The sequence below is a fragment of the Cupriavidus cauae genome, assembly GCF_026210475.1.
Lineage (GTDB): Bacteria > Pseudomonadota > Gammaproteobacteria > Burkholderiales > Burkholderiaceae > Cupriavidus > Cupriavidus cauae.
The window spans coordinates 622,808-679,505 of record NZ_CP080293.1 but is presented as its reverse complement, the minus strand read 5'-3'; the positions used below and the strand labels follow the sequence as shown (position 1 = coordinate 679,505).

The 56,698-nt window shown below is 67.4% G+C and carries 51 protein-coding genes, 1 tRNA gene and 2 riboswitches (2 of these 54 cut by a window edge); of the genes, 24 read left to right on the top strand and 28 right to left on the bottom strand.

The window, feature by feature from the left end; translation table 11 throughout:
• The 5 genes from putA to KZ686_RS03115 all read left to right on the top strand — a co-directional run.
• A protein-coding gene (putA, locus tag KZ686_RS03135) for a trifunctional transcriptional regulator/proline dehydrogenase/L-glutamate gamma-semialdehyde dehydrogenase (protein WP_265632988.1) crosses the window boundary here: on the top strand, positions 1-2,326 show its 3' portion. 1,664 nt of this gene lie to the left of the window's left edge; 2,326 of the gene's 3,990 nt are visible here — the last part of the coding sequence; the start codon falls outside the window, past its left edge; its stop codon occupies positions 2,324-2,326.
• Between the two features lie 206 nt (positions 2,327-2,532).
• Complete coding sequence (locus KZ686_RS03130; RefSeq protein WP_149317487.1) at positions 2,533-3,684, top strand: branched-chain amino acid ABC transporter substrate-binding protein; 1,152 nt, start codon at positions 2,533-2,535, stop codon at positions 3,682-3,684.
• 312 nt (positions 3,685-3,996) lie between these two features.
• Positions 3,997-5,925, top strand: coding sequence for a tetratricopeptide repeat protein (locus tag KZ686_RS03125; RefSeq protein WP_265632987.1), 1,929 nt, complete (start codon positions 3,997-3,999; stop codon positions 5,923-5,925).
• Between the two features lie 190 nt (positions 5,926-6,115).
• Positions 6,116-7,339 carry a cation:proton antiporter gene (locus tag KZ686_RS03120; protein ID WP_226107797.1) on the top strand — a complete coding sequence of 408 codons (1,224 nt, stop codon included), beginning with the start codon at positions 6,116-6,118 and terminating at the stop codon, positions 7,337-7,339.
• The gene (locus tag KZ686_RS03115) at positions 7,339-8,454 is read left to right on the top strand and encodes a YbdK family carboxylate-amine ligase (RefSeq protein ID WP_150082045.1); all 1,116 of its coding nucleotides are present in this window, start codon (positions 7,339-7,341) and stop codon (positions 8,452-8,454) included. The genes KZ686_RS03120 and KZ686_RS03115 overlap by 1 nt, the downstream gene beginning before the upstream one ends.
• Before the next feature lie 84 nt (positions 8,455-8,538).
• On the opposite strand, the gene KZ686_RS03110 is transcribed toward KZ686_RS03115, so the two are convergent.
• The 7 genes from KZ686_RS03110 to gcvT form a co-directional block, all read right to left on the bottom strand.
• Entirely contained in the window at positions 8,539-9,279 is a 741-nt protein-coding gene (locus KZ686_RS03110) for an MBL fold metallo-hydrolase (protein WP_265632986.1), read from the bottom strand.
• A gap of 32 nt (positions 9,280-9,311) precedes the next feature.
• Positions 9,312-10,460: an Rpn family recombination-promoting nuclease/putative transposase gene (locus KZ686_RS03105; protein WP_265632985.1), complete on the bottom strand. Its 1,149-nt coding sequence runs from the start codon at positions 10,458-10,460 to the stop codon at positions 9,312-9,314.
• A 92-nt stretch (positions 10,461-10,552) separates the two neighbouring features.
• Positions 10,553-11,929, bottom strand: a complete 1,377-nt coding sequence (locus KZ686_RS03100; protein WP_265632984.1) for an L-serine ammonia-lyase — start codon at positions 11,927-11,929, stop codon at positions 10,553-10,555.
• 74 nt (positions 11,930-12,003) lie between these two features.
• A complete protein-coding gene (locus KZ686_RS03095; protein WP_149317494.1) occupies positions 12,004-12,537 on the bottom strand; it encodes a DUF421 domain-containing protein in 534 nt (177 codons plus the stop codon).
• A gap of 150 nt (positions 12,538-12,687) precedes the next feature.
• Positions 12,688-15,606, bottom strand: a complete 2,919-nt coding sequence (gene gcvP, locus KZ686_RS03090; RefSeq protein WP_265632983.1) for an aminomethyl-transferring glycine dehydrogenase — start codon at positions 15,604-15,606, stop codon at positions 12,688-12,690.
• 76 nt (positions 15,607-15,682) lie between these two features.
• Positions 15,683-16,063: a glycine cleavage system protein GcvH gene (gene gcvH / locus KZ686_RS03085; protein ID WP_149317496.1), complete on the bottom strand. Its 381-nt coding sequence runs from the start codon at positions 16,061-16,063 to the stop codon at positions 15,683-15,685.
• A gap of 107 nt (positions 16,064-16,170) precedes the next feature.
• Positions 16,171-17,298, bottom strand: a complete 1,128-nt coding sequence (gcvT, locus tag KZ686_RS03080) for a glycine cleavage system aminomethyltransferase GcvT (protein WP_265633395.1) — start codon at positions 17,296-17,298, stop codon at positions 16,171-16,173.
• 100 nt (positions 17,299-17,398) lie between these two features.
• A riboswitch (glycine riboswitch) is annotated at positions 17,399-17,545 on the bottom strand.
• A gap of 21 nt (positions 17,546-17,566) precedes the next feature.
• Positions 17,567-17,663: riboswitch (glycine riboswitch) on the bottom strand.
• A 209-nt stretch (positions 17,664-17,872) separates the two neighbouring features.
• On the opposite strand from gcvT, the gene KZ686_RS03075 reads away from it, so the two are divergent.
• Both KZ686_RS03075 and hemN read left to right on the top strand, forming a co-directional pair.
• Positions 17,873-19,957: a UvrD-helicase domain-containing protein gene (locus tag KZ686_RS03075; RefSeq protein ID WP_265632982.1), complete on the top strand. Its 2,085-nt coding sequence runs from the start codon at positions 17,873-17,875 to the stop codon at positions 19,955-19,957.
• Between the two features lie 271 nt (positions 19,958-20,228).
• Entirely contained in the window at positions 20,229-21,848 is a 1,620-nt protein-coding gene (hemN, locus tag KZ686_RS03070; protein ID WP_265632981.1) for an oxygen-independent coproporphyrinogen III oxidase, read from the top strand.
• Positions 21,849-22,054: 206 nt separating this feature from the next.
• Here the strand turns inward: hemN and KZ686_RS03065 are convergent, their stop codons facing one another.
• The gene (locus tag KZ686_RS03065) at positions 22,055-22,978 is read right to left on the bottom strand and encodes a c-type cytochrome (RefSeq protein ID WP_149317500.1); all 924 of its coding nucleotides are present in this window, start codon (positions 22,976-22,978) and stop codon (positions 22,055-22,057) included.
• Between the two features lie 364 nt (positions 22,979-23,342).
• On the opposite strand from KZ686_RS03065, the gene KZ686_RS03060 reads away from it, so the two are divergent.
• Positions 23,343-23,418: transfer RNA gene (locus KZ686_RS03060), tRNA-Arg, on the top strand.
• Positions 23,419-23,485: 67 nt separating this feature from the next.
• On the opposite strand, the gene KZ686_RS03055 is transcribed toward KZ686_RS03060, so the two are convergent.
• The 6 genes from KZ686_RS03055 to KZ686_RS03030 all read right to left on the bottom strand — a co-directional run bounded on the left by KZ686_RS03055 (position 23,486) and on the right by KZ686_RS03030 (position 28,254).
• On the bottom strand, positions 23,486-23,656 hold the full coding sequence (locus KZ686_RS03055; RefSeq protein WP_226107781.1) for a hypothetical protein: 171 nt from the start codon (positions 23,654-23,656) through the stop codon (positions 23,486-23,488).
• 40 nt (positions 23,657-23,696) lie between these two features.
• On the bottom strand, positions 23,697-23,885 hold the full coding sequence (locus KZ686_RS03050) for a PAAR domain-containing protein (RefSeq protein WP_226107779.1): 189 nt from the start codon (positions 23,883-23,885) through the stop codon (positions 23,697-23,699).
• A gap of 144 nt (positions 23,886-24,029) precedes the next feature.
• A complete protein-coding gene (locus KZ686_RS03045; protein ID WP_226107777.1) occupies positions 24,030-25,259 on the bottom strand; it encodes a type II restriction endonuclease in 1,230 nt (409 codons plus the stop codon).
• Positions 25,256-25,726: a very short patch repair endonuclease gene (locus tag KZ686_RS03040; protein ID WP_226107775.1), complete on the bottom strand. Its 471-nt coding sequence runs from the start codon at positions 25,724-25,726 to the stop codon at positions 25,256-25,258. The genes KZ686_RS03045 and KZ686_RS03040 overlap by 4 nt, the downstream gene beginning before the upstream one ends.
• 4 nt (positions 25,727-25,730) lie before the next feature.
• On the bottom strand, positions 25,731-26,999 hold the full coding sequence (gene dcm, locus KZ686_RS03035) for a DNA (cytosine-5-)-methyltransferase (RefSeq protein WP_226107773.1): 1,269 nt from the start codon (positions 26,997-26,999) through the stop codon (positions 25,731-25,733).
• Between the two features lie 526 nt (positions 27,000-27,525).
• Entirely contained in the window at positions 27,526-28,254 is a 729-nt protein-coding gene (locus KZ686_RS03030; RefSeq protein ID WP_265632980.1) for a class I SAM-dependent methyltransferase, read from the bottom strand.
• A 196-nt stretch (positions 28,255-28,450) separates the two neighbouring features.
• Here KZ686_RS03030 and KZ686_RS03025 point away from each other — a divergent pair, with 196 nt between their 5' ends.
• The 7 genes from KZ686_RS03025 (at position 28,451) to KZ686_RS02995 (ending at position 35,145) form a co-directional block, all read left to right on the top strand.
• Entirely contained in the window at positions 28,451-28,825 is a 375-nt protein-coding gene (locus KZ686_RS03025; RefSeq protein ID WP_265633394.1) for a VOC family protein, read from the top strand.
• Positions 28,826-28,886: 61 nt separating this feature from the next.
• Positions 28,887-29,576, top strand: coding sequence for a helix-turn-helix transcriptional regulator (locus KZ686_RS03020; RefSeq protein WP_265632979.1), 690 nt, complete (start codon positions 28,887-28,889; stop codon positions 29,574-29,576).
• A gap of 236 nt (positions 29,577-29,812) precedes the next feature.
• Entirely contained in the window at positions 29,813-30,508 is a 696-nt protein-coding gene (locus KZ686_RS03015; RefSeq protein ID WP_265632978.1) for an MOSC domain-containing protein, read from the top strand.
• 157 nt (positions 30,509-30,665) lie between these two features.
• A complete protein-coding gene (arfB, locus tag KZ686_RS03010) occupies positions 30,666-31,064 on the top strand; it encodes an alternative ribosome rescue aminoacyl-tRNA hydrolase ArfB (protein WP_149317503.1) in 399 nt (132 codons plus the stop codon).
• A gap of 163 nt (positions 31,065-31,227) precedes the next feature.
• Positions 31,228-32,417, top strand: a protein-coding gene (locus KZ686_RS03005) for an IS3 family transposase (protein WP_390885778.1) whose coding sequence is annotated in 2 segments (ribosomal slippage) — positions 31,228-31,516 and positions 31,516-32,417 — 1,191 coding nt in all. Because the reading frame shifts where the segments join, the coding sequence is not laid out codon by codon here.
• Between the two features lie 386 nt (positions 32,418-32,803).
• Complete coding sequence (locus tag KZ686_RS03000; protein ID WP_265632977.1) at positions 32,804-34,006, top strand: MFS transporter; 1,203 nt, start codon at positions 32,804-32,806, stop codon at positions 34,004-34,006.
• Positions 34,007-34,074: 68 nt separating this feature from the next.
• Entirely contained in the window at positions 34,075-35,145 is a 1,071-nt protein-coding gene (locus KZ686_RS02995) for a GlxA family transcriptional regulator (RefSeq protein WP_265633393.1), read from the top strand.
• A 33-nt stretch (positions 35,146-35,178) separates the two neighbouring features.
• Here the strand turns inward: KZ686_RS02995 and htpX are convergent, their stop codons facing one another.
• The gene (gene htpX / locus KZ686_RS02990) at positions 35,179-36,057 is read right to left on the bottom strand and encodes a protease HtpX (RefSeq protein WP_149317504.1); all 879 of its coding nucleotides are present in this window, start codon (positions 36,055-36,057) and stop codon (positions 35,179-35,181) included.
• 103 nt (positions 36,058-36,160) lie between these two features.
• Positions 36,161-36,622 carry a hypothetical protein gene (locus tag KZ686_RS02985; protein WP_223819425.1) on the bottom strand — a complete coding sequence of 154 codons (462 nt, stop codon included), beginning with the start codon at positions 36,620-36,622 and terminating at the stop codon, positions 36,161-36,163.
• 309 nt (positions 36,623-36,931) lie between these two features.
• Here KZ686_RS02985 and KZ686_RS02980 point away from each other — a divergent pair, with 309 nt between their 5' ends.
• The 4 genes from KZ686_RS02980 to KZ686_RS02965 all read left to right on the top strand — a co-directional run bounded on the left by KZ686_RS02980 (position 36,932) and on the right by KZ686_RS02965 (position 39,009).
• The gene (locus tag KZ686_RS02980) at positions 36,932-37,375 is read left to right on the top strand and encodes a Cd(II)/Pb(II)-responsive transcriptional regulator (protein WP_149317505.1); all 444 of its coding nucleotides are present in this window, start codon (positions 36,932-36,934) and stop codon (positions 37,373-37,375) included.
• Between the two features lie 133 nt (positions 37,376-37,508).
• Positions 37,509-37,775: a hypothetical protein gene (locus KZ686_RS02975; protein ID WP_149317506.1), complete on the top strand. Its 267-nt coding sequence runs from the start codon at positions 37,509-37,511 to the stop codon at positions 37,773-37,775.
• A 199-nt stretch (positions 37,776-37,974) separates the two neighbouring features.
• On the top strand, positions 37,975-38,394 hold the full coding sequence (gene rnk / locus KZ686_RS02970) for a nucleoside diphosphate kinase regulator (protein ID WP_265632976.1): 420 nt from the start codon (positions 37,975-37,977) through the stop codon (positions 38,392-38,394).
• A gap of 261 nt (positions 38,395-38,655) precedes the next feature.
• A complete protein-coding gene (locus tag KZ686_RS02965) occupies positions 38,656-39,009 on the top strand; it encodes a hypothetical protein (RefSeq protein ID WP_149317508.1) in 354 nt (117 codons plus the stop codon).
• Between the two features lie 202 nt (positions 39,010-39,211).
• Here the strand turns inward: KZ686_RS02965 and ypfJ are convergent, their stop codons facing one another.
• The 6 genes from ypfJ to gcl all read right to left on the bottom strand — a co-directional run bounded on the left by ypfJ (position 39,212) and on the right by gcl (position 47,021).
• Positions 39,212-40,081, bottom strand: coding sequence for a KPN_02809 family neutral zinc metallopeptidase (ypfJ, locus tag KZ686_RS02960; RefSeq protein ID WP_265632975.1), 870 nt, complete (start codon positions 40,079-40,081; stop codon positions 39,212-39,214).
• Positions 40,082-40,310: 229 nt separating this feature from the next.
• Positions 40,311-41,780 carry a pyruvate kinase gene (gene pyk / locus KZ686_RS02955; RefSeq protein WP_265632974.1) on the bottom strand — a complete coding sequence of 490 codons (1,470 nt, stop codon included), beginning with the start codon at positions 41,778-41,780 and terminating at the stop codon, positions 40,311-40,313.
• 158 nt (positions 41,781-41,938) lie between these two features.
• Positions 41,939-43,249, bottom strand: coding sequence for a glycerate kinase type-2 family protein (locus tag KZ686_RS02950; RefSeq protein ID WP_265632973.1), 1,311 nt, complete (start codon positions 43,247-43,249; stop codon positions 41,939-41,941).
• A 119-nt stretch (positions 43,250-43,368) separates the two neighbouring features.
• Positions 43,369-44,283: a 2-hydroxy-3-oxopropionate reductase gene (glxR, locus tag KZ686_RS02945; protein ID WP_149317512.1), complete on the bottom strand. Its 915-nt coding sequence runs from the start codon at positions 44,281-44,283 to the stop codon at positions 43,369-43,371.
• 69 nt (positions 44,284-44,352) lie between these two features.
• The gene (gene hyi, locus KZ686_RS02940; protein ID WP_149317513.1) at positions 44,353-45,135 is read right to left on the bottom strand and encodes a hydroxypyruvate isomerase; all 783 of its coding nucleotides are present in this window, start codon (positions 45,133-45,135) and stop codon (positions 44,353-44,355) included.
• A gap of 95 nt (positions 45,136-45,230) precedes the next feature.
• Positions 45,231-47,021, bottom strand: a complete 1,791-nt coding sequence (gene gcl / locus KZ686_RS02935) for a glyoxylate carboligase (RefSeq protein ID WP_149317514.1) — start codon at positions 47,019-47,021, stop codon at positions 45,231-45,233.
• Between the two features lie 245 nt (positions 47,022-47,266).
• Between gcl and KZ686_RS02930 the strand changes: the two genes are divergently transcribed.
• Positions 47,267-48,187 (top strand): LysR family transcriptional regulator, encoded by a 921-nt coding sequence (locus tag KZ686_RS02930; RefSeq protein ID WP_149317515.1) that lies wholly within the window; start codon positions 47,267-47,269, stop codon positions 48,185-48,187.
• Between the two features lie 34 nt (positions 48,188-48,221).
• Positions 48,222-48,587, top strand: coding sequence for a DUF2784 domain-containing protein (locus tag KZ686_RS02925; RefSeq protein ID WP_150082010.1), 366 nt, complete (start codon positions 48,222-48,224; stop codon positions 48,585-48,587).
• 24 nt (positions 48,588-48,611) lie between these two features.
• On the opposite strand, the gene KZ686_RS02920 is transcribed toward KZ686_RS02925, so the two are convergent.
• Together KZ686_RS02920 and KZ686_RS02915 are read right to left on the bottom strand one after the other, a co-directional pair.
• Positions 48,612-49,301, bottom strand: a complete 690-nt coding sequence (locus KZ686_RS02920; RefSeq protein WP_265632972.1) for a GntR family transcriptional regulator — start codon at positions 49,299-49,301, stop codon at positions 48,612-48,614.
• A 42-nt stretch (positions 49,302-49,343) separates the two neighbouring features.
• A complete protein-coding gene (locus KZ686_RS02915; RefSeq protein ID WP_149317518.1) occupies positions 49,344-50,795 on the bottom strand; it encodes a C4-dicarboxylate transporter DctA in 1,452 nt (483 codons plus the stop codon).
• A 467-nt stretch (positions 50,796-51,262) separates the two neighbouring features.
• On the opposite strand from KZ686_RS02915, the gene KZ686_RS02910 reads away from it, so the two are divergent.
• Positions 51,263-52,528 (top strand): allantoate amidohydrolase, encoded by a 1,266-nt coding sequence (locus tag KZ686_RS02910; RefSeq protein WP_150082006.1) that lies wholly within the window; start codon positions 51,263-51,265, stop codon positions 52,526-52,528.
• Positions 52,529-52,617: 89 nt separating this feature from the next.
• Positions 52,618-53,886 carry a M20/M25/M40 family metallo-hydrolase gene (locus KZ686_RS02905; RefSeq protein WP_150082005.1) on the top strand — a complete coding sequence of 423 codons (1,269 nt, stop codon included), beginning with the start codon at positions 52,618-52,620 and terminating at the stop codon, positions 53,884-53,886.
• 158 nt (positions 53,887-54,044) lie between these two features.
• On the opposite strand, the gene KZ686_RS02900 is transcribed toward KZ686_RS02905, so the two are convergent.
• The gene (locus KZ686_RS02900; protein ID WP_226107754.1) at positions 54,045-54,629 is read right to left on the bottom strand and encodes a GNAT family N-acetyltransferase; all 585 of its coding nucleotides are present in this window, start codon (positions 54,627-54,629) and stop codon (positions 54,045-54,047) included.
• A 118-nt stretch (positions 54,630-54,747) separates the two neighbouring features.
• On the opposite strand from KZ686_RS02900, the gene arsC reads away from it, so the two are divergent.
• Positions 54,748-55,107, top strand: a complete 360-nt coding sequence (arsC, locus tag KZ686_RS02895) for an arsenate reductase (glutaredoxin) (protein WP_226107752.1) — start codon at positions 54,748-54,750, stop codon at positions 55,105-55,107.
• A gap of 252 nt (positions 55,108-55,359) precedes the next feature.
• Here arsC and KZ686_RS02890 read toward each other — a convergent pair whose 3' ends face one another.
• The 3 genes from KZ686_RS02890 to KZ686_RS02880 form a co-directional block, all read right to left on the bottom strand.
• Positions 55,360-55,578, bottom strand: a complete 219-nt coding sequence (locus KZ686_RS02890; protein WP_149317523.1) for a hypothetical protein — start codon at positions 55,576-55,578, stop codon at positions 55,360-55,362.
• Between the two features lie 180 nt (positions 55,579-55,758).
• A complete protein-coding gene (locus KZ686_RS02885; RefSeq protein ID WP_265632971.1) occupies positions 55,759-56,526 on the bottom strand; it encodes a 3'-5' exonuclease family protein in 768 nt (255 codons plus the stop codon).
• A gap of 17 nt (positions 56,527-56,543) precedes the next feature.
• Positions 56,544-56,698 carry the end of an MBL fold metallo-hydrolase gene (locus tag KZ686_RS02880; protein WP_150082001.1) on the bottom strand. The gene runs 496 nt beyond the window's last position, so the window shows 155 of its 651 coding nt (coding positions 497-651); its start codon lies beyond the right edge, outside the window; it ends in the stop codon at positions 56,544-56,546.

Here is a 56,698-nt window from a genome sequence, read left to right as displayed (position 1 = left end):
GCGGCGCCTGCTGGAGAACGGCGCTAACACCTCGTTCGTCAACCGCATTGCCGACGACACCATCTCGCTGGACGAGCTGGTCGCCGACCCGGTCGCGCAGGTCGAACGGATGCACAAGGAAGAGGGCACGCTTGGCCTGCCGCATCCGCGCATTCCGATGCCGCGCGGCCTGTACGGCAAGGCACGCGCCAATTCGGCGGGCCTCGATCTGTCGAACGAACATCGCCTGGCCTCGCTGTCGTCGGCGCTGCTGCACGGCGCGACCGAGCGCCTGAGCGCCGAGCCGATGCTGGGCGTCGACCCCGTGGGCGGCGGCGACACTGCGCCGGTGCTCAATCCCGCCGACCATCGCGATGTGGTGGGGCAGGTCACCGAGGCCAGCGCGGCCGATGTCGAGGCCGCGCTGCAGGCCGCGGTCAATGCCGCGCCGATCTGGCAGGCCACGCCGCCCGAGGTCCGCGCCGCCGCGCTGGAGCGCGCCGCCGACCTGATGGAAGCGCAGATGCAGGCGCTGATGGGCGTGATCATGCGCGAGGCCGGCAAGACGTTCTCGAACGCCATCGCCGAGGTCCGCGAGGCGGTCGACTTCCTGCGCTACTACGCGGTGCAGGTGCGCGAGCATTTCTCCAACGACTCGCATCGCCCGCTGGGTCCGGTGGTCTGCATCAGCCCGTGGAACTTCCCGCTGGCGATCTTCACCGGCCAGGTCGCCGCGGCGCTGGCCGCCGGCAACACGGTGCTGGCCAAGCCCGCGGAGCAAACCCCGCTGATCGCGGCGCAGGCGGTGCGCCTGCTGCGCGAGGCCGGCGTGCCGGCCGGCGCGGTGCAGCTGCTGCCCGGCCGTGGCGAGACCGTCGGCGCGTCGCTGGTCGGTGATGCGCGCGTCAAGGGCGTGATGTTCACCGGCTCGACCGAGGTCGCCCGCCTGCTGCAGCGTAATCTGGCCGGCCGCCTCGATGCCGCCGGCCGCCCGGTGCCGCTGATCGCCGAGACCGGCGGCCAGAACGCGATGATCGTCGATTCGTCGGCGCTGGCCGAGCAGGTGGTCGCCGATGTCGTGAGCTCGGCGTTCGATTCGGCCGGCCAGCGCTGCTCCGCGCTGCGCGTGCTGTGCCTGCAGGAGGATGTGGCCGACCGCGTGCTGGAGATGCTCAAGGGCGCGATGGCCGAGCTGACGATGGCCAACCCGGATCGCCTGTCGACCGACGTCGGTCCGGTGATCGACGAGGAGGCGCGCGCCGGCATCGTCAAGCATATCGAGGCGATGCGCGCCAAGGGCCGTCGCGTGCATCAGGCCGATGCCAACGCGGCGCTGTCGCCGTCGTGCCGCCATGGCACCTTCGTGCCGCCGACGCTGATCGAACTGAACCATATCGGCGAACTGCAGCGCGAGGTGTTCGGCCCGGTGCTGCACGTGGTGCGCTACCAGCGTTCGCGCCTGGATGCGCTGCTCGACCAGATCAATGCCACCGGCTACGGCCTGACGATGGGTGTGCACACCCGCATCGACGAAACGATCGAGCACATCGTGTCGCGCGCCCATGTCGGCAACCTCTACGTCAACCGCAATATCGTCGGCGCGGTGGTCGGCGTGCAGCCGTTCGGCGGCGAGGGCCTGTCAGGCACCGGCCCGAAGGCCGGCGGTCCGCTCTATCTGCACCGCCTGCTGTCGACCTGCCCGCAGGACGCCTTCGTCGCCGTGGCACGTGCGGCCGCGGCGGCCGACGCGCCGGCTGCGGAGCCGCGTGCGGCCCTGCGCCCCGAGGCCCAGGCCGCCTTCGATGCCTTCCGCCAGTGGGCGGCATCGGACACAGCCCCGGCGCCGGCGCTGGTGGAGCAGTGTGACCGCTTTGCCGCGGCCTCGACCTCGGGCATGACGGTGACGCTGCCCGGCCCGACCGGCGAGCGCAATACCTACACGCTGCTGCCGCGCGACACCGTGCTGTGCCTGGCGCCGAACGAGGCCGACCTGGCCACGCAGCTGGCGGCGGTGCTGGCGGTCGGTGCCGGCGCGTTGTGCCCGGACGCCGAGCCCGCGCGGACCCTGTATGCGCGGCTGCCGAAGGCAGTACAATCGCGCGTCCGCCTGGTTGCCGACTGGAGCGCGGCCGACGTCGCCTTCGACGCGGTGCTGCACCACGGCGACTCGGACCAGCTGCGGGCCGTGTGCGAACAGGTCGCGCAGCGGCCCGGTCCGATCGTCGGCGTGCAGGGGCTGGGCCACGGCGACACCGGCATCGCGCTGGAGCGTCTGCTGATGGAGCGCTCGCTGTCGGTCAATACCGCGGCGGCCGGCGGCAACGCGAGCCTGATGACGATCGGCTGACCGCGGGGACCGACGGCAACGACAACGATTGACCGCCCGAGCCGGTCCGACGTATCGGTCGGACGTCCGGGTTGGGCGCCAGACAGGCGCAGGTGCGGCGGCGATCCCGCCCTCGCTGCGCCACCGAGAAAGCGTGGTCCGCAGGGGCGGGCCGAACGCTTCCAAGAGTGCAGTGAACCGGCCTACAGGCTACCCAAGGAGAACGGATGAACACGACCTTCCACAAGACGGCGCTGACCGTCGCACTGACGATCGCCGGCCTGACCGCGGCGTCCGCCGCGTTCGCACAGGCGCAGGAAATCAAGCTCGGCTTTGCCGCGCCGATGACCGGCGGTCAGGCGCAGTACGGCAAGGACATGCAGAACGGCGTGGTGCTGGCGATCGAGCAGATGAACGCCACCAAGCCCAAGATCGGCGGCAAGGAAGTCAAGTTCGTGCTGCTGTCCGAGGACGACCAGGCCGATCCGAAGACCGGCTCGGTGGTGGCGCAGAAGCTGGTCGACAACGGCATCCAGGGCATGCTCGGCCATTTCAACTCGGGCACCAGCATCCCGGCCTCGATGGTCTACAACCGCGCCGGCATCGCGCAGATCGCGATGGCGACCGCGCCCGAATACACCCGCCAAGGCTTCAAGACCACCTTCCGCATGATGACCTCCGACACCCAGCAGGGTTCGGTGCTCGGCAACTACGTGGTCAAGAAGCTCGGCGCGAAGAACATCGCCATCGTCGATGACCGTACCGCCTACGGCCAGGGCCTGGCCGACGAGTTCGAGAAGGCCGCCAAGGCCGCCGGCGGCAAGATCGTGCGCCGCGAGTTCACCAACGACAAGGCGGTGGACTTCAAGGCCGTGCTGACCAACATCAAGCGCAGCAACCCGGACATCATCTTCTTCGGCGGCGCCGAGACGCAGTCCGCGCCGATGGCCAAGCAGATCAAGGAACTGGGCCTGAAGTCGCCGCTGGTGTCGGGCGAGATGTCCAAGACCGACAACTTCCTGAAGCTGGCCGGTCCCGCCGCGGAAGGCACGGTGGTGTCGCTGGCCGGCCTGCCGCTGGAGCAGATGCCGGGCGGCGCCAAGTATGCGCAGGACTACGAGAAGCGTTTCAAGAGCAAGGTCCAGACCTACTCGCCGTATGCCTACGACGGCGCCACCGCGCTGATGACGGCGATGGTCAAGGCCGGCTCGGCCGATCCGGCGCGCTATCTGCCGGTGCTGGCGGCGACCAACATGCCGGGCGTCACCACCAAGACGCTGGCGTACGACGCGCGCGGCGACCTGAAGGACGGCGGCATCACCGTCTACAAGGTCGTGGGCGGCAAGTGGACCGTGCTGGAAACGCTGGGCGGCAAGTAAGCCCGGGTTTTCCACAGCGGGTCGACATTGGGTCCACTGTCCCGGAATTCCACAGTTCCACAGTTCCACAGTTGGCCTGTGGCCCGGAACGCCACCCCTCGGGGTGGCGTTTTCTTTGGCCGCCGCATCACCACCGCATCACCACCGCATGGGCCGCGGCGTCGGCCGCCGGCTTGACCACCAACGCGGCGGCATCCGGCCGGCTCGACCCGCTTCCACGGCCTTGCCTCCCGCGTGGCGCATAATCGCGGTCTTGCCGTTTCCTCGCTATCCCAGTTGTCTCTCTTTGCCCATCACCCTGAAGGAGTACCCGTGTCCGCGCAGCCAGTCAGCTACGACCACGCCATCGAGCTTGCCACGCACGAGCGCTACGACGAAGCGCTGGCGGTGATCGACGCGTTGGCGCGCCAGCGGCCCGAGGTCGTCGATTACGAGGCGCTGCGCGCCCGGTTGCTGTTTGACAAGGGCGAGCCCGAGCAGGCGCTGGCCGCGCTCGAGGCGGCGCTGTCCCGCCTGCCCGAGCTGCCGCTGCATCCCGCGCACCGCTGGGCCTCGCGCGGCGTGCTGGCGCATCGCTACGGCATGCTGCTGATGAACCAGCAGCGTTTCGCCGAGGCGCTGCCCTGGCTGGAAGAGGCGGCCCGGCGCAACGGGCTGGCTACCGGCGAATGGAGCGCGCAGCTGCATGCGGGGCTGGCGCACTATCGGCTGGGCCAGTTCGCCGAGGCCGGCCGCTATTGGTACGACCTGCTGTATCGCGCGCCGGACCTGGGTGCACACGACATCCTGAGCCTGGCGGCCGCGCACGTGCAGGGCGCCGAGTCCGAGGGACAGCGCGCCGAACCGATGCTGCGGCTGTGCCTGGCCCGCATCGGCCTGGACAATGCCGATCTGCTGGAGATGAGCGAGGAGCAGGGCGACGCGCTGGCCGCGCAGCAGGCGCATATGGTGCTGGCCGAGAACCCGGACCATCCGCACGCGCGCCGCATCCTCGCGCCGCTGCGGCTGCGGGCCGGCGATCTCGCCGGTGCGCGCGACGACCTGGCGGTCTACCAGCGCCAGGTGCCGGACCCGAAGGCGCAGATACGCGAGCTCGAGTGGCGCCATCAGGGCGGCGAGGCCGAGCCCTGGCGCGACTTCGTGCTGACCGACGCGGCCACCGACGCGCATGGCTACTACCTTGCCGGGCTGGCGCTGGCCGACTTCATCGAGCGCGTGCCGGCGGCGGCGGAAGCGCTGCGGCCACAGCTGCTGCGCGCCTGGCAAACGGGCCTGGCCCGCTTCGAGCAGTATTTCGCCACCGGGGAAGGCGGCTACGATGACGCCGACTCGCATATCTATTCGCTGCTGTGCGACCGGCTGGCGCGCCGGCTCGATCTCGACGATGCCGCGCAGCGCGACGAACGCATCGCGCTGCATGAGAAGGGCATTGCCGTCAGCGATTTCATCGAGCACTGGCTCGATCTGCTGGCCTGCCACGACGCCGCCGGACGCCATCAGCGGGTGGTCGAGATCGCCGGCGAAGTGCTGAACCGCTATCCGCTGGATCGCCATGCGGGCCACGTGACCTGGGTGTTCAGCCGGCTGATCCACGCCTGGAAGGCGATCGGCGGCAGCGAGGCGATCGGCGCGGCGCGGGCCGCGATCGCCCATATGGAGGCGCGGCTTGACGCGCTGCCGGTCGAGGAACGCAGCGAGGCGGCGCTGTCGATGGCCCATGCGCGCACGCATTTCGCCACGCTGCTGGGGAATTCGGCCGGATCGATGGAAGCGCGCGAACGCGCGCTGGCGCTGGACGAGATCGAGGCCCTGCAGGCGCGCGCGGTGGTGGTCGAGGACGCCTGGGTCTACGACGCCTTTGGCCGCATCTGGCGCGGCCTGGCCGACAACGAGCGCGCCTTGCCGCTGTTCGAGCGCGCCATCGCGCTGACCGAGGGCGATGCCGAGGACCAGGCCGCGGCGCGGCTGCAGCGCGGGCTGATCCGGCTCGACGCGCAGCAATACGGCGAGGCGCTGACCGACTTCCATGCCGCCTTCGCGGTGCGCGACGACTGGGAGGCCGACGTGCATCTGCATGCGGCGCAGGCCGCGCTGGGTCTGGCCAGGCGCGAGGAGGCGCGCGATCTGTTCCTGCAGGCCCGCGCGCGCGGGGCCGCGCAAGGGCGTACCCGCGCGTTGTATGCGAAGGTCGAAAACGCACTGAAGGCCACGCGGCCGGCGTGGAAACTGTGGGGCGTCTAAGCCTGAGGTGCGGGCCGCGCGCGTGAGTGTGGACGCGCCGGAGACGCGCCGGAGACGCGATGGAGACGCGATGGAGACGCGATGGAGACGCGATGGAGACGCGATCCGATAGCGCGTCGGCGGAAACCTCAGCAAAACTCGTGCCTTGTCGGACAAACCCGGACACGGGTTCAAAGGCCCTTCCGTTAGGATGTCACCCATGAATGGATTGAGCCAACTATTTCCGACCTGGCCGCTCGCACCCAGCGGGCTGTTCTGGGTCGGCCTCGCGCTGGTAGGCGCGGGCCTTGCCGGCGAAATTTGCCGGATGTATCTGAGATTGCCGCGTATCGTCGGTTATGCCGCCACCGGCCTGCTGGCCGGCACGCTGGGCCGCCCCATCGTCGATCAGACGATGATTGCGCAGACCCGCATCCTGATCGACATGGCGCTGGCGCTGGCCCTGTTCGAACTCGGCCATCGCCTGTCGCTGGTCTGGCTGCGGGCCAATCGCTGGCTGCTGTTTACCAGTGCCTCGGAGAGCCTGCTGACCTGGGGCCTCGTCACCGCGGTGCTGCAATGGATCGGCGTGAGCCCGACCGTCGCCATCCTCGCCGGCGGCATCGCGGTCAGCACGTCGCCGTCGATCGTGCTGCAGCTGAAGAACGAATTGCGTGCCGAAGGCCAGGTCACCGAACGGCTGATGGCGATGACCGCCCTCAACAGCATGTATGCCGCGGTAATCGTGCAGCTGGCGACCGGCTGGCTGCATTCGGAATACGGCAATCTGGGCGCGGCGCTGCTGCATCCGCTGTATCTGCTGGTCGGCTCGTGCCTGCTGGCGTGGCTCGTCGGCAAGCTGAGCCAGGCGGTCTATGCGCGGATGCCGGCCGACGATCAGTACAGCTTTCTGGTGCTGGTCGGCATCGTGCTGTTCACGCTGGCGCTGACGCGGCTGCTGAAGCTGTCGATGCCGTTGACGCTGCTGCTGGCTGGCGTCGTCTTCAAGCATCAGGACAATCAGCCGCGCGTGTGGCCCGCGCACTTCGGCAGCGCCGGTACGCTGCTGATCATCGTGATGGTGGTGTCGCTGGGGCTGCCGGTGACCGTGCGCGACTGGTCCATCGCCGGCGTCGCCGCGATCGTGCTGGTGCTGCTGCGGCATCTGGCCAAGCTCGGCGGCGTGGTGTCGCTGGGTTCGTTCTCGGGCCTGAGCATCCGGCAGTGCGTGGCGCTTGGCGTGGCGCTGGGGCCGATGTCGGGTCTGGCTTACCTGCTGATGAGCGATGTGGCGCGGCTCTATCCTGAAACCGGGGAAATGCTCAACGCGATCGTGCTGTGCGCGCTGGCGATCGAGCAGATCGCGGCGCCGGTATTGGCCGCATGGGCACTTCGCTATGCCGGCGAGGTCAGAGGCAATGGAGGAGGGCGCTGATGTCACTCGAACCGTTCAAGCAATCCGAGGCGCTGACCTTCGGCGTCGAGCTGGAAATGCAGCTGGTCAATCGCCATGACTACGATCTGGCGCCGTTCGCGCCCGATCTGCTGCGGCTGCTGAAGGGCGCCCAGCATGCCGGCGATATCAAGCCGGAGATCAGTCCGTCGATGATCGAGATCAGCACCGGCATCTGCCATGACTACGCGCAGGCGCTGTCCGAGTTGACGACGATGCGCGACCTGATGGTCGAGGCCTCGCATTCGCTGAACCTGGGCATCTGCGGCGGCGGCACGCATCCGTTCCAGCAGTGGGCCGATCGCACCATCTCCGACTCGCCGCGCTACCAGTACATCTCCGAACTGTACGGCTACCTGGCCAAGCAGTTCACCGTATTCGGCCAGCACGTGCATATCGGCTGCCCGACCGCGGACGATTCGCTGTTCCTGCTGCATGCGATCGGCCGCTACGTGCCGCACTTCATTGCGCTGGCGGCGTCGTCGCCGTATGTGCAGGGCGTCGATACCGGCTTCGCTTCCGCGCGACTGAATTCGGTCGCTGCCTTCCCGATGAGCGGCCGCGCGCCCTTCATGCTGACCTGGGACGCCTTCACCGCGTACTTCGAGAAGATGCGCAAGACGGGCGTGATCGAGAGCATGAAGGACTTCTACTGGGATATTCGCCCCAAGCCGGAATTCGGCACCATCGAAGTCCGCGTCATGGACACGCCGCTGACGGTCGCGCGCGCCTGCGACATTGCGGCCTATATCCAGGCGCTGGCGCGCTATCTGCTGCTGTCGCGTCCCTTCATGCCGGAAGAGGACGACTACCTGGTCTATACCTTCAACCGCTTCCAGGCCTGCCGCTTCGGACTCGACGGCGAATACGTGCATCCGAACGAACTGACGCGGATGCCGATCGCCGACCATATCCTGTCGATCTGCGACGTGCTGGTGCCGCACGCCGAAGCGCTCGGTTCGCTGGAGGCGCTGGCCAATATTCGCATGCTGGCCGCCAGCCGCAGCGGCGACGCCGAATGGGCGCGCCAGGTCGATGCCGATACGCGCAGTCTGCGTGAGGCGGTGCGGCAGAGCTGCGAGCGCTGGGCAGGGTAAGAGAGTCCTTGTGCCGGGGCGCGCCGCTGCGATCCTTGCCTTCCCTGCGATCACAGCAATCGCTGCGATCGCGGGGCGCGGCGGTCAGACCCCGTGCGGGATGCTGTCGCCGTCGCCGAGCCCGAGCCGCTGGTTCGCCGGTACCGCGACCGCCAGCAGCTTCGGCGGCGGCAGGTTCAGGCCCTTCATCATCTCGATGAACTCTTCGCGTGTGCGGCCGCACAGCCGGCTGTTGGTGGCCCGTTCGCGACCGATGGTCGAATGGGTGCGGCCCTTGTAGTCATGGGCCGGATATACCAGCGTGTCGTCGGGCAGCGCAAACAGCTTGCGCGTCAGGCTGTCGTATAGCGTGCCGGCGTCGCCGGACTGGAAGTCGGTGCGTCCGCAGCCGTCGATCAGCAGCGCATCGCCGGTAAAGACCCGGCGCACCACGCCGCCGTCCGGCTGCGGCTCTTCCCACAGATAGCTCATGCTGCCGGCGGTATGTCCCGGCGTATGGATGGCGCGCAGCGTTTGCGTGCCGAACGGGATCGTGTCGCCGTCGATCAGCTGCTTCAGCGCCGGCCGGATATCGCAGCCCGACGGCGCGGCGGTATGCGCGCCGGTGCGTTGCGCGAGATGGCCGGCAGAGGTGATGTGGTCGGCGTGCGCATGCGTCTCGATGACCCAGGCAAGCCGTACCCCGGTCTGCTGCACCAGCGCCAGATCGCGTTCGAGCTGACGGTCGACCGGATCGATCAGCACGGCGTCACGTGTCGCCGCGTCGATCAGCAGGTAGGTGTAGGTACTGGACTCGCGATCGAAGAGTTGATGGAAGGTTTGCATCTGCGGGAATACTAACGAAGCGCCGCCTGGCGCTAGTCTTCGAATACGTCGGCGAGGTGCTGGGCGCTCAGCAGTCTTTCTCCCCAGGCTTCCAATTGTTCAAGCCGGGCGCTGTTCAGCCGTGATTCGAGTTCGGCTGGCAGAGGGCCGAAGCGCTTGGCAAGCAGATTTCGCAGGAGCATGGCCTGACCCTGTTGCAGGCCCTCCTGCAGACCTACCTGCCGGCCCTCCTGCAGACCTGCCTGCCGGCCCTCCTGCAGACCTACCTGCCGGCCCTCCTGCAGACCTGCCTGCCGGCCCTCCTGCAAACCTACCTGCCGGCCCTCCTGCAGACCTGCCTGCCGGCCTTCCTGCAGACCTACCTGTCGGCCTTCTCGCCGGCCTTCCTGCAGACCTACCTGCCAACCTTCCTGCAGGCCTTCCCGCTTGTAATTGGCCTTCCACTGCGCAATATTCGTCGACAGCGACATTTCAGCCTCCATCAGGTTGTGTATGTCCGTTAAATACAAACCGGCCCGGCGATGCCGTGAGCCTACATGCTTCAGCCATCGTACGAAAGTGTCCTCCAGGACCGGGTCGTCGGCCACGCGCAGCCTGATCCAGCGAACCGCTTCGAGCATCGCCGTCTCCGTCTCCGCGTTCTCGAAGCGGAACACCGCGGCGACGAGATTGTCGAGCGTGGCCAGTTCCTCATCTGAATATCGCCGCGCGTCCACCAGAAGATATTCGCAGCGCGGCTGGCAGCGGCACAAGTCATCCGGCAGCCGCGGCGACAGTTCCGCGATATCGGTCTTTGCCGTCCAGCTGCCTTCCCCGTTGTAGACCACGATCGGCAGCACCGGCGGCAACTGGCCGTCTGGCAGTATATTCCGCCCACGGATCAGCTCCAGATCCAACGACGTGACGTAATTCGTCATGCGAATCGCCATATGGCGATCGATGGTGCTCTGGAATTCGATCAGCAGATAGAGGTAGACCCACTCGCCGCCGGCCTGGATGCGCCAGACCATGTCGCTGGCGCGCTGGCGAAGGCGGTCCGTAACGTAGTTGCTCGAGATACGTTCGAGGGTGTCGAAGTCCAGCGCGCGGACCCACGCGCTCGGCACGAAATCCCGCAGCAGATCACGGACGAATTCCGGTGTGGAGAACAACAGCTTGTAACAGGCATCGTGGCTCGGCATGGCTCGCGCATCGCAGTTGCGGTGCCGGGAGAATGCCGCGCCGAAGGGCCGCGAGATTCCACAAAAGTGCGTGCTACTTTAGTGTTCGAGCTTCAGCACTCGACGATATTGACGGCGAGCCCGCCGCGCGCCGTTTCCTTGTACTTGGTCTTCATGTCGGCACCGGTCTCGCGCATGGTCTTGATCACCGAATCGAGCGAGACATAGTGATTGCCGTCGCCGCGCAAGGCCATGCGCGCGGCGTTGACCGCCTTGACCGAGGCCATCGCATTGCGCTCGATGCAGGGAATCTGCACCAGCCCGCCGACCGGATCGCAGGTCAGCCCCAGGTTGTGTTCCATGCCGATTTCCGCGGCATTCTCGACCTGCTCCGGCGTGCCGCCGAGCACGGCCGCCAGCGCGCCCGCTGCCATCGAACACGCGACGCCAACCTCGCCCTGGCAACCGACTTCGGCGCCGGAGATCGACGCGTTCAGCTTGTACAGCAGACCGATCGCGCCGGCCGTCAGCAGGAAGTCGATCACGCCGCGCTCGTTCGCACCGGGCACGAAGCGATCGTAGTAATGCAGCACGGCCGGGATGATGCCCGCCGCGCCATTGGTCGGCGCGGTCACCACGCGGCCACCGGCCGCGTTCTCCTCGTTGACGGCCATCGCATAGAGGTTGACCCAGTCCATCACCGACAACGGGTCGGACAGCGTCCGTTCGGCGCGCTCGGTCAGATTGCGGTACAGCTCCGGCGCGCGCCGCTTGACCTTGAACGGGCCCGGCAGCTCGCCATCGGTGCGGCAGCCGCGCGCGACGCAGGCCTGCATCACCTGCCAGATATGCAGCAGGCCGGCGCGCACATCGGCTTCGCTGCGCCGGGTGCATTCGTTTTCGAGCATCAGCTGCGCGATCGACTTGCCGCTGCTGCTGGCCATGTCGAGCATCGCGCGGCCGCTGCGGAAGGGATGCGGCAGCTGCCGGTCGGCTTCCAGCACCTGCGTGTTGGCCGCGCCCGCGCTGACGACGAAGCCGCCGCCTACCGACAGATAGCGGCCTTCGCGCAGCGTCGCGCCGGCGGCATCGAAGGCATGGAATTTCATGCCGTTCGGATGCTCGGCCAGCGCTTCGCGCCGGTAGAACGCGATATGTTCCTTTTCGACGAAGGGAATCGGATGCTTGCCGAGCAGGGACAGCGTGCGCGAAGCGCGCAGCGCTGCCAGCCTGGCGTCGATGGTGTCCGGATCGATGGTATCGGGCGCCTCGCCGAGCAGGCCGAGAATCACGCCCTTGTCGGTGCCGTGCCCCTTGCCGGTCGCGCCGAGCGAGCCGTACAGCTCGACCCGCACGCTGGCCACCTGCGGCAGCAGGCCGTCGCGCTCCAGTCCATGCGCGAACATGCCGGCCGCACGCATCGGTCCCACCGTATGCGAGCTGGACGGCCCGATGCCGACCTTGAACAGGTCGAATACGCTGACAGCCACGTTGGTCTCCTATCGTTTGCCGGCGGTTTGCCGGCTTCCGCCGCGGCTTGCCGTCCGGCCAGGCGCGATACGGGCTAGACCGGCCGATCGTCCTCGGGGCGTTCCCACAACGAGACGCCGGGGCCGGGCGGTTCCTCCGGCAGTTCCTTGCGCTTGAGCACGCTGATGGCGCCGTCGTTCTCCAGGATCGCGATATAGACGTCGTCCAGGCTGGCGCAGCCCTCGCGCCGCAATACCTTCATCAGATCGTCGCTGGTCAGCCGCGCGCCGTGCATGACCTTGTCGATCACCTTGCCATGGCGGATCAGCAGCTGGGGGTGGCCCTCGACCGCGTACTCGAACTTGCGGCTGCGCCAGCTGAGCCAGCTGACCAGCACGTTGATGCCGATCAGCGTGGCGGCGAGGATCAGGCCTGCGGATACCGACTTGTCATCGCCGACCATGGCGTTCTGCACGCCTTCGGACAGGATCAGCAGCAGGATCAGATCGAACGGGGTCATCTGTCCGATCTGCCGCTTGCCGCCCAGCCGCATCATGATCAGCAGCGCGAAATAGACGATCAGTCCTCGGACGATAAATTCCCACCACGGTGCGCTCATCTCCCACATCGACAGTCTCCTTACCGATGACAGCCCCGGCGCGAATGCCGGGAACTCAGGCCCGGACGCGGAACCGCGTCCGGGCGGCGATGGAGCCGCCGTGCCGGGATCGCCCGCAGTGCCCGCCGACTATGTGCCGACTGCCCGCGGACTGCCTGCTTACTCCTCGTACGCGCTCATCGGCACGCACGAGCAGAACAGGTTGCGATCGCCGTAGACGTTGTCGGCACGGCCGACCGGCGGCCAGTACTTCTGCGTCCGCAGCGAGGCGACCGGATAGGCGGCTTCCTCACGAGTGTACTTGTGGTTCCACTCATTGGCAGTGATGACCGCGGCGGTGTGCGGCGCGTTCTTCAGCGGGTTGTCCTCGCGGTCGAAGCTGCCGTCCTCGACACGGGCGATTTCCTTGCGGATCGCGATCATCGCGTCGATGAAGCGGTCCAGCTCGTGCAGCGCCTCGCTCTCGGTCGGCTCGATCATCAGCGTGCCCGGCACCGGGAAGCTCATGGTCGGCGCATGGAAGCCATAGTCCATCAGCCGCTTGGCGACATCCTCGTTGCTGATGCCGGTCGCCTTCTGGATCGGACGCAGGTCGAGAATGCACTCGTGCGCGATATGGCCGTTGCCGCCCGTGTACAGTACCGGGTAGTAGTCCGACAGCCGCTTGGCGACGTAGTTGGCCGCCAGGATCGCGTTCTCGGTGGCCGCCGTCAGGCCGCGCGCGCCCATCATCGCGATATACATCCACGAAATCGGCAGGATGCTGGCCGAGCCGTAGGGCGCGGCCGAGATCGCGCCGATGCCGTCTGCCGCGCGGCGGTAGCCGCTGCTGGCGTGGTTCGGCAGGAACGGCGCCAGATGCGCGCCGACCGCGACCGGACCGACGCCCGGGCCGCCGCCGCCGTGCGGAATGCAGAAGGTCTTGTGCAGGTTCAGGTGCGACACGTCGCCGCCGAACTGCCCCGGCGCCGCGGTGCCCACCATTGCGTTCATGTTGGCGCCGTCGACATAGACCTGCCCGCCGTGGCTGTGCACGATCTCGCAGATGCGCTGCACGCCTTCCTCGAACACGCCGTGCGTGGACGGATAGGTGATCATGATCGCCGCCAGGTTCTTGCTGTGCTGCGCGGCCTTCTTCTCCAGGTCGGCCAGATCGACGTTGCCGTCCTCGTCGCAGGCCACCACCACCACCTGCATGCCGGCCATCTGCGCGGACGCCGGATTGGTGCCGTGCGCCGACGACGGGATCAGGCAGATATTGCGATGGCTCTCGCCGCGGCTCGCGTGGTAGGCGTGGATGATCTGCAGGCCCGCGTACTCGCCTTGCGAGCCGGCGTTCGGCTGCAGGCTGACGGCGGCGTAGCCGGTGGCCGCGCACAGCATCGCCTCGAGCTGGGCGATCATTTCGCGGTAGCCGACGGTCTGGTCGTCCGGCGCGAACGGATGGATGCTCGAAAACTCGGGCCAGGTGACCGGAATCATCTCGCTGGTCGCGTTGAGCTTCATCGTGCAGGAGCCCAGCGGGATCATCGTGCGATCGAGTGCCAGGTCCTTGTCGGCCAGCATGCGCAGATAGCGCAGCATCTCGTGCTCGGCGTGATGCGTGTTGAAGACCGGATGCGTCAGGTAGGCGCTCTGGCGCGACAGCGCGGCCGGATAGCCGTCATCGGCCGCCGCTTCCAGTGCGTCGAAGGCCGGCACCGGCTTGCCCTGCGCGAAGATCTCCCACAGCGCGACCACATCGTCGCGGGTGGTGGTCTCGTCCAGCGAGATGCCGACGTGCGTCGCACCGGCGCGGCGCAGATTGATGCGGCGCGCGGTGGCCGCGGCGTGGATCGCCTCGGTGGCGGCGCCGGTCTCGATCGTCAGCGTGTCGAAGAAGGTCGCATTGCTGCGCGCGTAGCCCAGCGCCTGCAGGCCGCCGGCCAGGGTCGCGGTCAGGCGATGCACGCGTTGCGCGATGCGCTTCAGGCCCTGCGGACCGTGGTAGACCGCGTACATCGACGCCATGACGGCCAGCAGCACCTGCGCGGTACAGATGTTCGAGGTCGCCTTTTCGCGGCGGATATGCTGCTCGCGCGTCTGCAGCGCGAGCCGGTAGGCCGGGTTGCCCTGCGCGTCGACGGTGACGCCCACCAGGCGGCCCGGCATCGAGCGCTTGTAGGCGTCCTTGACGGCCATATAGCCGGCGTGCGGGCCGCCGAAGCCGAGCGGCACGCCGAAGCGCTGCGAATTGCCGACGGCCACGTCGGCGCCCCATTCGCCGGGCGCGGTGAGCAGCGTCAGCGCCAGCAGGTCCGCCGCGGCGACCACCAGGCCGCCGGCCGCGTGGACCGCATCGGCGATCGCGCGGTAGTCCGCCACGTCGCCGTTGACGCCCGGGTATTGCAGCAGCACGCCGAAGGCATGCGCCTGCGCCGCGTCGGCGGCGGGACCGACCTTGACCTCGATGCCGAGCGGCAGCGCGCGCGTGCGCACCACTTCGATCGTCTGCGGCAGCACGTCGTCGGCCACATAGAAGGTATTCGACGCGTGCTTGTTCACGCGCTGCAGCAGCGTCATCGCCTCGGCCGCGGCCGTGCCTTCGTCGAGCATCGACGCATTGGCGATATCGAGGCCGGTCAGGTCGGTGACCATCTGCTGGAAGTTCAACATCGCTTCCAGGCGGCCCTGCGAGATCTCCGGCTGGTACGGCGTGTACGCGGTGTACCAGGCCGGGTTCTCGAAGATATTGCGCAGGATCACGCCCGGCGTCAGCGTGTTGTAGTAGCCCTGGCCGATGAAGCTCTTGAACACCTTGTTCTTGCCGGCGATGCCGCGCAGCTTGGCCAGCGCGGCTTCCTCGGTCAGCGGCTCGGTGAATTCGCCCAGCGGCATGCCGTCGCGGCGGCGGATCGCGGCCGGGATGATGGCATCCATCAGCGCGGCGCGGCTGTCGTAGCCCAGCACCTTCAGCATGTGCTGCTGTTCGGCGGCGTCGGGACCGATATGGCGGTGGGAGAAGGCGTCGCGAGCTTCGAGTTCAGCCAGCGAAGGGCGAGCGGATTGAGCGGCGTTCATGGGCAGGGGAGCGTTCATGGCAAGTGACTCGGAGAGGCGGGCCGGGACATGGTGGTCAGCCATGGCCCCCGGCGCCGCGGGCGGGGCGCCGGGCTCAGGCGCCGACGCTGGCCTTGTAGGCGTCGGCCGTCATCAGGCCGTTGACGTCGTCGCTGTTGGCGGGCTTGATCTTGAACAGCCAGGCGTCGAAGGCGTTGGCGTTGACGCTCTCGGGCGCGTCCTTGACAGCGTCGTTGACGGCGACCACCTCGCCGGCCACCGGCGCGTAGATGTCCGACGCGGCCTTGACCGATTCGACCACGGCCAGCGCGTCGCCGGCGCCGACCGTCTTGCCGACCTCGGGCAGTTCCAGGAAGACGATGTCGCCGAGCGCATCCTGCGCGTGATCGGTGATGCCGATCGTCAGCGTGCCGTCGGTTTCGACGCGCACCCATTCGTGCGACTCGGTGTACTTCAGGTCAGCGGGGAAATTCATCGAGATTCTCCAATTTCAGATTCTTGTGTCGCGCCGCCGCGTGCCATCGGGATGAAGGGGGCCGCGGGGCGCAGCGTGACCGGGTGGACGATGTCCGATGCGAGCTGTCAGCTCACGAGTGCCTTGCCATTGCGCACAAACGGCAGTTTAACCACAGTCGCAGTCAGTTTGCGGTCGCGGATCAGCACCTGGACTTCGCTGCCGAGCGCCACATCCTTGGGCAGGCGCGCGAAGGCGATCGATTGGGACAGCGTCGGGCTGAAGGTGCCCGACGTGATCTCGCCCTCGCCGGCGGCGGTCAGCACGGTCTGGTGCGCGCGCAGCACGCCGCCCTTGTCCCGCAGGATCAGGCCGGCGAACTGCTGGCGCTGGCCGTTGGCCACCAGCGCGGCCTTGCCGACGAAATCGCGCTCGCTCTGCAAGTCGACCGTCCAGGCCAGGCCCGCGTCGAGCGGCGAGGTGTGGATGTCCATGTCCTGGCCGTACAGATTCATGCCGGCTTCGAGGCGCAGCGTGTCGCGTGCGCCGAGGCCGGCGGGGCGCACGCCGGCGGCATGCAGCTTTTCCCAGACCGCGGCGACGTTGTCGGCCGGCACCACCAGCTCGAAACCGTCCTCGCCGGTGTAGCCGGTGCGGGCCACCATGATTTCGCCGATCGCGGGGTCCTCGACCACCATCGCGTTGAAGGGCTTGAGCGATTCGCTGGGCTGGGTCGACGGGAATGCGCTCCAGACCTTGGCACGCGCATTCGGGCCCTGCACCGCGACGATGGCCAGCGGCGCCGAGCCCTCGGCGGCGTTATCGGTACGGCGCGGGGTGATCGTCACGCCGGCGCCGGTGTCGGCGTTGCGCTGGCGGATCCAGTCGATATCGCCGGTCGCGGTGCTGGCGTTGACCACCAGGCGGAAGCGGTCCTCGGCGAAGAAGTAGACGATCAGGTCGTCGATCACGCCGCCGTTCGGGTCGAGCATGCAGGAATACAGCGCCTTGCCCGGGGTTTGCAGCTTGTCGACGTTGTTGGCGAGCAGTCCGCGCAGGAAGGCGCGGGTATTGGGGCCGGCGAGGTCGACGACGCACATGTGCGAGACGTCGAACATGCCCGCATCGCTGCGCACCGCGTGGTGTTCCTCGATCTGCGAGCCGTAGTTGACCGGCATGTCCCATCCGCCGAAATCGACCATGCGGGCGCCGAGGGCGCGGTGGATGGCGTTGAGGGGCGTGGCCTGGAGCGTCATGAATTCCTCGGAGCGTGGCATCGTTCGGTCCGGCGCGCGCGGCGCGCCAAACAAAAAAAGGGTCATCCGTCGCGCGGCTCGGTGCGAACCGTCGCGACGGATGACCCCCTCTGTCCTCGATACCTGAGAGATTACGGCCCGGCTTGCCGTCCTCGTCGGACTGACTGGCCTCGCCGCGCGCCCCTTCGGTGGACACGCTCATCATCCAGCTGATGAATGACGGGTGTCGCTCTCCAGAGTTCGGCATACATCGTGTGCATGCTGCATGCCGATCCGCCCGGTCCATGGTGCCTGAGAGTTTTCGGGTGATTCCCCTTCGGCGGCGCGAATGACGATACAGTCGCGCGCTCTCCCGGACGGATGGCGCGACTCTAACCGCAGCCTTGGCGGCTGTCAACGCGAGAGCGGCGCGTCGCAGGAGTCGGTTCCGCAGCCTCGGCCGGACCCGCCCCCGTGTTAACATCGCCGGCTTCGACCCATTCGCGACCCGTCCCCCAACGCGTCGCGCCTGCGGCCCGCGTCCCTTGCGATGCCGTACGACCTCCGGCTGTACCCGACCTCCGATCCCCGACCGATGACCCACGGACTGAACGCCGCCCAATCCGAAGCCGTCCGCTATCTGGACGGCCCCTGCCTGGTGCTCGCCGGCGCGGGCTCGGGCAAGACCCGGGTGATCACGCAGAAGATCGCGCATCTGATCGAGGACAAGGGCTTCGAGCCCCGCCATATCGCCGCGGTGACCTTCACCAACAAGGCCGCCAAGGAGATGCAGGAGCGGATCGCCAAGCTGATGGAGGGCAAGACCCGCGACGGCAGGCGCATTCCGCTGCGCCAGCTGACCGTCTGTACCTTCCACTCGCTCGGCGTGCAGATCCTGCGCGCCGAGGCGGAGCACCTGGGCCTGAAGCCGCAGTTCTCGATCATGGACGCCGACGACTGCTTCGGCCTGATCCAGGAACAGCTGGCGACCACCGACAAGAAGCTGATCCGCAGCGTGCAGAGCACGATCTCGCTGTGGAAAAACGGCATGGTCGATCCGGAAACCGCGATCGCCGAGGCCACCGATGCCGACCAGCACCAGGCCGCGCTGATCTACCGCAACTACGTCGCCACGCTGGCGGCCTACCAGGCGGTCGACTTCGACGACCTGATCCGTCTGCCGGCCGAGCTGTTCGCCCGCGACGAAACCGTGCGGCTCAAGTGGCAGAACCGGCTGCGCTATTTCCTGGTCGACGAATACCAGGACACCAACGCCTGCCAGTACCAGCTGCTGAAGCTGCTGGCCGGCGGCTCGCATCTGCGCGCGCCGGCATTCACCGCGGTCGGTGACGACGACCAGGCGATCTACGGCTGGCGCGGCGCCACGCTGGACAATCTGCGCCTGCTGCAGACCGACTTTCCGAACCTGAAGGTCATCAAGCTGGAGCAGAACTATCGCTCCACGGTGCGCATCCTGCAGGCGGCCAACGCGGTCATCGCCAACAACCCCAAGCTGTTCGACAAGACGCTGTGGAGCGAGCACGGCATGGGCGACCCGATCTCCGTGACGCAGATGAACGACGAGGAGCACGAGGCCGAGTCGGTGGTGTTCAAGCTGTCGGCGCACAAGTTCGAGCGGCGCGCGCAGTTCCGCGACTACGCGATCCTCTATCGCGGCAATCACCAGGCGCGGCTGTTCGAGCAGATCCTGCGCCGCGAGCGCATCCCGTATGTGCTGTCCGGCGGGCAGAGCTTCTTCGACAAGGCCGAGATCAAGGACATCTGCGCCTATCTGCGGCTGATCGCCAATCCGGACGACGATCCCGCCTTCATCCGCGCGGTCACCACGCCGCGGCGCGGCGTCGGCAATACCACGCTGGAAGTGCTGGGGACCTTCGCCGGCCAGGCCAAGGTCTCGCTGTTCGAGGCGGCGATGATGGGCGGCATCGAAGGCAAGCTGCAGCCGCGCCAGCTCGAGCCCCTGCGCACCTTCTGCGAGGCGATGGTGCGGCTGGCGGACCGCGCCGCGCGCGACCCGGCCACCGAGGTGCTCGACGACCTGATGGAAGGCATCCACTACGAAGCCTATCTGTACGACACCTTCGACGAGCGTCAGGCCCAGGCCAAATGGACCAATACGCTGGAGTTCCTCGACTGGCTCAAGCACAAGGGCACCAAGCCGGAGGCGGCCGACGGCGAGGCGACCGGCTTCGACACCGCCGACGGCTTCGGCGACGAAGGCAAGAACCTCCTCGAGCTGACGCAGACCGTCGCGCTGATGAGCATGCTGGAAGGCCGCGACGAAGATCCCGACGCGGTGCGGCTGTCGACGCTGCACGCGTCCAAGGGCCTCGAGTATCCGCACGTGTTCCTGGTCGGTGTGGAGGAGGGCATCCTGCCGCATTGCCGCGAGGACGAGGACCTGAGCGACGAGAAGATCGAGGAAGAGCGCCGCCTGATGTATGTCGGCATCACGCGCGCGCAGCGCAGCCTGCATATCAGCTGGTGCAAGAAGCGCAAGCGCGCGCGGGACACCTACTCGTGCCAGCCGTCGCGCTTCATCGGCGAGATGAAGCTCGAGGAGGCCCCGGCACCGAAGGACGAGACGCCGGCGATGAGCCCGAAGGACCGACTGGCGGGCCTGAAGGCGCTGCTCGGCACCAAGGCCACTACCGGCTGAAGCGGCTGAGGGGGCTGAGGGGGCTGAGGGGGCTGAGGGGGCTGAGGCGCAGTGCCGGGTGCGCCCGGCCCTTCGTATCAGCGCCGATACAAAGCGGCCAAGGCCGTGCAACATCGGGCTGCTACGGTAGCGGATTGGCGATAGGACTGGAGGGCAGGCGCGTGGCGCCGAAGCGCCGAGAGAACAGCCGAATCGCCGGCCCTTGATGTCGATCAAGTCCTGCGCACGCTGGTCTGGCTAGCATCGAAGCGGATTCCTCAGAAGGCCGCCGATGGCAACGACCGTTCCGCATTTCGCTTCCGAAGTCGCTTCCGAAGCCGTTCCCGAAGTCCCTGCCGAAGCCGCTTCCCCAGCCGCTCAGCATGCCGCCATCCGCCGCGGCGATCTCGCCGATTTCCGCGCGCTCGCCGAACGCATCGACGTGAACGGGCCGCGCTACACCTCGTATCCGACCGCCGACCGCTTCGATGCGGGGTTCGGCGACGAGGCGTATCTGTCCGCGCTGGACGACTGCCGGGCAGGGGGAGCCGCCGCGCCGCTGTCGCTCTATCTGCATATCCCCTTCTGCGAGAACATCTGCTACTACTGCGGCTGCAACAAGATCATCACGCGCGACCACGGCCGCAGCGCGCGCTACGTTCGCTACCTGGCGCGCGAGATGGCGCTGGTAGCGGCCCGCCTGGACGAGCGCCGGGCCGTCGTGCAATCGCACTGGGGCGGCGGTACGCCGACCTTCCTCGACCCCGGGGAAATGCGGCAGGTCATGGCGGCGCTGCATCGGCACTTCGATCTGCGGCCGGACGGCGAGCACTCGATCGAGATCGATCCGCGCCGCGTCGACGACGAACGGATGACGCTGCTCGCCGAACTCGGCTTCAACCGCGTCAGCCTAGGCGTGCAGGACTTCGATCCCGAGGTCCAGGCCGCGATCCATCGCGTGCAGCCGGTGCAGGACACGCGCCGCGTGGTCGCCGCCTCCCGACGGCTCGGCTTCCTGTCGATCAGCATGGACCTGATCTACGGCCTGCCGCACCAGACGGCGGCCCGCTTCGGCGCCACCATCGAGCGGGTGCTGGAAATGCGGCCCGACCGCCTGTCGCTGTACAGCTACGCGCATCTGCCGCACGTCTTCAAGCCGCAGCGTCGCATCGACGAGGCCGCGATGCCGTCGGCCGGCGAAAAGCTGGACATCCTGGTCTCGGCCATCGAGCGGCTGACCGCGGCCGGCTATGTCCATATCGGCATGGATCACTTCGCGCGGCCCGACGACGCGCTCGCCCGCGCCCAGCGTGAGGGACGGCTGCAGCGCAACTTCCAGGGCTATGCGACCCATGCCGGCCATGACCAGCTCGGCTTTGGCATCTCGGCGATCGGCGCGGTCGCCGGCCGTTACGTGCAGAACGCCCGCACGCTGGACGCGTACTACGGCGCGCTCGATGCCGGCAGGCTGCCGGTGCTGCGCGGCCATGTCTGCGACGCCGACGACCGGGTGCGCAAGGACATCATCGGTGCGCTGATGTGCGATGGCGAACTGGATACTGCCGAGGTCGCGCGCCGGCACGGCATCGACTTCGACGCCGAGTTTGCCGCCGAGCGGGCGGAACTTACGTCGCTGGCCGCGCAGGGGCTGGTACGGCTGTCCGACGCGCGGATCGAGGTGACGCCGCTGGGCCGCCTGCTGGTGCGGCGCGTGGCGATGGTGTTCGATCGCTATCTGCGGGACGACCGGGTGATCGCGGAGCGGCCGGGTTCGGACTCCTTGTCGAATCCGCTTTCGGGTTCCAATACCGATCCCGATTCGGAAAGGGCGATGGCGCGCCCGCTGCAGCGGATGCCGTCGACATCCCGCTCCGGCGCGGCGCCCATCGCCCGGTACTCGCGCGTGGTGTAGCGAAGCCGAACGCCGGACGTAAATCGCCAAAGCCGGTGGCGCACCCGCTGCTGCGGAAGCCGCCGACATCGCGCTCCGGGACGGTGCCGACCGCCCGGGTACTCGCGCGTGGTCTAACGCGACGAACTCCGGACGTAAAAAAAGCCAGCGAGATCCCGCTGGCTTTTTTGTCCTGCCGAGGCGAGCGCCGCGCGGCGCCCCCGGGCTTATTTCGACGCGTTGACCATGTAGTCGGCCGCGGCAATCACGTCGGCGTCCGGGCCGGCGTAACCACCCTTCGGCGGCATCACGCCCTTGCCCTTCAGCGCGAAGTTGTGGACCGCATCCATGCCTTCCTTGATGCGCGGGGCCCAGGCGGCCTTGTCGCCGACCTTCGGCGCACCGGCGACGCCGGCGGCGTGGCAGGCGGCGCAGACCTGATCGTAGACGCGCTTGCCGACCTCGGCCGAAGCGGCGGCGGGCGCCGCAGCGGTGGTCTGTGCCGGTGCGGCGGCTGCCGGAGCCGGCGCGGCCGGTGCTGCCGGGGCAGCGGCAGCAGGAGCCGCAGCAGCGGGAGCGGCCGCAGCAGCGTCAGCCGCCGGTGCGGCAGGTTCCGAAGCGGCAGCGGTGGTCGCAGCGGCCGGTGCCGGCGCGGCGGGCTCCTGCAGCTTGCCGCCAGCCGAGTTGACCAGATGCACCATCGCGCGGGCCAGCTCGTAGTCGGCGAAGTCGTCCGGCGAGGTGCCGGCGCGCGGCGGCATCGCGCCCTTGCCGGCAATCACGGATTTCATCAGGCCGTCGTAGCCCTGGCCGAGACGGGCGCTCCAGTCGCCGGCCGCGCCGAACTTGGGCGCACCGGCCGCGCCGGTGGCGTGGCAGGCCGCGCAGACGGCGGTATAGACCTGTTCGCCGGTCTTGAAGACGCGCGGCGCATTGGGATCGCGCAGTTCGAGCGAGGCAACCGGCTTGATGCGGTCAACCACCGCTTCCGCCGTATCGGTGGAGCCGGCGCCTTCCGGGCCACCGTAGCCGACGAAGCTGACCAGCAGGATGATCACGGTGATCGGCACCACGAAGGCGGCAATCACCACAGCGATCAGCTGCTTCGGGGTCTTGATGGGAGACTCGTGTTCGTTATGGACGTCGCTCATGCTGAACTCTCGATTTTGCAGGAAACCCGTGACCGCTCCGCTTGGCGGCCTTTCGTTGGTCCGTGTCTTGGGCCTGACTGCCGCCCCCTCCGCGCATCCGAGTCTGCCGTGCCTGACAGCCACACCCCATGCCGCCTGGCGCGCCGTCCGTGTGGACGAGACGCAGCCCCGCTTTTGCGCAAATAACGGGCGATTATAGCCGTAAAGCCCCTCCCGATGGCGCGAAAAGCGCCTCGGACGAAACCCGTAGGCCCGGGGAAAACGTGCGTCGGCATGGACGCGCTACGGCAAACGCGGTATCCTATGCGACTTTCCGACGGCGGCATTCGCCGCAGTCGACCGCGCGGCTCCCGCCGCATCTCGTGCGCCCGTAGCTCAATGGATAGAGTACTGCCCTCCGAAGGCAGGGGTTGCTGGTTCGATCCCAGCCGGGCGCGCCAAGTCCCACAACGGTTTGTCCGGCACTTTCCCGTTCTGCTTCGCAGGGGTCCTGCACCCAAATTGCACCTACACGCAGGTGCCTGCCACCGACTGCATCTCTGCGAGCCGGGCAACCGACTGGGCCAAGTGGTCTGCCGACAGATGCGCATAGCGGTGCATCATCTCCATCGTTTCCCAGCGGGCCGGCGTCTTGAGCACCTGCGGCGGCGTACCGGCTGCACGTGTCAGTTCGCCCATGTCTGTCTGCCGCAGATTGTGCCGCCCGAAGTCCCGGATTTCAGCACGCTCGATCGCCCGCCGCCACGACGCCGTGCTCGTGGTTAGAACTTGGCATATCGGGGAGGCAGACGGTCAAATCGCCGTCACTTGCCATCGATTTACCAGCGACGGTGCTGGTGGCGTCGCCGGTCAGAACCGTACCGCCATGGGACGTGCGGTCGCCGACGGAGTTGATGCCAGTTAGCAAACGATCCTCCTGATTCGAAGAAGCGCATGTAGTGTCGCAATCATGTTGGCCGCCACAAGAGAAGGTCCCGGTGAAATTCTAGAAACCCTTTTCTCAGGGTTATGAATTCACCATCGGCAGATCGGGGGAGAGCGAAAACGCTGGTCAGCGTGGGGCCAACCGCGCCTGCTGATCGCGCACATGGAGAATCAGGTCCGCAACAGACATAAGCCACGCTTGTTGTGTTGGGCTGAACGTACCTTGGATCGATCGCGGCACCACTAGCTGAAGCTGATGCGACCGCATCTCTGTCGTCTGATGCTCTGAAACACGTGGTTCAAGGGTGAGCAAATGCTTGGCGGGCACACGTTTCGCCTCGGCCAATACCTGCCTCCATCGGTCTTTCAGCGTAGATTTCACGCCCAATACTGTAAGGCCACAAGGATCGAAGGCGGGATCATGATACTCGGCCTCACCCGGAAAAAGGAAATCAGGTTTCGACTTGTTCTCCGTTCTCGCCTGTGTCGCAAAGCGTAAACCGTGATTGTGAAATACAACTGCAGCATGGTTCTGGAGGGCGGCGCCGGCTCTCGATTTTCGCCGGTTTTGCACCGAGAGCGAGAAGCTCATGAAATCGTCCACCTTGTCGCCGGCAAAACCGGAATGCAGGCGTTCGGCAATGAGATGACGCTCGAGCGTTCGGAATAGGACTTCCTCGCGCTCGAACCAAGCCAGCAATGCGTCGTCGGGAGAATCCAACGAGGACACCGTAGGGAGGGTCTCGCGTGCAAAGGCGGAGAACTCAACGGTTCGTGGGAAAGCCCCGCCGAATCGCCTTAGCATTTGGTCGAGATAGTCCTCGGCCGTGTCCTCGATTTCGATGCCAATCTGTTCGAGAATGAAGCGGGATGCGAACTCCAGCTTCACTTGGTCGCTTTCCAGCTCGCCTTTCACGCTGAACCCGGGATGCATAAGCTCAGAAAGGCCACACAACCACTGGACTTGACTTGCTATGGTCGAGCCCGCCTCTGCGACTATTACAAGGATGGTGTTGTCCGGCCGCTTCGCGATAACGAGTAGGTCGCCTTCGGCAAAGCATTGGGAAGCCGTAGTCGTCGGGAAATATAGCCGGCATTCCGACCTCTTCGGATGCCGCTCGCGCGCGTCGTACCAGGTCAAGAAGCCATCGGAAACGACGGGCTCTGCGTCGTCGTCGGTGAGATATATGAACTTTGCCACGAACGTCTTTTTCGGCGCTGCCGGGCCAAGGATCTTCTTGAGCTGTGTGACGCCATCGAATTCGTGCTGATTGCTCCGGCCAGGGTCCGCCTCGACCGCACTCAGTCTCTTTGCCGCAATAGCCTCAAAATACTCGCTAAGGTAGCCGTGCTTCATTTGTCTTGTATGGAGGGGGATGGAATCTCGAGAAGCTGCGTGGCGTCGCTATCCTTTAGCCACGTCGAAATGCGATCGACCAGTAGTTCGAGCGTATGCTCTGGCTGACTGCGCAACGCACACTCCCATATTACGGCAAGTCGCCAACCCTTCTCCAAGAGCCGTTCGCTCGCAACTAGATCGCGACGCCGGTTGGAATCAATCTTGTCCAGCCAGAATTGTGTTCGAGTCTTCGGGGTCTTGAAAAGCGCGCATGTATGTCCATGCCAAAAACACCCATGAACAAAGATCGCAACCTGATATTTGGGCAGTACGATGTCCGGCCTGCCTGGTAGATCCCTGCAATGGAGGCGGTACCGGAAACCTCGCCTGTGAAGCGCGTGCCGTAGCGTTACTTCAATTTTTGTGTTTGTGCCCCGGATGCCGGACATCATCCGGCTCCGCGTAGCATGATCTACGATATCCACGTCGTCAGGCGAACAACCTAGGCTGAAGTGCGTCCTCGTTGTCCCGTTGCTTCAGTTCCATTAAAAACGGCTTCATGTGGCCTGCAACGGCTTCGATTAGTGGAACGACAACGGAATTGCCAAACTGCTTGTATGCGCGCGTATCGGAAACAGGGATCCTGTACGTATCTGGATAGCCCATCAGTCGGGCACACTCGCGGGGCGTAAGACGCCGCGGATTGCGCCCCCTTCCACGCGAAACAAGAATTTCCGATCCATCTTTGTAGTACCGTGCGGACAGCGTACGAGCGATATCGTTTGGCCCCACCATCCCAAATCCGAACCCGTTACCTTTAGCTTCGTGCTTGGCCCTGTAGGCTTGCAGGTAGGCCCACAGCCGATCGGTGAGGATGTACTTCTTCTGTACAGTACCTTTGGGCGTGATGTAGGCCCCACTATCAACATCGGCCTCAGTACCGTCCTCCCGATGCAATATGTCGCTGATGCGCGGTCCCTTCTCCAACGCGGGTAGTACTAGGCCATTCCAGTCGAAGCCCATATCCTCCCGGAAACCGACTATCAGTATGCGTTCCCGGTGCTGCGGCACGAAATGCTGCCCGTCGATAACCTTCCAGGCAATGGAGTACCCAAGCTCATCGCGCAGGGTTTCACAAATGACCCGGAACGTATTCCCTTTGTCATGGCTGACAAGATTCTTGACATTTTCCAGCAGAAAGGCCCGCGGCCGTTTCGCGGCAATAATCCGCGCCACGTCGAAAAAGAGAGTCCCTTGCGTGGTGCACTCGAAGCCGTGCGGCCGTCCGAGCGCATTCTTCTTGGATACCCCGGCGATCGAAAATGGCTGGCAGGGGAATCCGGCAAGCAGCACATCATGGTCCGGAATCTCCGTAGCCGGGTCGAGAACCTTCGTTATGTCCCCGGCGATCTCGTGATCGTCGTTCGGGAAGTTCGCACGATACGTCCTCTGGCTGTACGAGTCCCACTCACTCGTGAACACACATCGCCCACCGTGCGCCTCAAAACCTAGGCGGATACCCCCGATCCCCGCGAACAGGTCGATAAAAGTGAAGTCGCCGGTGGCGGATATATTGCCCGCCGGCGCCAAGATGTCTTTCAGCGCCGGGAGAATGAGGCTCGGGACAGGCACTTCACCCCGTTCCCATCGAGCGATGGTTTTTGCACTTTTCTCAAGCCGTTCGGCCAGAGCCCGTTGCGAATATAGACGTCGCGCCTCGTGGAGCATATGGAGGCACTCGGGTGCATTTGTCGTCATGTCTGCCTCTGGGAAGAATTGCGGACATTCTGTCCATCAGCTGTCCCCCCGTCAAGAAAAACCTGTACAAACATACAGTTCATAGCCTTGCGACGGTTTGCGGAAGATTTCCCGCCTCATCCGCCACTTCATCGGTTGGTTACTCATGCACTTGCATACGAGCGGTGTACCGCGCAATGCCATGGGCGGATTTGCGCGTGGGAGCTGCTGGTGAGCCGTCGGCCGGAAGAGGGAGGCCCTGACGGGGTGGCGCGCCCATCGTGCTAGCCGATCCTGAGGCCGAGCACTTCCCCAGGCACGAATTTGTCGTGTCTGGTGGCGGATCCACTGCACCTAGTTTGCGCGTCGCACATGGCATTGACTATAAAGTGTCTTGGCTCGTCACCAAGACTCCGAAGGCAGGGGTTGCTGGTTCGATCCCAGCCGGGCGCGCCAAGTCCCACAACGGTTTTCCGCTTTTTCTCCGTCCTGCCCTTGAGGCGCAATGCACTTGCACTGCACCTGGATTGCACCGACGCGCGATCGTCTATCGCGCTACGGCGACCAGAAGCATCATCGGCCGTTCCATTTCTTCTTCCAGGCCGGGATTCGATTCGATTTGCTCGGCCGACGGTGCAAATTCCTCGACGGCCCGGATCGTGAACCCTGCTCGTATCAGCGTATTGAGCGTGGTGCCGATCGTCCTGTGGTACTTCAACACGCCTTTCGCGAACCAGTCGGTCCGTCGTTCGCCCTCGACCGAATAACGATTGACCGGCCACGTCTTGCGACCCTGCTCATCGACCATCCAGTGTGGATTGGAGGCGGCCATGAAAACCGGATGTTCGATGGTGAACACCATGCTTCCCCCTGGCGCGAGGGCGCGATAAATCATCCGGGCCAGCCGCTCGAAGTCCTCGACATAGTGAAACGCCAGCGCGCTGTAGGCGAAATCAAAAGCCGCCTCTGGCAATTCGACGGTCTCGATATCCGCGATCCGATATTCGATGTTGGGATCGGTGGTGTCCGCTTTTGCCCGCGCCAGCATGTTCTCGGAAATATCAAGTCCAAGAACCGATGCGGCGCCTTGCCCGCGCATCCATCTCGATGCCCACCCGAAACCACAACCGAGGTCGACGACACGCTTCCCTGCCAGACCGGGGAGCATCGCCCGGATGGCCGGCCACTCGGGAGCGCCGTCAAGGCCATGCACCTGGCGAGGTAACTGGCTGTAGCCATGAAAGAAATCCGGGTTGTCGTAGATGTTCTGCGCCATGATGAAAACCAGAATGTCGTCGCGGTCGTGCCAGTTTAGTGCGATCGATGCCCCCGCCCCCGCCCCCGCCCCCGCCTCCCGCTTCTCGCTTCTCGCGTATCCGTCGGATACCCACCGCCACCATCCTCCTGACACCACGCTGTCAGCAGCCCCCTCGCAAACTGCGGTCTCCTTCAACGACCACCGAGGTGGCATCATGCAAAACGTTCTGATCAACTGGCTGGAAATTCCCGTCGTCGACATGGGCCGGGCCGTGCAGTTCTACGAGCGGGTATTCGAGACGCAGCTGCGCCGCGAGACGATGAGCGAAATCGATATGGCAATCTTTCCGCATTCCCATTCGGGTGGCGCGCTGGTGGCCGGCGAGGGTTTTCGGCCGAGTACCGAGGGCAGCCTGCCTTATCTGCATACGCCAGCGCTCAATGAGCTGATGGGCCGGGTGGCCGCTGCCGGTGGCAAGACGGTGTTCGGGCCGATGGAGCTGCCGGACGAGATCGGCCGGATCGCCCATATCATCGACAGCGAAGGCAACAAGATCGGCCTGCACGAGCCCGTGCCGGCCAACCGCTGACCGTGTGACCCTGGCCTGACTCCCCTGACTGACTCCCTGCCTCACTCACTGACTCACGCCAATGAGCCGCCGCGCCGACCGACTGTTCCAGATCGTCCAGGTCCTGCGTGGCCGCCGCCTGACCACGGCGGCGCTGCTGGCGCAGCGGCTCGGCGTGTCGGAGCGCACGGTTTATCGCGACATCCAGGCGCTGTCGATATCGGGCGTGCCGATCGAGGGCGAGGCCGGGATCGGCTATCGGCTGCGGGCGGACTTCGACGTGCCGCCGTTGATGTTCTCCGGCATCGAGGTCGAGGCGCTGGTGGCCGGCCTGCGGATGCTGAAGGCCTGGGGCGGTGGTGCGCTCGCCGCCGCGGCCGATCCGGCGCTGGAGAAGCTGGTGGCGGCGCTGCCGCCGACGCGCCGGCTGTCGGCGCAGCAGAGCCGGGTCTTCGCGCCGGCCTATATGCACGACAGCAAGGTCCGCGAGGCCTTCGACGTCGTCCACGGCGCCATGGGCGAGCAGCGGCTGCTGCGGCTCGATTACTGCGACGCACAGCAGCGACTCACGGAACGCGTGGTGCAGCCGCTCGGCCTGTTCTTCTGGGGCAATGTCTGGCTGCTGGCGGCTTGGTGCACCGCGCGCGAGGACTATCGCAGCTTCCGGCTGGATCGCTGCCGGGCGATCCGGATACTCGACGACCATTTCCACGAGACGCCAGACCGTTCGCTGAACGGCTTCCTGAAGGCGGTGAAGGCGACCGGCTACTGAGGAGGGGGTTGAGCCGCGGCAGCGTTCTCCACGAGGCGCCAAACTGTTCGCTGAATGGCTTCGTGACGGCGGTGAGGGCGACGGATTACTGAGCAGTGCCCTGCCACTCTGCGCTGTCCCCATGCGCTCAACGCCCGCGCAGCGTTCCGGTGTTCGGCGCTACACTTGCCGGCTCGATGTCCGCCGGTGCGCCACCGGCGTCGATCCCTACCCATCACCGTCAAGGAGAGTCCGCCGTGAGCCCGTCCCAGGTCACGATCCGCGCGGTATTGACCGGCACCGCCAAGCCCTACGGCATGCCAGCCAAGACCGGCAAGCAGAGCGCGATCGACAAGCATCCCGTCGGCGCACCCGTCGCGGTGCATACGCTTGGACTGCACGGCGACGAGCAGGGCGACCGCCGCATCCACGGCGGGCCGGAGAAGGCGGTCCATTGCTATCCGTGGCAACACTACGCGAACTGGCGGCACGACATCGGACCCTTGCCGGTGCTGGAGCGCGCCGGCGCGTTCGGCGAGAACCTGAGCTGGGCGGGCGGCGACGAGCATGGCGTCTGCCTGGGCGACGTCTGGCGGATCGGCTCGGTGACCTTGCAGCTGTCGCAGCCGCGGCAACCGTGCTGGAAGCTGAACGTGCGGTTCGGCCGCGACGACATGTCGGCGCTGGTGCAGCAGAGCCTGCGGATCGGCTGGTATTTCCGCGTGCTGGAACCGGGCAAGTTGCAGGCCGGCGACGCCGCGGTGCTGCTGGAGCGGCCGCACGCCGACTGGTCGGTGGCGCGCCTGGCCGGCCTGGTACGCGACCGCGAGACCGATCCCGCGCTGCTCGACGCGGTGCTGGCGTTGCCGCTGGTCGACTCGTGGCGGCGGCTGTTCGAGCGCCGGCGCCAGAGCGGCGCGGTCGAGGACTGGACCGCAAGGATGCGGGGGTAGCGGGCTCACTGCCAAGGCCAGCCACCGTCCTGGCCGGAACTTTGCCCAATGCGCGCCGGCCTGACCTTGAAGCGCGCCGTCACGCCGTCATTGCCCCATTGCCCCATTGCCCCATTGCCCCATTGCCGCGTTGCCGCGTTGCCCCTATTGATCGACCATGCCCGCCGCCATCCCTCACCACGAGTACCAGATCACCGCGATCCGCGCCCAGGGGGCGGGCGGGCAGAACATCAACAAGGTGTCGAACGCGGTGCATCTGCGCTTCGATATCCGCGCGTCCTCGCTGGCCGAGGACCACAAGCAGCGCCTGCTGCAATTGCACGACCACCGCATCACCCGCGACGGCGTGATCGTGATCAAGGCGCAGCAGCATCGCAGCCTCGAACTCAATCGCGATGAAGCGGTGCGGCGGCTGCATGAGCTGGTCGACAGCGTCGCCGTGCCGCCGGCGGTACGGCGTCCGACGCGGCCGACGTTTGCGTCGAAGCTGCGGCGGCTGGAGGGCAAGACCCAGCGCAGCCAGATCAAGGCCTTGCGCGGGCGGGTGGCGGAGTAGGGCGGCGGCACGTTTCTCACTCCTCGCTCTTTCGCCGCCTCACCTCTCGCCCCTCGCACCCGCGGCCCTCGTCCCTCGTCCCTCACCCCTCACCCCTCACCCCTCACCCCTCACCCTGCGGTGGTTCAATTTCCTCAGACAGGTCGATAAGTGGAAAATCACGATCGACGAGGAAAAAGACCGAACCATGAAGCAACGCCGCAAATTTGACCCTGCCTTCAAGCTGGAGGTGGTCCGGATGATCCGGGATCAAGGCCTGTCGGTGGCCGAGGTGTGCCACTCGATGGCCATTGGCGAGACGGCCGTACGGCGCTGGCTGGCCCAGTACGACGCCGAGCTCAAGGGCGAGAAGGGGATTGGTAGGCCGCTGACGCCGGAGCAGCAACGCATCCGTCAGCTGGAGGAAGAGAACCGGCGCCTGAAGGAGGACAACCTGATCCTAAAAAAGGCATCGGCCTTCTTCGCCCGCGAACTGAAGTGATGTATCACGCAGTCAGTGGTTTGCAGAAGGAGGCCATTCCCCTGAGCCGCGCCTGCCTGGCGCTGGGTGTCAGCCGCGCTGGCTATTATGCGTTCTTGCGCCGCCCCGGTGGCGACGCCAAGCGGACCAGACAGATGGTGTACGTGCGCGCCGCATTCGAGGCCAGCGGGCGCACCTATGGCAGCCGGCGGGTGGCGCGGGATGTGAGCCGGCAAGGGGTCAAGATCGGCCGGTATCGCGCTCGCACGCTGATGCGTCAGGCCCATCTGCGTCCGGTGTGGAAACGCAAATTTGTGGCAACGACCAACAGCCGGCACGACCGGCCGGTCGCGCGCAACGTGCTGGATCGACAGTTCAGACCCGCGGCGCCCAACCAGGCGTGGGTGTCGGATATCACGTATATCCGCACGCTAGAGGGCTGGCTGTACCTGGCGGTGGTGCTGGACCTGTACTCCCGCAAGGTCGTGGGCTGGTCCATGGCCGCGGCCATGCCGTCCACCCTGGTGGTAAGCGCGTTGCAGATGGCCATTGCGCACCGCAAGCCGGGGCCGGGTCTGATCGTGCATTCGGATCGTGGCAGCCAGTACGCCAGCGACGAGTACCAGAGCTTGCTGGCGCGTCACGGGATGGTCTGCAGCATGAGCCGCCTGGGCGACTGCTGGGACAACGCGGTGGCCGAACGCTTCTTCCTGAACTTGAAAATGGAGCGCGTGTGGCAGCGCCGCTACGCCGACCGGGCCGAAGCCCGGCGCGACATCATGCAGTACATCGTTGGCTTCTATAACCCCATGCGTCTGCATTCGACACTGGGGTATGAGTCGCCGCAGGATTACGAGGACAAGTTCAACCAGACCACCTTAACGACTGTCTGATAAAACTTGACCACCGCACCCCTCACCCCTCACCCCTCACCCCTCACCCCTCACCCCTCACCCCTCACCCCTCACCCCTCACCCCTCACCCCTCACCCCTCACCCCTCACCCCTCACCCCTCACCCCCTCACCCCCTCACCCCCTCACCCCCTCACCCCTCGGGCTTTCGGCGCTCCTCCCTCACCGCGTCGCTCCTCGCGCCCTCGGCCCTTCGCCGTCGCCCCTTCGGCCCTTCGTCCGCCCCTCGGCTCTTCGCCCTCGGCCTTCGCACCTACCCCCGCCCTTTGGCAGAAATCCACGGATCGTTGTCCGAAGGCCAGGCGGCGGGACTTTTAAGATCGGTGGCATCCCTGCGAATGGCCAGGGCATCCCGAGGAAAGTCCCGATGAAGCCGATGTCCCCGATGACCCATGCCCGCGTGCTGGCGATCTGCCAGGCGCTGTTCACCTCCGCCCTGTCCGTCGACCTGACGCTGACCGGCCTGGTCGGCTACACGCTGGCGCCCGACAAGGCGCTGGCCACCGTGCCCTTCGCGCTGATCACGGTGGCCTCGGCGGTGACCGCGATCGCCGCGGCCTTTCTGATCGAGCGGCTGGGGCGGCGGCTGGCCTTCTGCCTGGGCGGCATCGCCTGCACCGCGGGCGGGCTGATCTCGGTCTGGGCCATCGCCCATCACGATTTCCTGGCCTTCTGCGCCGGCACCGCGCTGGTCGGCGTATTCCAGGCCTTTGCCCGCTTCTATCGGCTGGCCGCCGCCGATGCCGCGCCGGCCGCCGACAAGCCGCGCGCGATCTCCGCCGTGCTGACCGGCGGCGTGGTCGCCGCGGTGTGCGGTCCGGCCATCGCCGCCTGGTCGACCGACCTGATGAGCCCGCTGCCATTCGCCGGTTCCTACGCCGTGGTCGCGGCGTTCGGCGTGGCGACGGTGCTGCTGCTGGCGTTTGCCTATCGCGAGCCGCCTCCGCCGCCGGCCGGCAGCAACCCCGAGTCGCAATTGCCGGCGCGTCCGCTGGGCGAGATCGTGCGCCAGCCGGCGTTCCTGGCGGCCTTCGCCAACAACGGCATCGGCAACGCGGTGATGATGTTCGTGATGACTGCCACGCCGATCGCCGCGGTGGCCTGCAACCACACGATCGCGCAGGGCGCGCAGATCATCGAATGGCATCTGGTCGGCATGTATGCGCCGTCCTTCGTGTCCGGCTGGCTGCTGCAGCGCTTCGGCAATCCGGCGATGCTGATCGCCGGGATCGGGCTGTCGGCGCTGTCCAGCGTGATCGCGCTGGCCTCGACCTCGCTGCCCGCGTTCTACGCCGCGCTGCTTTGCCTGGGCGTCGGCTGGAATTTCATGTTCGTCGGCGGCACGACGTTGCTGACCAGCAGCTATCGCGATGCGGAGCGCGCGCGGACGCAGGCGGTGGCGGAGTTCTCGACCGCGGTGCTGACCGCTGTCGCGACGCTCGCGGCGGGCCAGATCCTGCACCACTACGGCTGGGATGCGGTGAACCTGGCGGCCCTGCCGGCGCTCGCCGTGGCGCTGCTGATCACGCTGGGCTGGCAGCGGCGCAGCCGGGCGCTGGCGCCGGTATGATCGGCCGCATCCCGGCCTTCACGCTCGCGCTGGCGAGAACCTTGCCCGACATGCCCAAGCCCACGTCCATGCCCAGCCATCTGCATTCCGTCCCCGACACGCCGCGCGTGGTGCTGATCGTCGCGCCGGACCCGGCCCAGGAACTCGACGTGACCGGCCCCACGGCGGTGTTCGGCCAGGCCAACCGCCTGTCCGGACGGCCCAATCCGGCCTATCAGATCCGCATCGCCAGCGTCAGCGACGATGCGGTGATCCGGACCGAGAGCGGCATCCGGCTGCTGGCCGACGCGCCGTTCCACCGCATCGCCGAGACGTTGCCCGGTCCGATCGACACGCTGTTGCTGGCGGGCGGCGCCGGCCATGCGGCGGCCGCCGACAACGCCGCGCTGATCCACTGGCTGCGCGAGATGGCGCCGCACGTGCGGCGGCTGGGCGCGGTCTGCACTGGCGCCTTCGTGCTGGCGCGCACCGGGCTGCTCGATACGCAGCGCGCCACCACGCACTGGCGCCACGCGGAGAAGCTGGCGCGGCGGCATCCGCGCGTGACGGTCGATGCCGATCCGATCTGGATCCAGGCCGGGCGGCTGTACACATCAGCCGGCGTCACCGCGGGCATGGACCTGTCGCTGGCGCTGGTCGAGGACGATCTGGGCCACGCCACCTCGCTGGCGGTGGCACGCGAGCTGGTGCTGTTCCTGCGGCGGCCGGGCAGCCAGGCGCAGTTCTCCAGCGCGCTGCAGGCGCAGGCGGCGCAGAGTCCGGAGCTGAGGGATTTGCAGGGATGGATCGCCGACCATCTCGACGCGGACCTGTCGGTCGGCGCGCTGGCCGAGCGGGTAGCAATGAGCCCGCGCAATTTTGCGCGGGTCTTCGCGAAGCAAGTAGGGCAGACGCCTGCCCGCTATGTGGAGACGCAGCGGGTCGAGGCGGCGCGGCGGATGCTCGAGCAGAGCGAGCGCCGGCTGGAGACGGTGGCGCGCATGGCGGGATTCGGCAGCGCCGACGGCATGCGGCAGGCCTTCCTGCGCCATCTGCGGACCACGCCGGAACGCTATCGCGCCGCGTTCCGGGCGCAGTCGACGCAAACGCAGTCGCAAACGCAGACGCCGGAGCGGGAACCGGTGAACGCCGCCGCCTGAGCGACGGCCGTCCCACGGTCCCGCAGTCCGACTTCAGCGCGTGCCCTGCAGCGCCGCGATGCGGGCCTCGATCGGCGGGTGGCTGGAGAACAGCGCGAGCCACGACTTGCCGCCCGAGATGCCCATCGCCTGCATGTTCTGCGGCAGGCCGTCGGCTTCCATGCCGCCCAGGCGGCGCAGCGCGGCCACCATCGGCGACGGCGTGCCCATCAGGCGGGCGGCGCCGGCGTCGGCGCGGAACTCGCGATGGCGCGAGAAGGCCGCAACGATGATGCTGGCGAGGATGCCGAACACGATTTCGCAGACGATCACCGTGACCATGTAGCCGATGCCGGGGCCGCTCGACTCCTCGTCGTTACGGCGCAGCATCGAGTCGACGAAGTAGCCGACGATGCGGGCGAGGAAGATCACGAACGTGTTCACCACGCCCTGGATCAGCGTCAGCGTCACCATGTCGCCATTGGCCACGTGCGCGACCTCGTGCGCCAGCACGGCCTCGACCTCGTCGCGCGACATGCTCTGCAGCAGGCCGGTCGACACCGCGACCAGCGAGCTCTTCTTGGTCGCGCCGGTGGCGAAGGCATTGGGTTCGCCCTCGTAGATGGCGACCTCGGGCATCGGCAGGCCGGCGCGCTGCGCCAGCTTCTCGACGGTCTGCATCAGCCACAGCTCGGTGCTGGTGCTCGGATGGGTGATGACCTGCGCGCCGGTGGACCATTTGGCGATGGTCTTGGACATCAGCAGCGAAATGAAGGCACCGCCGAAGCCCATCAGCGCGGCGAAGGCGAGCAGCGTGCCGAGGTTCAGGCCGTTGGCGGTCAGGAAGCGATTCACCCCGAGCAGGCTCGCGGTGATGCTCAGCACGATCATGACGGCGAGGTTGGTCGCCAGGAAAAGCAGGACGCGTTTCATCTTGGTTCAGTCAACAGGGAAAAGGCGCGGACAGGGCCGCATGGCGAAGGCCCGTGAGCGGTCACGGGGCTTCGGGTTCGGAATCGGCGCGGACGGCCGGGGATCAGCCGCGCGGCGGGCGCGGCAGCAGGGGCAGGTCGGGTTCGGGCAGCCGTAGCGCGGCGTAGGCAGGCGGGCCGGTGCGGCCGCCGGCGTCCGTCATCGCGGGCGCCGAGGGGAGCAGCAGCTGTTCAGCCAGGTCGGCGCCCGACGGCGCGGCTTCGCCGGCGTCGGCAAACGGGGCGGGGCCTGGCGCGCTGGAGTCCGGAGCCGGATCGCAGAGGGGGCCGAGCACATCGGCGGCACTGGCGGCACTGGTGCCGCTGGCCAAGACCGCGTCGAAGGCACCAATGACCTCGATGACTTCGGCGACCTCGACGGATTCGATCCCATGCACCGCCGTGCCGCCCGCGGGCATGCCGGCGCCTGCCCAGCCATGCAGCGGCAGCAGGGCGAGCAGCAGCGGCAGCAGCGACAGCCGGAGCAGCCGCTGCAGCGATCGCACGAAGGTGGCGGGGCGCAGCACGAGATTCAGTGGGGTATGGAAAAGTGCCGGGCGGGTACGCTGGCCGCACCCGGTTGCGGCGATTCTACCTGAGATGCGAACGCGCCATTCGCGATGGGAGATCGCTCGATTTGTGCGCCCTCGGGAAGACCGGAGCCGGCGCCTCGGGAAGACCGGAGCCAGCGCGGCGGAAGACCGGAGCCGGCGCCCTCGGCAAGACCGGGGAGCCGGAGGTCCCTCCGGCATCCGAGGAAGCAGTTACCGGCAAGCCGCTCCGGGCTGGACTACACTGCCCCTTGAAAACCCTGTAATCGCTACAAGGTGAGTGTCATGAGAATCGGAGAACTCGCCCGCCAGTCGGGCTGCGACGCGGAGACCATCCGCTATTACGAGCGGGAGGGCCTGCTCGATGCGCCCCAGCGCGAGGACAACGGCTATCGCCGCTACGGCGACGCCCATCTCGTGCAGCTGAACTTCGTGCGCCATTGCCGCTCGCTGGGCATGAGCCTTTCCGATGTGCGCCGGCTGCGCGATTTCGCGCGCGATCCGAGCGCGGCCTGCGACGGCATCAATTCGCTGCTGGACCGGCAGATAGAGCAGATCCACGCGCAGCGCCTTGCGCTGGAGGCGCTGGAGAGCCAGCTGCGGGCGCTGCGGCACACATGCGACGAGGGCCACCGCGCCAGCGAATGCGGCATCCTGCAGAACCTGCAGCAGGCGGCCGGCGGCGGGCCGTGCGAGTGCCACCGCACCGAAGCGGGCCATCCGCACTGAGCCGTGGCGGCCCGGGGCCACGCCGCTTTGCCTGTGCTGTGCTAGCATCCCGATAACCGGTCACGCGATTCGTCGCGCCCGCTTTTTTTTTTGAGGCCTCGCTTTCCGTTTCCGGATTCCGACGTTTGGCCTCATGGACCTGGCCACCGGACCGCCGGGGCCAAATCCTCAACCGAACCCTTTGCCGATGTTCGCTCGCCGCTTCGTCTCGTTCGCCCAGGCCCGCCGCCTTGCCCGGCTGGCTGGCGCGCGCGTGGCGCGGCAGATCGCGAACGCGGCCCGCATGCGCGCACCGCTGATGCGCGCACCGCGCATGGCGGCCGGCCTGGCCGCCGTCCCTTCCCGCCGGATCACGCGCCGAATCTCCACCCCGCTTGATCCCGCCCGGTTCCCAGCCTAGCCGCACCGCAGTCGCGCCGGGCCAGCCGAACCGGGCCCGAGCCTCCTTTTCCGGATCGTTTTCCCGCCACGCGCGCCGCTCGGAGTAGCCGCACGCCGGGCGCCACCGCCCCGTCACCGCGCGGACGCCGATCCGGCCGAATCCAACAGACAAGCAAGACCAGCGCGCCCAGGCGCGCGCAAGCCATACAGGAGCCGCCATGACCGCATCCGCTTCGCTGCAGCCCACGCTGTACCTGACCGAACTCGACGTGACCCGACTGGAGCGCATCGCCAGCCGGGCCCCTGCCAACGGCATCGCCGAGATGCTGGACGACCTGCTGGCTCGCGCCGCGATCGTGCCGCCCGACGCGATTCCGCAGGACGTGGTGACGATGAATTCGTCGGTGCACTGCGCGCTGGAGGGCGACCCGGCGCCGCGCGAGTGGACGCTGGTGTACCCGGACAGCGCCGATTTCGAGGCGGGCCGGATCTCGGTGTTCTCGCCGGTCGGCCAGGCGCTGCTTGGCGCCCGCGCGGGCGAGACGGTCAGCTACCGGCTGCCGGACGGCCGCGAGCAGCGGGTGACGGTGCTGGAGCTGTCCTATCAGCCCGAGGCCAACGGCCAGTTCACGCTGTAGTTCAGGCTGCGGTTCACGTTGCAGTTCGCGCTGTAGTTCACGCTGGAAAGGGCCGGCGGCCCGGCCGCGGCGCCTCGCGCGGGGCGCCGCTGGTTCCGCCACCTTGTCGTTTCACGGCGCGCAACTCACCATTCGTCGCAGCCCCATTTGTGGCCGCAAGGCCAGGGACTAACCTTCAACCCGTGCTCACATGGCGACATAGATCGCTCAGGGGCAGCAGGTAGCTGACACATAAATAAAGCTCAGTTGAAGGAGTCCCAAATGATCACCAGCCGTATCATCGGCGGCGCGTTGGCCGTCATCGTGGCCGCGACCTCGGCGGTCGCCGTGGCCGCGCCCGCCACCTCGAGCAAGGTCGGCAAGTTCGACGTCTATGCCGATGCGCTACGCGCCGGCAAGTTCAACACCTTCACCGACGGCGCCCGCCAGGGCAAGTTCGATACCTTCAGCGAAGGCGCTCGCCAGGGGCAGTTCGATCCCTACAGCGAAGGCACCCGCCAGGGCCAGTTCGACAGCTTCAGCGAAGGCGCCCGTGCGCCGAGCGGCGAGATTGCCGCCAGCTCGCTGGACAACGCCCGCAGCGGCGACGGCTCGCTGTACGGCTATCGCGTCTGACTTGCGTCTGAATGCCGGGCCGGCGCCGCGTCCCCGGTGGCCTGTCTCAGGCCACCGCCACGCAAGCGCGCCGGCCACACCGGCTAATCGGTTTATCTCCCACCTGCCCGGTTGACCTCCTTTCCTCCTTCTCTCTCTCTCCGGGTGGGTGTTTTTTATTCCGCAGGTCCGCGCAGTTCCTTGTCTGCCGCGCGCGCCGGCTTTAGAGCTGGCGCGCCGCGAAGGCGTCGCAGCGGCCGATATCGGCCGACTCGAGCCCGCGCCGCAGCCAGCGGACCCGCTGCTCGCTGGTGCCGTGCGTGAAGGCTTCGGGCACGACATAGCCTTGCGACTGGCGCTGCAGACGGTCGTCGCCGATCGCGGCGGCGGCCTGCAGTCCTTCTTCGATATCCCCGGGTTCGAGCAGCTGCTGATTGGCGCGTTGCGCGGCCGCGGCCCAGACGCCGGCCAGGCAATCGGCCTGCAGCTCCATCCGCACCGACAGCTGGTTGGCCTGCGCCTCGCCCATGCGGCGACGCGCGCTGTCGACCTTGTCGGCCACGCCGAGCAGGTGCTGCACATGGTGGCCGACCTCGTGCGCGATCACATAGGCCTGGGCGAAGTCGCCGGCCGCGCCGAAGCGCTTGCGCAACTCGTCGTAGAACGCCAGGTCGATATAGACCTTCTGGTCGGCCGGGCAATAGAACGGTCCCATCGCGGACTGGCCCATGCCGCAGGCGGTCTGCGTGGCGCCGGTAAACAGCACCAGCGTCGGCGGCTCGTAACGCCGGTTCAGCTCGGTTTCGAACAGGTGTGACCAGGTGCGCTCGGTGCTGCCGAGCACCTTGCGCACGAACACGGACATGGGATCGGTGGCGGGCGGGCCCTGGGTGGCCTGCTGCTGCGGGGTCTCGGACTGCTGCAGCACCGAGGCGCCCTGCATGATCACGGTGGGATCGATGCCGAAGAAGTAGGAGGCGGCGAGCGCGACCAGGATCGTGCCGATGCCGATGGTCTTGCCGCCGGCACCGAAGCCTCTGCCGCCTCGCCGGTCTTCCACATGTTGGCTTTCGGCTTCGTCGTCAAGGCGCATGGTGGCTCCGCTGGTTCAGGTACGCGGCCACGGAAGAGGGCACAGGGGCCCGGCCGCGAAGTGCCGCCAAGTATAGCAATGGCGGCACTGGCGCGGGTTTGCGGGGAAGCCCGCCGGCTTCAGGCGGGCAGGGAGCCCGGGCTTGGGGGTGGGCGCTCCGACGCACGCGGGAAGGTCCCGGCTTGCGCGGGCGGCGCGCACCAGCTCAGGCTGGCCAGAGCACCTGACTTCAAGCGGGCACGGCGCTCGAAGCTTCGAGCGCCGCGGCGGCCGGCACCTTCGTGCCGCCGACCTCGGCGACCCGCAGCAGGTTGGTCGTGCCGCCCTGGCCGAACGGCATGCCCGCCGCGATGGTGATCTGATCGCCGGGCTCGGCATAGCCTTCGGCGAGCGCGGCGCGCGTCGCCGCGTCGACCATCTCGTCGACGCTCTGCACGTCCGGACTGACCGTCGAATGCACGCCCCAGGCCAGCGCCAGCCGCCGCGCGATCTCGACATGCGGCGTGATGCTGACGATCGGCGCGCACGGCCGCTCGCGCGCGGCGCGCAGCGCGGTCGCGCCCGACGAGGTATAGGTCACCGTCGCCGCCGCCCCGATGATCTGCGTGACCTCGCGCAGCGCCGCGCAGATCGCATCCTGCCGCGTCGACAGCGGCGCCTCGTGCTGGGCGTCGAGCAGATTGCGATAGAGCGGGTCGCGTTCGACCTCGGTGATGATGCGGTTCATCATCGCGACTGCGGGTACCGGGTGGCGGCCGTTGGCCGATTCGGCCGACAGCATCACCGCGTCGGCGCCGTCGTAGATCGCGCTGGCGACGTCCGACGCCTCGGCGCGCGTCGGCACCGGCGAGTCGATCATCGATTCGAGCATCTGCGTGGCGATCACGATCGGCTTGCCGAGCTGGCGGCACACGCGCAGGATGCGCTTCTGTACGCCGGGTACGCGCTCCGGCGGCAATTCCACACCGAGGTCGCCGCGCGCGACCATCACCGCGTCCGACACCCGCACGATCTCGTCGAGCTGCTGCAGCGCGGCCGGCTTCTCGATCTTCGACAGCACGCCGGCGCGCGTGCCGATCAGCTCGCGCGCCTCGACGATGTCCGACGGGCGCTGCACGAAGGACAGCGCGATCCAGTCCGCGCCCAGCGACAGCGCGAACTCGAGATCGCGGCGGTCCTTGTCGGTCAGCGCCGGAATCGGAATCACCGCGTCCGGCACGTTGACACCCTTGCGGTCCGACAGCGTGCCGTGATTGACCACGCGCGTGACGATGCTGCCCGCGGACACCGATTCGATCCGCAGCTGCACCTTGCCGTCGTCGATCAGCAGCGACTGCCCCGGCGCGGCGACGCGGAACAGCTCGGGATGGGGCAGATGCACGCGCGTCGCGTCGCCCGGGGTCGGATCGCTGTCGAGCACGAACGGATCGCCGGCCTTGACCGCGACCTTGCCCACCGCGAAGGTGCCGATGCGCAGCTTCGGCCCCTGCAGATCGGCCAGCACCGCGATCGGACGGCCGGTCTCGGCCTCGACCTGGCGCACGGCCTGGTAGCGCTGCCGATGGTCCTCCTGCGTGCCGTGGCTGAAGTTGAGCCGGAACACGTCGGCGCCGGCCTCGAACAGCTGCCGGATCACCGCGATATCGGTGCTCGCCGGTCCCAGCGTGGCAACGATCTTGGCTTTGCGCTGGCGTCTCATGGTGTCTCCTGTTGCGGTGTTTGCAGTGGTGCGGTGTTGCGGTATTGCGGTTGTGATGGGGCACGTTGCCGTGCCGGGCGCGATTCCGTGTCGCGATCGTGGTTGCGGTCGTGCACGTTGCCGATGGCGACAGGCGTGACGACGTCGCAGCGCCATCGTCAGAGAATCAGCATGGCGCGGAAGTCGTTGACGTTGGTGCGCGTCGGCCCGGTGACGATCAGATCGTCGAGCGCGGCGAAGAAGCCGTAGCCGTCGTTGTCGGCCAGGCGCGCGCGTGCCGACACGCCGCGCGCGGCGGCGCGCGCCAGCGTGTCGGGCGACAGCAGCGCGCCGGCGTTGTCTTCGGAGCCGTCGATGCCGTCGGTGTCGGCGGCGATCGCATGCACGCCGGGCAGCCCGTCAAGAGCCACCGCGAGCGACAGCAGGAATTCCGCGTTGCGTCCGCCGCGGCCGTTGCCGCGCACGGTGACCGTGGTCTCGCCGCCCGACAGCAGCACGCAGGGCTTGCGCCACGGCTGGCCGCGCTGGGCGACCTGGCGTGCCAGCGCGGCGTGCACCAGCGCGACCTCGCGCGCCTCGCCCTCGATGCCATCCGAAAGGATATGGGCCTCGATGCCGAGCGCACGCGCACGCGCGGCGGCGGCTTCGAGCGCCTGCTGTGCGGTGGCGAGCGTCACGGCGCGATGTCCCTCGAAGCGTGGATCACCGGGCTTGGGCGTTTCACCGGCACCGCTCTGCAGATGCGCGCGCACGGCCGCCGGAACCTCGATGCCGTATTTGTCGATCACCGCCAGCGCATCCGCGCAGGTGGTGGCGTCGGGCAAGGTCGGACCGCTGGCGATCAGCGTCGGATCGTCGCCCGGGATGTCGGAGATCAGCAGCGTCTCGACGCGCGCCGGCGCGCATTGCAGCGCGAGCCTGCCGCCCTTTAGCGCGGACAGATGCTTGCGCACGCAATTCATCTCGCCGATGTTGGCGCCGCTGCGCAGCAGCGCCTTGTTGACGGCCTGCTTGTCGGCCAGCGTCAGCCCCGGTGCGGGCGCGGCCAGCAGCGCCGAGCCGCCGCCCGAGATCAGGCACAGCACCAGGTCGTCGGCGCTCAGTCCCTTGACCATCTCGACCATGCGCTGCGCGGCCTGCTGCCCGGCTGCATCGGGCACCGGATGCGCCGCCTCGACGACCTCGATGCGCGAGCACGGCGCGCCGTGGCCGTAGCGCGTCACCACCAGTCCGGACAGTTCCCCTTGCCAGTTTGCCTCGACCGCCTGCGCCATCGACGCGGCGGCCTTGCCCGCGCCGATCACCACGGTGCGGCCCTTCGGCGGCGGCGGCAGTTGCGGCGGCAGGCACTGGCCCGGACTGACCGCGGCGACCGCGGTGTCGAACAGCTCGCGCAGCAGCGCGCGCGGATCGGCAAGACTGTCGCGACGCGTCGGCGTCAGCAGGGCGGCGTGGGAATCGGAATACATGGCGGTGCGCGATGGGATGGCGGGATGGCGTGGCGGTGAGCGTCCGCGCCGGCGAACACGGCGCGGACGAGGCGGGCGCGTGGATCGCTCGCACGCGCCACTGCGACTTGCTTCGCGGCTTACTTCGCGATCGTATGGTTCGACATCAGCTCGATCGCGCGGCACAGCGCCGAGTGATCCTGCTTGCCGAAGCCATTGGCGGCGCAGGTGTTGAACAGCTCCTGCGCGGTCGCGGTGTTGGGCAGCGCCACGCCCAGCGCCTTGGCGCCCTGCAGTGCCAGGTTCAGGTCCTTCTGGTGCAGTTCGATGCGGAAGCCCGGATCGAAGGTGCGCTTGACCATGCGTTCGCCGTGCACCTCCAGGATGCGCGACGACGCGAAGCCGCCCATCAGCGCCTGGCGTACCTTGGCCGGATCGGCGCCGGCCTTGGAGGCGAACAGCAGCGCCTCGGCGACGGCCTGGATGTTCAGCGCGACGATGATCTGGTTGGCGACCTTGGTGGTCTGGCCGTCGCCGTTGCCACCGACCAGCGTGATGTTCTTGCCCATCAGCTCGAACAGCGGCTTGACCTCCTCGAAGGCCTCGGCCGGGCCGCCGACCATGATGGTCAGCGTGGCGGCCTTCGCCCCTACTTCGCCGCCCGACACCGGCGCGTCGAGATAGGCCGCGCCCAGCTTGTTGATGCGCGCCGCGAAGTCCTTGGTGGCGATCGGCGAGATCGAGCTCATGTCGACCACGATCTTGCTGTGCGAGGCTTCCTTGCCGGCCGCCTTCAGCGCGGCGGCCACGCCCTTCTCGCTGAACAGCACGCTTTCCACGTGCGGGGTGTCGGGCACCATGATGATCACGATGTCGGCGCGCTTGGCGACCTCCTCGGCGCTGGTGCAGACCGTGACGCCAGCGTCGACCAGGGCCTGCGGGGCGGGGTTGACGTCATGGACGAACAGCGTGTGGCCGGCCGCGCGCAGGTGGCCGGCCATCGGCGCGCCCATGATGCCCAGGCCGATGAAGCCGACGTTGCGTTGGTTTGCCATGGTGAGTCTCCTTGGAATGGTGATGAATGAAATCTGTTCTGGTTCTGTCGCCGTTGCGGTCCGGCGCGATCACTGCACGCCGAACTGCGCGCGCCAGCCTAGGCCCGCCTCGGTGCTCGTGCGCGGCTTGTATTCGCAGCCGACCCAGCCGGTGTAGCCGATCTGGTCGAGCCAGGAGAACAGGAAGCCGTAGTTCAGCTCGCCGGTGCCCGGCTCGTTGCGGCCCGGGTTGTCGGCCAGCTGTACATGCTTGATGCGCGGCAGGTTGGCCTTCAGCGTCGCGGCGATTTCGCCTTCCATCCGCTGCATGTGATAGATGTCGTACTGCACGTACAGGTTGGGCTCGCCGACCTGGTCGATCAGATCCAGCGCCTGCTGCGTGCGCGACAGGAAGAAGCCCGGAATGTCGAAGGTATTGATCGGCTCGATCAGCAGGTCGATCTTCTCGGCGGCGAGCTTGCGGGCGGCAAAGCGCAGGTTCTCGACCAGCGTCTCCTGCGCCTGCTCGCGCCGGATGTTCTGCGGCAGGATGCCGACCAGGCAGTTCAGCTGCTGCACGCCGAGCACCTTGGCGTACTGGATCGCGTCGCCGACGCCGTCCTGGAATTCGCCGACCCGATCCGGATGGCAGGCGATGCCGCGCTCGCCCGCTTCCCACTTGCCGGCCGGCAGGTTGTGCAGCACCAGGTCGAGCTGGAAGCGGTTGAGCCGATCGGCGATCTGGTCGGCGTGAAACGCATAGGGGAACAGGAACTCGACGCCGCGAAAGCCCGCGCGCGCGGCGGCTTCGAAGCGGTCGAGGAAGCCGACCTCGTTGAACAGCATGGTCAGATTGGCAGCCAGTTTCGGCATGAATGTCTCCAGAGTCTGGGTGGGGTTGTCGGTGTGGCCATCGGGGCGGCGGAAGCATGGCTGTGTGAACAAGCCCGCCTCCGCCTGCGCGCGCGTCAGGCCGTTTCCGCTTCTTCCTTCAGGATCGCCGTGTCGGCCTCTTCGTCGACGCGGTCCTCGATCGGCTCGAACTCGTTGATGTTGTCGATCTCGGTGCCCATCGCGATATTGGTCACGCGCTCAAGGATCACCTCGACCACCACCGGCACCGAGAATTCGGCCATCAGGTCGCGCGCCTCGGCGAAGGCCGGCGCGATGTCCTCGGGCTTGAACACGCGGATCGCCTTGCAGCCCAGGCCCTCGACCACCTTGACGTGGTCGACGCCATAGCCCTGGAGCTCGGGCGCGTTGATGTTGTCGAAGGCCAGCTGCACGCAGTAGTCCATGTCGAAATTGCGCTGCGCCTGGCGGATCAGGCCGAGATAGGAGTTGTTCACCAGCACGTGGATGTACGGCACCTTGAACTGCGCCGCCACCGCCAGCTCCTCGATCATGAACTGGAAGTCATAGTCGCCCGAGATTGCGACCACGTCCGATTCGGGCGAGGCCACCTTGACGCCGATCGCCGCCGGAATGGTCCAGCCCAGCGGGCCGGCCTGGCCGCAGTTGATCCAGTGGCGCGGCTGGTTGACCGACAGGAACTGCGCCGCGGCAATCTGCGACAGGCCGATCGTGCTGACGTAGCGCACGTCGCGCGGGAAGTACTGGTTCATCTCGCGATAGACGCGCTGCGGCTTGACCGGAACGTTGTCGAAATCGCTCTTGCGGTGCATGGTGCGGCGGCGCTGCTGCACCTCGGCGACCCAGGCCTTGCGGCACGGCAGCCGGCCGGCCTGCTTCATCTCGCGGGCGACCTCGACGAACTGCTCGAGCGCCAGCTTGGCATCGGAGACAATGCCCAGGTCCGGACCGAACACGCGGCCGATCTGCGTCGGCTCGATATCGACGTGCACGAACTTGCGGCCCTTGGTGTAGACCTCGACGCTGCCGGTGTGGCGGTTGGCCCAGCGGTTGCCGATGCCCATCACGAAGTCCGACGCGAGCAGGTTCGCATTGCCGTAGCGGTGCGAGGTCTGCAGCCCGACCATGCCGGCCTGCAGCGGATGGTCGTCGGCCAGCACGCCCCAGCCCATCAGCGTGGGCACCACCGGCACGTTGACCAGCTCGGCGAATTCGACCAGCAGTTCGGCGGCATCGGCATTGATCACGCCGCCGCCGCAGACGATCAGCGGCTTGGCCGAGGCGTTCAGCATCGAGATCGCCTTCTCGATCTGCGCGCGCGAGGCGGCCGGCTTGTACGGCTGCAGCGGCTGGTACGTTTCCGGATCGAATTCGATCTCGGCGACCTGCACGTCGAACGGCAGATCGATCAGCACCGGACCCGGACGGCCCGAGCGCATCAGATGGAAGGCCTGCTGGAAGACCTGCGGCACCAGCGCCGGCTCGCGCACGGTCACGGCCCACTTGGTCACGGGCTTGGCGATCGATTCGATATCGACGGCCTGGAAGTCCTCCTTGTACAGGCGGGCGCGCGGCGCCTGGCCGGTGATGCAGAGGATGGGAATCGAGTCGGCCCAGGCCGAGTACAGCCCGGTGATCATGTCGGTGCCGGCCGGGCCCGAGGTGCCGATGCAGACGCCGATATTGCCGGCCTCGGCGCGGGTATAGCCCTCGGCCATGTGCGAGGCGCCCTCGACGTGGCGGGCCAGGTAGTGGTCGATCGAGCCCGTCTTGCGCAGGGCCGAGTACAGCGGGTTGATGGCGGCGCCGGGTACGCCGAACGCCACGGTGATGCCTTCCTTTTCCAGCACGGCTACCGCCGCGTCCACTGCTCTCATCTTCGGCATGTCTGTCTCCAAGGGTGATCCAATCCGTTGGAGTCGATGCTATTACCGCCTTGGCGCTGCGATAAAGGGAAGAGAGATCAGTTGATTCCATACCTGAGGTTTGGAATGATGTCGTATGGCGCGTGCGCCGGCGCACCGTCCGCCTTCACCGGCGTCATGCGCCGCGGCGCATTGCCGGCATAGCGTGCGGCGGATGCCGCGGCATGGCGGCGCGGCGCACAATCGTGCGCGGGAGGAGACAAACGTTGGACAAACTCAAACAGATCGAGGCCTTCATCTCGGTGGTGGAGCAGGGCAGCATGGCCGCCGCCGCGCTGACCCAGGGCGTGACGCCGGTGATGATCGGCCGGCGCATCAACGCGCTGGAGGCGCGCATCGGCGTCAAATTGCTGCACCGCTCCACGCGGCGCATCGTGGTGACCGAGCAGGGCGCGGCCTTCATGGAGCAGTGCAAGAAGGCGCTGGCCGATCTTGATCGCGCCGAGATGCTGATCGCCGAAGGGCGCCACAAGGCGACCGGGCATCTGATCGTTTCCGCGCCGGCGGCGTTCGGCCGCAAGCATGTGGCGCCGCACGCGCCGGCATTCCTCGCCAACAATCCCGAGGTGCAGATCTCGTTCAACCTGACCGACCGCGTGGTCGACCTGGTGCGCGAGGGCTACGATGTCGGAATCCGCATCGGCGGCGCGATCGACCCGAATTTCGTCGCGATCAAGCTGGCGACCAACAAGCGCGTGGTGTGCGGCACGCCGGCCTACTTCGCGCGGCACGGCGTGCCCCGCACGCTGGACGACCTGGCGCAGCACAACTGCCTGGCGTTCAACCTGCAGGGCGGACAGCAGCGCGGCTGGTATTTCCGGCAGAACGGCAAGGCCGTCAGCGTGCGCGTGACCGGCAATCTGGACTGCAACGACGGCGAGCTGCTGCACCGCTGGACCTGCGAGGGGCTGGGGCTGGGCTGGCGCTCGACGTGGGAGATCCTGCCGCAGCTCGAGAGCGGGGAACTGATCACGGTGCTGGACGAATACGCCTTGCCAGATTACGACATCCTGGCGGTGTACCCGCAGCAGCGGCCCGTCCCGGCGAAGATCCGCTTCTTCATCGAACACCTGAAGACCGAATTCAACCGCCCGGGCTACTGGACCGCGCGCGCCGGCGGCGCGTAAGGACCCGCAGCGCTCGTTTTGCAGAGGAGGGCCGATGGCTGCCTGGCTGGCCGACGCCGTGGTGCTGCTGCACCTGCTGTTCGTCGCCTTCGTGGTCGCGGGCGGCGTGCTGCTGTGGCGCTGGCCACGCGTCGCATGGCTGCATCTGCCGGCCGCGCTGTGGGGCGCCACCGTCGAATGGACCGGCTGGATCTGCCCGCTGACGCCGCTGGAAAACCGGCTGCGGCATGCGGCCGGCGAACAGGGCTATGCCGGCGGCTTCGTCGAGCAGTATCTGCTGCCGCTGCTGTACCCGCAGGCGCTGACGCGCGAGACCCAGTTGTGGCTGGGCGCGCTGGTGGTAGGGATCAATGTCGCGGTGTATGCGCTGTGGTGGTGGTCGCGCCGGCGCTGGCGTTGACGGCGCGCGCCGCCGCAGCGGAACTCACGCCAGCAGCGCCGCCACCAGATCCTTGCCCGCCGGTGCGGGCACCTCGTCGAAGTGCAGCGCGCCCTCGACATGGCTCAGGTGGCCGACCATCAGTTCGACCGCGCGCTCGGCGTCGCCGGCGCGCGCCGCTTCGATGAATTCGCGATGCTCGTCGGACGAGCACGCCGCGTCCCGGCGCGACTGGTACAGCATGGTGATCACCGCGCTGCGCATCGACAGCTCGTGCAGCATCTCGGTGAGCACCTTGTTGCCGACGACCTCGGCCAGCAGGATATGGAAGTCGCTGAGCAGCCGGGTGCGGATCTGCGCGTCGTTGCCGGCCAGCGCCTTTCTTTCGGCGGCCAGATGCTTGTCGATCCGTTTGTAGTCGGCGGCCGTGGCGCGCGCGACGAACTCGCGGGCCAGCGCGGCCTCGAGGATGCGCCGCACGGCGAAGACCTCGCGGGCCTCCTCGGCGCTGGGCTTGGCGACGAATGCGCCCTTGTCGGGCACGATCTGGATCACCTTGTCCTTGGACAGCATCAGCAGCGCCGCGCGCACCTTGGTACGGCTGACCCGGTAGACCGCCGCCAGGGCCTCCTCGCGCAGCTTGGTGCCGGGCGGCAGGCGGTGCGAAACGATCGCCGCGACGATGTCGTCGGCGATCGCCTCGGCGGTCATGGCAGGGTCGATATGCTCGGGCATGGGGCGCAGCGCGGGCGGCGCGCTTGGGGGAAATGCCGAATTCTATCGTCCCGTGGCTTTACCCGGCACCGGCGCATACCCGGGGGCCGCGTGGCCACCCTCCAGCCCGTCCAGGCCATCGAGCACCGGCGCGCTCAGTCCCTCGTCCAGTTCGGCCGCCGGGATCTCGCCGTTCAGCACGGCATGCGCGCGTTCGCGGTCGATGTCCTTCTCCCAGGCCGCGACCACCACGGTGGCGACGCAGTTGCCGATCAGGTTGCCCAGCGCGCGGGCGATGCCGATGAACCAGTCGACCGACAGCACCAGCACCAGGCCGATCGCCGGGATCGCCGGATGCGCGGACAGCGTCGCGGCCAGGATCACGATGGCGGAGCCGGGGATGCCGTGCGCGCCCTTGGAGGTCACCAGCGCGACCGCCAGGATGCCCAGCAGGTCGGCCATCGACAGCGCGGTATTGGTGGCCTGCGCGATGAACACCGCGGCGAGCGTCAGGTAGATCGAGAAGGCGTCGAGGTTGAACGAGTAGCCGGTCGGGATCACCAGGCCCACCACCGACTTGCGGATGCCCATGAACTCGAGCTTGCGCATGATCTGCGGCAGCACGCTGTCCGACGAGGCGGTGCCCAGCACCACCAGCAGCTCGGCGCGCAGGTACTTGATCAGCTTGAACACCGAGAAACCCGACAGCCGCATCACGGTACCGAGCACCACGGCCACGAACACGACCACCGCGCCGTAGAACAGCACCACCAGGAAGCCCAGCTGCTTGAGCGAGCCGATGCCGTACTTGCCGACGGTGAACGCCACCGCGCCCAGCACGCCCAGCGGCGCCAGCTTGATGATGAAGCCCATCATCTTGAACAGCGTCTGCGAGAAGGTGTCGATCAGCCGGACCAGCGGCCGGCCCGGCTCGCCGATCAGCGACAGCGCGCAGCCGAACAGTACGGACACCAGCAGCACCTGCAGCACGTCGCCCGACGAGAAGGCGCCGATCACGGTCGACGGAATCAGCTTGAGCAGGAAGTCGACGGTGCCGCCGCTGGCCACCTTGGCCGCGTTGTCGACATAGGCGCTCATCGCCGAGGCGTCGAGCGACGCCGGGTTGACGTTCATGCCGGCGCCCGGCTGGAACACATAGGCCAGCAGGATGCCCAGCGCCAGCGCGATGGTGGTGACGATCTCGAAATAGACCACCGCCTTGACGCCGACGCGGCCGACCTTCTTCAGCTCGCCGGCGCCGCAGATGCCGGCCACCACCACGCAGAACACGATCGGCGCGATCAGCATCTTGATCAGCTTGATGAAGGCGTCGCCGAGCGGCTTGAGCTTGGCGGCGAACTCCGGAAAGGCCAGACCGAGCACGGTGCCCAGCACCAGCGCGATCAGCACCTGGCCGAACAGCGAGCGCGTGAAGCGGTGAATCGGATGGCGGGGGACGGGATTGGGGGTAGGCGTGTGCGGCCGGCCGGCGCCGGGCAGGGCGGGTTGCTGCATGACTTGTCTCCAGACGGGCGGGTCCGTGTCGGTGTGACGGCTCACCCTGTTCGATTCAGGACTGCCACCGGCGCCGCTGTGGGCAACGGTGTCTCGGGTTCGGCACACCCGGTGCAATGGATGTGGCTCGCGTGGAAGGCCCCCCTGTTGGGGCGGAATTCACGCCGACGACTGTCTGGACCGGATTGTCCGCAGCGCTTTGTCGGAACCTGGACCGGAATATAGTGCATATCTTTTTTGTATGCAATTTTTGAATTCACTGTGCTAACATGGTCTGCATCGATGGCCCCGTGCGCGTCCCGGCGCCGGGGAACAGCGCACCACACAAGCACAACAGCCACCGCGCCAGGCGGGCAGCCCAACAGGCTCGCCAGGCCGCAAGCGAGCGCGCTACAGTCATCGCATCCCCGTTCGGGGGCCCGGGTGCCGGCGTACAGCCGGCACGATCCGTTCAGCAGGAGACACGCATGGCAGCATCCACAACGCCCTCCTCGGTGTCCGGCACCGAAGTTGGCGCGCGCATCATGGCCTGGGCCGACGCCCTTGCCGTCCACACCGAGCAGCCGGGCATGCTGACTCGTACCTATCTGACCGACGCGCACCACGGCGCCGCCGCGCAGCTGGCGGCGTGGATGGAAGCGGCCGGCATGACGGTGCGCCGCGATGCCGCCGGCAACGTGATCGGCCGCTATGAAGGCACCGAGCCGGGCGCGCCGGCGCTGCTGACGGGGTCGCATTTCGACACCGTGCGCGATGCCGGCCGCTACGACGGCAATCTGGGCGTGATCCTGCCGATCGCCTGCGTCGCCGAATGGCACCGCCAGGGCAAGCGCTTTCCGTTCGCGATCGAGGTGGTGGGCTTTGCGGAGGAAGAGGGCGTGCGCTTCAAGGCGACGCTGCTGGGCAGCCGCGCGATCGCCGGCACCTTCGACAACAACGTGCTCGACAACGTCGACGACAGCGGCAAGACCATGCGCGAGGTGATGCGCGCGGCCGGCTTCGACCCGGCTGGCCTGCCCGCGGCGGCGCACGCGCGCGACAAGGTGCTGGCCTTCGTCGAAGTCCATATCGAACAGGGCCCGGTGCTGCTGAACGAGAACCTGCCGGTCGGCGTGGTGACCGCGATTTCCGGCGCGACCCGCTTCATCGTCGAGCTCGACGGCCTGGCCGGCCATGCCGGCACGGTGCCGATGGACATGCGCCGCGACGCCGCCATGGCCGGTGCCGAGATCGGGCTGTTCATCGAGCGCCGCTGCAGCGGCACGCCGGGCCTGGTCGGCACCGTCGGCCAGTTCAATGTGCCCAACGGCGCCGCCAACGTCGTGCCGGGCCGCGCCGTGTTCTCGATCGATATCCGTGCCGGCGAGGATGCGGTGCGGCAGGCCGCCGTCGCCGACGTGCTGGCCGAGATCGAACGCGTCTGCGCGCGCCGCAAGGTGCGCGCCCAGGTCCGCAAGACCCACGAGGCCGCCAGCGTGCCGTGCGCGCCGTGGCTGCAGCAGCAATGGGCGGCGGCGATCGAGCGCCAGGGCGCGCCGGTGCGCCTGCTGCCGTCCGGCGCCGGCCACGACGCAATGGCGATCGCCGCGATCGCCGACGTGGCGATGCTGTTCGTGCGCTGCGGCAACGGCGGCATCAGCCACCATCCGACCGAGACCATGACGGTCGAGGACGCCGCGCTGGCCGCGCGCGTGTTCAGCGATTTCGTCGAACACTTCAGCGCCCGTCCTTGATCCGGGCGGCCTGCCGACCACATGCCGGCCGCCTTCATTCCGAACAAACTCCCGCGCCCAGCGCGCCCTCAGCCAACCAGCGAAGAGCCATGACCGCACGAGACAACATGAACCCCACGCAAACCACGCTGACCCACTTCATCGACGCGAACCGTCCCGCGCAGGAGGCCTTCCTCGCCGAGCTGGTCAAGGTGCCGTCGGACAATCCCCCCGGCGACTGCGACGCCCACGGCGCGCGCGCACGGCAACTGCTCGAAGGCCTGGGCTTCCAGGTCGAGGCGCACAAGGTGCCCGACGAGCTGGTCAAGGCGGCCGGCATGATCAGCGCCACCAACCTGATCGTGCGCAAGACCTTCGGCAACGGCGGCCCGACCATCGCGATGAACGCGCACGGCGACGTGGTGCCGCCGGGACTGGGCTGGACCAAGGACCCGTACGGCGGCGAGATCGCCGACAGCGAGCACGGCCCGGTGATGTACGGCCGCGGCGTGGCGGTGTCGAAGTCGGATTTCGCCACCTACACGTACGCGGTGCTGGCGCTGATGGAAGCGGAAAAGCAGGGCGCCAAGCTCAACGGCACGGTCGAGCTGCAGTTCACCTATGACGAGGAAACGGGCGGCGACATCGGCCCGAAGTTCCTGCTGGACCAGGGCCTGACCAAGCCGGATTACGCGATCTCGGCCGGCTTCTCGTACGGCATCACCTCGGCGCATAACGGCTGCCTGCACGTCGAGGTCACCGTCAAGGGCAAGCAGGGGCATGCCGCGATGCCGCATACCGGCGTCGACGCGATCGAAGCCGCGACGCACATCCTGCAGGCCGTCTACGGCCTGCGCGCCGAGCTGGCCACGCGCAAGTCCAAGGTGCCGGGCATCGACACCGCGACGCTGAATGTCGGCCTGATCAAGGGCGGCATCAACACCAACGTGGTGCCCGACCTGGTGACCTTCCGCATCGACCGCCGGATGATCCCGGAAGAGATCGGCTTCGACGCGGAAGGCGAGATCCGTGCGGTGGTCGAGAAGGCCGCCAAGGACCGCCCGGGCATCGAAGTCAAGGTCGAGCGCATCATCCTGGCCGAGCCGCTGTCCGAGCTGCCCGGCGTGGAGAAGCTGATCGGCGCGCTGAAGAGCCGCGCCGAGGAAGTGTTCGGCGTCGACATCCCGGTGCACGGCGTGCCGCTGTACACCGACGCCCGCCACTACACCAGCCGCGGCATCCCGACCGTGCTGTACGGCGCCGGCCCCCGCACGCTGATGGAAGCCCGTGGCCACAACTCGGACGAAAACCTGCGGCTGAACGACCTGAACCGGGCCACCAAGGTGGTGGCGCTGGCGTTGTCGGATTTGATGTCGTGATCTGCTGTCGCGATCTGCTGTCGCGATCTGATGTGGTGATTTGACCCGGGGCCGGCACCGCCCTGTGGATGGACAAACGGCCCGCTGACGCGGGCCGTTGGCATTGGCGCGCAGCCTCGCGGCCTGAGGGGCAGCGTCGCGGCCACGTCCGTCGCGGCTCAACCCGCCGCGACATCCCCCGGCAACGCCGTCGCACCCGCCCCCAACGGCCGCTGCATCAGCGCCGTATCGATCCACTGGCCGTGCTTGAAGCCGACCGCCTCCAGCCGGCCGGCCATGCGGAAGCCCATGCGTTCGTGCAGCGCGATCGAGCCGTTGCCTTCGCCGCCGGCGGGGCAGGCGATCACGGCGACCATCTGGCGCCACGGGCCGTGTTCGCAGCGGGCGAGCAGCGCGGCCAGCAGGACGGCGCCGATGCCGCGGCCGCGATGGCGCTCGTCCAGGTAGATCGAATCCTCGATGGTATGACGGTAGGCGCTGCGCATGCGATAGGACGACGCGTAGGCGTAGCCCGCCACCACCGGGCGGCCGTCGATCTGCAGCTCGGCCACCAGATAGGGCAGGCCCTTGTCCAGCACGGCGGCGCGGCGCTCGCGCATTTCGTCGAGCGTGGGTGGTATTTCCTCGAACGAGGCGCGGCCGTGGACAACGTGGTGGGTGTAGATGGCGTGGATCGTGGGGAGGTCGTCGTCGGTGGCATCGCGCACGGTCGGCGCGGCAACGGTGGCCTGGTTCGTGGTCATGGCGTCTGGCGTGGTATCGAAGGGGAGGCGCGGCGTACCGGTTCGCCGGCACTGCTTGTAGCTTGTATAGTCCGTCGTGTTTGCAGATGACAACGTTTGCGTTTCGAGGGACGGACCCATGATCAAGATTTACCACAATCCGCGCTGCTCCAAGTCGCGCGACACGCTGGCGCTGGTGCAGCAGGCCGCCGAACGCCTGGGCGAACCGGTCGAGGTGGTCGAGTACCTGAAGACGCCGCCGACGCTGGCCACGCTCAAGCAGCTGCATGCGCTGCTCGATGTGCCGGTGCGGCAGATGGTGCGCGACAACGAGGCGATCTACGGCGAGCTCGATCTGGCCGATCCGGGCCTGAGCGACGCCGAGGTGCTGCAGGCCGTGGCCGATCATCCGATCCTGCTGCAGCGGCCCATCGTGGTGCGGGGGCAGCGTGCCGCGATCGGCCGGCCGCCCGAGAATGTCGCGGCGCTGCTTTCCTGAGCGCCGGATCGAACCGAGCCTCTGATCGAATCGAGCTTCGAATCGGACCGTGCCCCGGACTGAACCGAGGCCGGACTGAACCGAGCCCGGATCAAAGCGAGCCAGGATCGAAGCGAGCCTGGATCGAAGCGAGCCCGGATCGAAGCGAGCCCGGATCAAAGCGAGCCCCGATCGAAGCGAGCTCCAAATAGAAACCGGCCTCCGTGTGGAGGCCGGCCCGGTGCTGGAGGCGCGGTAGCTTCAGGCGGGTCGTTATTTGACACCCAGCCAGTGCATGGCCTCCTGACCGAAAGCGATGGCCGCCAGGACGATCAGCAGCAGGACCAGCGCCACGGTACTGACGTAGACCGTGGCCTTGGCGATGTCGGCTTCATCGTCGGCGGGGTGGGAGTGGGCGACACTGTGCGCGTGCGGTGGCCGGTGCAGCCGTTCGGCCAGATGCCGCCAGTGAAGATCGGGATGGAAACGCATGATCGACACCTCCTCGACAGGAACGCGCGTCAGGCGGTCTTCACCATAGCAACGGACCGCCATGCATGGCGAGGCCGCCGCAGTTGCGCACGGCGCGGCGTCGGAACGGCCATGCACGCTTTTACTATAGGCGATCGCGACATGGCGAACCCGCGGCGTGGCGCCGACGCGACCTAAGGGTCAACCCTGCCGCGCCAGGTCGTCGGGCGGCGCGGAGGTGCCGGTGGGCTCGGCCGGGGATGCAGGGCCTGCAGGAGATTCCGTGGATTCCGTGGATTCCGTGGATTCCGGGGATTCCGGGGATTCCGGGGATTCCGGGGATTCCGGGGATTCCGGGGATTCCGGGGCGATCGCCGCGAGGGCGGCTTCGCGTTCGCGCAGCGCGGCCAGCATGTTGCAGAACATCGCCCCCTGTTCGAGCGCGTCGTCCAGCGCGACATGGGTATGCGGCAGCGGATCGATCCATGCCTGCGGCAGCGCGGCCTTGACGGTGCGGCGGTAGCGCAGGCCGGTCAGCGAGAAACCCAGCGTCTTGATGTCGAGCGCGGCCCAGCCGAACGGCGAGCGGCCGGCGAAACGCATCATGTACCAGAACATCCAGGTGAAATCGAAGCCGGCGGGGAAGGCCACGAACACGGGTTTGCCCGGCAGCGCTTCGACCCATTCGACATAGCGCACCAGCGCCTGCTCGGGCGGCTGCAGGTCCCGCCGGCAGGCGGCCCAGGCCTCGGGCTCGGTTTCCCACCATTTCATCTGCACCGGATGGCCGACCGCGCCGGGCAGCGTCTCCAGATTGGCCGAGAAGGTGCCGAGCACGGTCTTGTCGGCGAGCATCGCCACCGAGGCGAACGACAGCATCGAATGCGGCCCCGGGATCGGACCGTCGGTCTCGACGTCCGTGCTGACGTAGATCTCGGGGCGGGTATCGGGCAGCTGTCGCTTGGCCATGGTCGGAGGGTGGGCCGTCAGGCCACGTTGATCAGATGATCGGCGACGAAGGGGTTGTCGCGCCGCTCGTCGCCGAAGGTCGACACCGGACCGTGCCCCGGCACGAACGTCACGTCGTCGCCCAGCGGCCACAGCCGCGTGCGGATCGAGCGGATCAGGTCGGCATGGTTGC

What these genes read in the sequence shown, in the direction of transcription:
- KZ686_RS03130 (WP_149317487.1), top strand. Translation starts at nt 2,533, where the DNA reads ATGAACACGACCTTCCACAAGACGGCGCTGACCGTCGCACTGACGATC.
- KZ686_RS03120 (WP_226107797.1), top strand. Translation starts at nt 6,116, where the DNA reads ATGTCACCCATGAATGGATTGAGCCAACTATTTCCGACCTGGCCGCTC.
- KZ686_RS03115 (WP_150082045.1), top strand. Translation starts at nt 7,339, where the DNA reads ATGTCACTCGAACCGTTCAAGCAATCCGAGGCGCTGACCTTCGGCGTC.
- KZ686_RS03110 (WP_265632986.1), bottom strand. Translation starts at nt 9,279, where the DNA reads ATGCAAACCTTCCATCAACTCTTCGATCGCGAGTCCAGTACCTACACC.
- KZ686_RS03105 (WP_265632985.1), bottom strand. Translation starts at nt 10,460, where the DNA reads ATGCCGAGCCACGATGCCTGTTACAAGCTGTTGTTCTCCACACCGGAA.
- KZ686_RS03095 (WP_149317494.1), bottom strand. Translation starts at nt 12,537, where the DNA reads ATGTGGGAGATGAGCGCACCGTGGTGGGAATTTATCGTCCGAGGACTG.
- gcvP (WP_265632983.1), bottom strand. Translation starts at nt 15,606, where the DNA reads ATGAACGCTCCCCTGCCCATGAACGCCGCTCAATCCGCTCGCCCTTCG.
- gcvH (WP_149317496.1), bottom strand. Translation starts at nt 16,063, where the DNA reads ATGAATTTCCCCGCTGACCTGAAGTACACCGAGTCGCACGAATGGGTG.
- gcvT (WP_265633395.1), bottom strand. Translation starts at nt 17,298, where the DNA reads ATGACGCTCCAGGCCACGCCCCTCAACGCCATCCACCGCGCCCTCGGC.
- KZ686_RS03075 (WP_265632982.1), top strand. Translation starts at nt 17,873, where the DNA reads ATGACCCACGGACTGAACGCCGCCCAATCCGAAGCCGTCCGCTATCTG.
- hemN (WP_265632981.1), top strand. Translation starts at nt 20,229, where the DNA reads ATGGCAACGACCGTTCCGCATTTCGCTTCCGAAGTCGCTTCCGAAGCC.
- KZ686_RS03065 (WP_149317500.1), bottom strand. Translation starts at nt 22,978, where the DNA reads ATGAGCGACGTCCATAACGAACACGAGTCTCCCATCAAGACCCCGAAG.
- KZ686_RS03055 (WP_226107781.1), bottom strand. Translation starts at nt 23,656, where the DNA reads ATGGGCGAACTGACACGTGCAGCCGGTACGCCGCCGCAGGTGCTCAAG.
- KZ686_RS03045 (WP_226107777.1), bottom strand. Translation starts at nt 25,259, where the DNA reads ATGAAGCACGGCTACCTTAGCGAGTATTTTGAGGCTATTGCGGCAAAG.
- dcm (WP_226107773.1), bottom strand. Translation starts at nt 26,999, where the DNA reads ATGACGACAAATGCACCCGAGTGCCTCCATATGCTCCACGAGGCGCGA.
- KZ686_RS03030 (WP_265632980.1), bottom strand. Translation starts at nt 28,254, where the DNA reads ATGGCGCAGAACATCTACGACAACCCGGATTTCTTTCATGGCTACAGC.
- KZ686_RS03025 (WP_265633394.1), top strand. Translation starts at nt 28,451, where the DNA reads ATGCAAAACGTTCTGATCAACTGGCTGGAAATTCCCGTCGTCGACATG.
- KZ686_RS03020 (WP_265632979.1), top strand. Translation starts at nt 28,887, where the DNA reads ATGAGCCGCCGCGCCGACCGACTGTTCCAGATCGTCCAGGTCCTGCGT.
- arfB (WP_149317503.1), top strand. Translation starts at nt 30,666, where the DNA reads ATGCCCGCCGCCATCCCTCACCACGAGTACCAGATCACCGCGATCCGC.
- KZ686_RS03000 (WP_265632977.1), top strand. Translation starts at nt 32,804, where the DNA reads ATGAAGCCGATGTCCCCGATGACCCATGCCCGCGTGCTGGCGATCTGC.
- KZ686_RS02995 (WP_265633393.1), top strand. Translation starts at nt 34,075, where the DNA reads ATGCCCAGCCATCTGCATTCCGTCCCCGACACGCCGCGCGTGGTGCTG.
- htpX (WP_149317504.1), bottom strand. Translation starts at nt 36,057, where the DNA reads ATGAAACGCGTCCTGCTTTTCCTGGCGACCAACCTCGCCGTCATGATC.
- KZ686_RS02980 (WP_149317505.1), top strand. Translation starts at nt 36,932, where the DNA reads ATGAGAATCGGAGAACTCGCCCGCCAGTCGGGCTGCGACGCGGAGACC.
- KZ686_RS02975 (WP_149317506.1), top strand. Translation starts at nt 37,509, where the DNA reads ATGGACCTGGCCACCGGACCGCCGGGGCCAAATCCTCAACCGAACCCT.
- rnk (WP_265632976.1), top strand. Translation starts at nt 37,975, where the DNA reads ATGACCGCATCCGCTTCGCTGCAGCCCACGCTGTACCTGACCGAACTC.
- KZ686_RS02965 (WP_149317508.1), top strand. Translation starts at nt 38,656, where the DNA reads ATGATCACCAGCCGTATCATCGGCGGCGCGTTGGCCGTCATCGTGGCC.
- ypfJ (WP_265632975.1), bottom strand. Translation starts at nt 40,081, where the DNA reads ATGCGCCTTGACGACGAAGCCGAAAGCCAACATGTGGAAGACCGGCGA.
- pyk (WP_265632974.1), bottom strand. Translation starts at nt 41,780, where the DNA reads ATGAGACGCCAGCGCAAAGCCAAGATCGTTGCCACGCTGGGACCGGCG.
- KZ686_RS02950 (WP_265632973.1), bottom strand. Translation starts at nt 43,249, where the DNA reads ATGTATTCCGATTCCCACGCCGCCCTGCTGACGCCGACGCGTCGCGAC.
- glxR (WP_149317512.1), bottom strand. Translation starts at nt 44,283, where the DNA reads ATGGCAAACCAACGCAACGTCGGCTTCATCGGCCTGGGCATCATGGGC.
- hyi (WP_149317513.1), bottom strand. Translation starts at nt 45,135, where the DNA reads ATGCCGAAACTGGCTGCCAATCTGACCATGCTGTTCAACGAGGTCGGC.
- gcl (WP_149317514.1), bottom strand. Translation starts at nt 47,021, where the DNA reads ATGCCGAAGATGAGAGCAGTGGACGCGGCGGTAGCCGTGCTGGAAAAG.
- KZ686_RS02925 (WP_150082010.1), top strand. Translation starts at nt 48,222, where the DNA reads ATGGCTGCCTGGCTGGCCGACGCCGTGGTGCTGCTGCACCTGCTGTTC.
- KZ686_RS02920 (WP_265632972.1), bottom strand. Translation starts at nt 49,301, where the DNA reads ATGCCCGAGCATATCGACCCTGCCATGACCGCCGAGGCGATCGCCGAC.
- KZ686_RS02915 (WP_149317518.1), bottom strand. Translation starts at nt 50,795, where the DNA reads ATGCAGCAACCCGCCCTGCCCGGCGCCGGCCGGCCGCACACGCCTACC.
- KZ686_RS02910 (WP_150082006.1), top strand. Translation starts at nt 51,263, where the DNA reads ATGGCAGCATCCACAACGCCCTCCTCGGTGTCCGGCACCGAAGTTGGC.
- KZ686_RS02905 (WP_150082005.1), top strand. Translation starts at nt 52,618, where the DNA reads ATGACCGCACGAGACAACATGAACCCCACGCAAACCACGCTGACCCAC.
- KZ686_RS02900 (WP_226107754.1), bottom strand. Translation starts at nt 54,629, where the DNA reads ATGACCACGAACCAGGCCACCGTTGCCGCGCCGACCGTGCGCGATGCC.
- arsC (WP_226107752.1), top strand. Translation starts at nt 54,748, where the DNA reads ATGATCAAGATTTACCACAATCCGCGCTGCTCCAAGTCGCGCGACACG.
- KZ686_RS02890 (WP_149317523.1), bottom strand. Translation starts at nt 55,578, where the DNA reads ATGCGTTTCCATCCCGATCTTCACTGGCGGCATCTGGCCGAACGGCTG.
- KZ686_RS02885 (WP_265632971.1), bottom strand. Translation starts at nt 56,526, where the DNA reads ATGGCCAAGCGACAGCTGCCCGATACCCGCCCCGAGATCTACGTCAGC.